Genomic DNA, 56867 nt, shown 5'->3' on the forward strand with positions numbered 1-56867 from the left:
ACCAGTCGACCGAGCACGTCCGTGGCGACCGAGTAACCCCAGGCCGTACCGGGCTCGAAGAGCAGCGGCAGTCCGCCGAAGACTTCACAGGCCGTCGCCAGGTCGACGTCCGCCGGCGGGTACAGGTCGTAGCCGGCCGCCCGGTAGAGCCCGTCGACCACCGACGTCTGCATGAAGCCGTACGTCAGGCCGGCGGTGTGGGTGAGCAGATGCCAGACCCGGATCGGCTCGGTCGCCGGCACCGTGTACGGCTTGAGCGTCGAGCCTTTCGAGTAGACCCGCATGTCGGCGAACTCGGGCAGCCACCGGCTGATCTCGTCGGTCAGCTCGAAGCGGCCCTCCTCCCACAGCATCATGGCCGCGACCGAGGTGACCGGCTTGGTCATCGAGTAGATCCGCCAGAGCGTGTCGGCCTCGACCGGCGCCCCCGACTCGCGGTCCCGCACCCCGTACGTCGAGGAGTGCGCCACCTCGCCGCGGCGGGCGACCACCACCTGCCAGCCGGCCAGCCGGCCGTCGTCGACGTACCTGCCGAAGTGCTCGTCGATCCGGGCCAGCCGCGCCGGGTCGAAGCCGATCTGCTCGGGGTCATTGCTCCGCGCCACACTCACGCCGCCGAAACTACTCGCCGGTACGCCGCTACCGGAAGAGGCTGCCCCCGGTGGCGTCGTTAGCCTGGCCGGATGCCGGAGTTGACCGAGGACGTGACCTTCCGCCACGAGGACTGGTACGGCGAGGAGCTGACCGATCGTCAGTTCGTGGCCTGCGAGTTCTACGACGTGGACCTGACCGAGGCGGTCACCCGGGGCGCGGTCTTCACCGGCTGCACGTTCGGCAACGTGCGGTTCAACGCGTCCCGGCACCTCGACTCGGCGTTCACCCGCTGTGTCTTCAAGCGCTGCAACTTCTTCGAGGCCGAGTTCACCGGCTGCAAGCTGGTGGGCAGCACCTTCGTCCAGTGCGAGCTGCGCCCGTTGCGCGTCGACGGCGGCGACTGGTCGTTCGTCGCGCTACCCGGTGCGGACCTGCGCGCCGTCCGGCTCAGCGACGTGCGGATGCGCGAGGCCGACCTCACCGGCGCCAACCTCGGCGGAGCCACCGTGACCGGTGTCGACCTCTCCGGCGCGCAGCTTCAGCGTTGCCGCCTCGGCGGCGCCGACCTGCGGCGCAGCGACCTCACCGCGCTCGACCCGACGTCGGCCGAGTGCGCCGGCGCGATCGTGGACGCCGAGCAGGCTCTCGTCATCGCGCAGGCGCTGGGCTTGCGGATCGGCTGAGCTGGGATCGACCAACCCCTGTCCCATACCGTCCCGATCCGGACTGGACACGTCATGCTGTCCCGATTTAGCGTGTCGACCACGCCGGTGCAATCGTGAACGACCCACAGTGGACGGTCGATGTGCGGTGGCGGTCGGGCGGCAACGTGGAGGGGGCGGTGGCGGACGAGGACCGTACGCGGGATGGTTCGCGGGCCGGAGACGACCCGGCGGACCGACCTGCGTCGCACCGACCGCGAACCGACGCCGCCGGTCTGAACCACCGCGCGCTGCGCCGACTCACGCGGGCCCGACAGCGGCGGCGCTGGGCGCTGGAAGGAGCCGGGGCGGCCGTCTGCCTCGTGGTGCTCGTCGCGTACCTCGGCACCCGGTCCGACCCGGACTCGGGTGACGGCAGGGCCGGCGCCTCGGGTGGCGTGCCCGCCGGGGCGGTCCATCCGACGGGTCTGCCGGGCGCCGACGGGCGCACCGATGCCGGCCCGGCGCTGCCGGGTCTGCGGCCCCGTCAGCGCCCACCCTCGCCCGAGCCGACCCCGTCGACGAGCCCGCCCACCACCCCTCCTGCGGAGAAGCCGTCGGCGTCGCTGCTGTCGGTGAGCCGCGCCGAGGTGCCCGCCGAGGTCGACCTGACCGCCGTGGGCACCCGCGACTGGATGCACTGGGGGCTGCGCGGCGGTAGCTCGACAGTCCGCAAGCGCTCCGGCTCCAAGGAGATCGTCGACGGGGGCGGGAAGGGCCGCCGAGTCGGCTGGGACGGCAACCAGGAGGTCGTCCGTTGGTCCGACGGTGCGCCCGAGCGGTGGGATCGGGGCAGCTCCGACGGCGTCTACACCTGCGGCGTCGGCAACGGATTCAGCCTGTCGGTCGCCGGCAGCGGTACGTCGCGCACCGTCCAGGTCTACGCCGGAATCTGGATGGCACGCGGTCGGCTGGACGTGCGGTTGTCGACCGGAGGGCCGGTGAGCACGGTACGTCTGGAGGACCCGTACACCAGTCAGAGCGCCCAGTTCGTCATCCGGTTCACGGCGCCGAAGGACGCCCGGCTGGTGGTGACCTGGACGGTCGAGAAGGTCTTCACCGAACACTGCGGCAACGTCGGCCTCCAGGCTGTCGCTCTGCGCTGAGCGGGACAGTTTGTCCGTCGCCCTCCGTCCACGTCGACGTAGCTTTTCTGCTGTCCCCGTCTCACCTTCCACTGTGGAGGAAGTGCAGATGAGCAGCAGTGCCACCCACCGCCTCCGTCCCGCCGTCTCCTCCGGCGCCGACGATCCGGAGGCGCTCCGCGACATTCCCCTGCCGCCGTATGTGACGGGCGAGGATGTCCAGTTCGCGGTGCGTGCGGTGGTCGTGCACGCGCCCCGCCGTTGGTCCGGCGGAGTGGTCTGTCGCAACGATGCCAGCCCGCACCCCTGCCGGCTGCACCGCTGGGGCACCCGCGTCCTGACGCTCCGCGGCCTGCACGCCGCCGAGATCACCGCCCTCATCGAGCGCGGCGACCCCGCGGCGGTGCCCCCCACACCGAAGCACCCGGCCTGACCCGCGTCCGCCGGTCAGCCGGTGACGACCCGGACGCCGGCGGCGGCCACCCGTGCGGCGAGCGCGTCGTAGTCGGCCGCGAGCATGGTCGGATCACCGCCGCCCCGCAGGTAGAGACTGCCGGAGAGCAACCCGGCGCGGCGCGCTCCGGTGGCCTGCACGTCGGTGCTGAAGTGGTGGCCGGAACCGAGCAGCCCGAGGGCTGCGGTGGAGGTCAGCAACTTGGTGTTGGAGGCCGGGATCAGCCGCCGGTCGCCGTTGCGGTCGTAGAGGGTCTCGCCGGTGCTGGTGTCGACGACGACCACCGAGGTCTGCGCGCCGGTCAGCCGGTCGTCGGCGAGGATCGCGTCGATGGTGGCGCGCAGGCGGATCGTCGCGGGGGTCGGCGACTCGGCGGTGGCGCCGGACGCGCCGACCGTGGCCACGGTGGCGACCAGCGCGAGCAGCGCGACGGCGCGCGGAAAGAGACGACGATGCATGCGCCGATGCTGCCATGAAGGTAATCGCCGGAAAAGAGCCCCGGACGAAGGTTATTGCCCTTCGTGGTGTCCCGGTCTGCCGACCGCTCGCTCGTGTCCGCCCCAGTAGTGCCGCTGCGCGCCCATCACCAGCGGTGCCACCAGCGCCGCGAGCGCACCGCCCAGCAGCGGGAAGACGATGAACACCCAGAGTTGGCGGAGCGCCGTTCCCCCCTCGAAGACGGCCGGGCCGAAGGCTCGGGCCGGGTTGACCGCCGCACCGGTCAGCGTCACGCCGACGAGCTGGGTGGCGGCCAGGGCCAGTCCGATGGCCAACCCGGCGGTGCCCGGATTCTCGGTACGGCTCGTGACCACCAGGACGACCAGGACGAAGAGGAAGGTCAGCACGATTTCCACCACGGCCGCGCCACCCCGGTTGATGTGCGCGCCGTATCCGTTCGAGCCCAGCGCCCCGGTCTGGTCCGCTACGTCACCCCAACGGGTCAGCGCCCAGAGCAGGAAACCGGCCACCGTCGCCCCGGCGAACTGCGCGATCCAGTAGGCGACAGCGCCGATCACCGAGATCTTGCCGGACAGCAGGACACCGAGCGTCACCGCCGGGTTGACATGACTACCGGAGAGCGGACCGATCGTGTAGACGAGGGCCAGCATGACGAACCCGAAGGCCAGCGCGACGACCACCACACCACCCTGGACCCGCGCGGCGACCGCAGCGCCGACGCCGAAGAAGACCAGCAACAGCGTGCCGAGGAATTCCGCGGCCGCGCGACGGGCGTCATCCATGTACTCAGCGTACGGATAGTTCCGCCCGCTAGCGGGGAAATCAGGGTCGTGACCAGGCAGGGAGCGAGCGCTCGACTGACTCCGCTCTATTTGACGGATCGGCTGGCACGGGGCACGGTGGGCAGAGAAGGGGCCTCTCAGTCGCCCCGGTTCGATGCGACGGCGATGACCGTCCGTCCCTCCCGTCGCCTCCCACGCGTGCTCGCACGCGGGCCGATTGTCCGGTCTGCGCGACAACCGACCGCGAGCCGAGAAACCACGAGGAGTTCCACCAATGCTCACCATGACCGACAACGCCGTGCTCGTCATCCGTGACCTCGCCAGCCAACAGGACGTGGCCCAGGACGGTGGCGTACGGATCGCGGCCGACACCGACGCCGGATCGCTCACCGTGGAGCTGGTGCCCGAGCCGGAGCAGGGCGACCAGGTCGTCGACAACCAGGGCGCGCGGATCTTCCTCGACCCCGACGCCGCCGAACTGCTCGGCGAAGCATCGGTGGACGCCACCGTCGACGACGAGGGCATCATCCAGTTCGGCTTCACCGAGAAGCAGTAGACACGCGCCCCGAAGGGGACTCACCGCAGCTATCGCCCTCGCTGCGGCGGGCCCGGCGGCGGGCGCCAGCCCGGCCCGTCGGTGTCGTCGGGCCGGAGCAGCGCGGCGAGCACGTGCGCCAGATGGTGCGACGTGCTCCACGCCGTCCAGTTGGCGGGCGACCCCGCCCCCGCGCCGCGGCGTGCGCGCCGCAGCAGTTCGTGGTCGCCCCACGAGAACGCCGCTCCGGCGCTCGACCAGTGCGATGTCGCCACCAGCGTGCGACACAGGTCGGCGAAGCGCTCGTCGCCCCGGCCGCCCCGGCGCGACCAGCGGTAGACCCACCAACCGTCCTCGGCGGTGTAGCGAATCGTGGGCAGTCGGTCGCCGGCGTCGCCCGAGTCGGGCAGCGCCGAGCCGACGCCGTAATCGCCGTAGTCGACGCCGACGTCCGCCAGCCGCTGCCAGAGCTGCCAATCCCAGCGTCCCAGCCGCACCGGCTCGTCGGTGGGCAACCGGGACAACGTCGGAGGCATACCGCCCGCCGCCACCGTCGCCGAGCACCAGGCGTGGCGACGGGCCCAGTCCAGCAGCCGGCGTACCCGTGGTTCCGCCACCCGCACGTCCGCCGGGCAGCAGACGTCACCCGCGTCCACCAGAAGGTCGCACTCCTCCGGCGCGAGGCCGGTGTACCGCCAGATCCGCTCCACGGCGGTCGTGTCCGCGTCCGGACCAGCCCGGTCGTGCGCGACCCGCACCCGGACCAGCGCCCGCCGCGCGTACGCCCGGGCCGCCGCACCGTGCGCGATGAGCCGCCGCTCGCTCTCCGCGAGCCCCACGACGGGCATCAGCGGTACGCCCCACCGGGCCAGCTCGGTGTCGGTCGAGTCGGGCAGGGCTGTCACGTCGACGGCCGGTAGCAGGCCGGTCGGCAGCCGACGCAGGGCGTCGGAGATGGAACGGTCGACCGCGCTGACCTCCAGGATCGGGGCGACGAGCGGGGCAGCCGCCGGATCGAGGTGATTCAACGCCTCCAGCTCGCCGCGTCGGCGGCTGGCGAGGATGGGGCGGTAGACCGGTGCCACTGCCCGGCCCCCGTGGGCGGGCACCATACTTCAATCTAGTCAGGTATTCGCATGCCTCCCCACTTCTGGTACCGAAAATCTGCTGTCTGGCTGTCGGTTCGGCGACTACGCTCGCCCGATGTCCACGTCGCCCTACCGTTACCGCTCCGACGACGAGGACAGCGCCCGCTGGGTCGGCTTTCCGTTCCGTGCCGGCGACATCGTGATCAGCACCCGTTCCAAGAGCGGCACCACCTGGATGCAGATGATCTGCGCGCTGCTGGTGCTGGGCACCCCGGAGCTGCCGGCGCCGCTGTCCGAGCTGTCGCCCTGGCTGGACTGGCTCGGTGAGCCACGTGACGTGGTGTATCAGCGGTTGGCCGCTCGCTGCCCGGGGTGTTCTGGCACCTGGGCGACGCCTGGGCGCGCCGGCACGAGCCGAACGTCGAACTGGTGCACTACGACGACCTTCGCGCCGACCTGGGTGGCCAGATGCGCCTTCTGGCCGACCGGTGGGGTGTCGCGGTGCCCGCCGGGCAGTGGCCCGATCTGGTCGAGGCGGCCACCTTCGGCCGGATGCGGGAGCGTGCCGATCAGCTCGCCCCGGACACGCTGGGCGTCCTGCGGGACCGCCGGGCGTTCTTCCGTCGGGGCGGCTCGGGTCAGGGGCGCGACCTGCTGGACCCGGCTGGTCTGGCCCGTTACGAGGAGCGGGCGCGGGCGCTGGCACCACCGGATCTTCTCGCCTGGCTGCACCGCGACGCCTGAGACGTACACCGCGACGCCTGCCCTATACAGCGCGACGCCTGGGGCATACGCGAAAACGAGCGCGCGGCGCCGCTTCGACCGTGGTCGCAACGTCGCCGCGCTCTGGCCGTCTCCCACCACCGCAGCCGTTCGGCGGTACGCCAGCGGGGACCTGGCTCGACCGGCCGTTCGCGCCGGTCAGCGTTGTCGATCCCCGCTGGGCGCGGACTCAAACCTGTCGAGCGTGGGGAATTCCACCATCTGCCAGTCCCCGCGTGACGCGTGATCGAACGGGGTATGACCGGGCCATGGAGCATTTCACGATCGCGACCGTCGCCGAGAAGAGCCCCGACTTCCGGCGGGTGCTGTGGACCGGCGAGCACACCCAGCTGGTGATCATGACCATTCCGCCGGGCGGGGAGATCGGCGAGGAGGTGCACGAGGGCATCGACCAGATCCTGACGTTCGTCAGCGGGACGGGTGAGGCCCGAGTCGCCGGTGAGAAGCGGGAGGTCGTCGCGGGCGACCTGGTCGTCGTGCCGTCCGGGACGAAGCACAACTTCGTCAACACCGGCCCGAATCCGCTCGTCCTCTACACCGTCTACGGCCCTCCGGAGCACGCCGACCAGGCCGTGCACCACACCAAGGAGGAGGCCGACAGGGCCGAGGAGGCCGGCGAGGACGAGCCGCCCACCGCGTGACGCCGGCCTGAACCGGGCCGCTGTGGGTACGCGCGGCTGGTGATGCAGCCGCCGATTTCCGACTACGGGTTCCTCTCGGACTCCCGTTCCGGAGCGCTGGTCGACCTCGGCGGCTCGATCGACTGGTGGTGCCCGGACCGGTTCGACGGCGCGTCCGTCTTCGGACGGCTCCTCGACCCCGACGGCGGGCACTTCCGGTTGGCGCCGGTCGGCGTCGGTGGCCCGGGCTACCGCGTCGAGCGGGCATACCGACCGGACACGCTCGTGCTGCGGACGGTGCACCACACGCCGCACGGCAGCGTGTCGGTGACGGACGCGCTCGCCGCCGAGGACGGCGCCCGTGCGCACGAACTGGGCATGAACTCGCCCGCCGTGCTCATCCGGGTGGTCGAGGGACTGTCCGGGCGGGTACGGATGGCGCTGGACTTCGCCCCCCGCCCCGAGTACGGGTTGCTCACGCCGTATCTGCACGAGCAGCCCGACGGGGCGGTGGTGGCCGATGCCGGCCCGGTGACGTTGGTGCTGCGCGTCGGAGGTATGCCGCTGCGGGCGGGCCGCGACCGGGTGACCCACGAGTTCGAGGTCTCGACCGGTCAGGTGGTGGGGATCGACGTGGCGTTCGGGCAGTCGTACGGGAAGCCGCCGATCCGACTGGACCCGCTGACCGCGCTCGCGGACACGACGCGAGCGTGGGAGGCGTTCCGGCAGTCGCACCGGTACACGGGGCGGTACCCGGAGCTGGTCCGACACAGTGCCACGGTGCTGTCCGGCCTCACGTACGCCCGCAGCGGCGCGGTGGTGGCGGCGTCGACCAGCTCGTTGCCGGAACAGATCGGCGGCGACCGCAACTACGACTACCGCTACTCCTGGTTGCGGGACTTCTCGCTGACGATGCGGGCGCTCTGGGTGGCTGCCTGCCCGGACGAGGCGTCGAGACTGTTCGCCTGGGTGGCCCGTTCGATCGGCCAGTTCGGCGACGAACCGGTGCCGGTGCTCTTCGGACTGGAGGGCGAACGGGACATCTCCGAGCACCACTGCAACCACCTGCGCGGATACCACGACAGCCGGCCGGTGCGCGTCGGCAACGACGCCTGGAAGCAACGGCAGCTCGACGTGCCGGGCGAGGTGCTGTCGGCGGTGTGGAGGCTGCGCGACCACCTCGGTACGACGTTCGACGGGGAGTTGCGGGAGATGGTGCTCGGGCTGGCCGAGCAGGTGGCGGCGACCTGGCACCTGCCGGACCGGGGCATCTGGGAGACCCGGGAGGAGGAGCGGCACTACCTCTCCTCGAAGGTCTCCTGCTGGTTGGCCCTGGATCGGGCCGTCGGACTCTCCGACCGGCTCGGTGAACGGGCCGACCCGCGTCGCTGGGCCGGGGTGCGTGACGAGATCCGCGCGGCGGTGCTGCGCGAGGGGTGGAACGACCGGATCGGCGCGTTCACCGGCTCGTTCGGTTCGGCGGAGCTGGACGCCTCGGTGCTCGCCCTGCCGGTGGCGCACTTTCTGCCGGCCACCGATCCGCGGATGCGGTCGACCATCGAGATGGTGGAGCGCGAGCTGGGGACGGAGGACGGGCTCGTCCGGCGCTGGACGAGCGACCCGGCCGGGTTCCTGCTGTGCTCGTTCTGGTTGGTGGAGTGCCTGGTGATGACGGGTGAGCCACGGCGGGCCGAGGAGCTGTTCGAACGCGTGGTGGGCCACGCCAACGACGTGGGCCTGTTCAGTGAGCAGATCGACCTGACCACCGGCGCGCAGCTCGGCAACATGCCGCAGGCGTTGTCCCACATCGGGTTGATCAACGCGGCCTGGCGGCTGACCGAGCCGAACAGCTTCTGATCGCGCCGGCGAAATCCTGCAACAGACCTGCAAGCGCCAGGCATTGACGCTGATGCGTGCCCAGTCCTAGCCTCGGAGGGGCGGGGAAAGCCCTTTCCCACGGCTTTCGTCCCGCTTCACCCCGCTGTCGGATCCGGGCATCCGATGGGGCACACCGGTCTCGCTTTCGAGGCCGCGCGCCGTGCCGGCACGTCCCCGCGCGCTCGGATCCACGGATCGCCACCACACGCGTCAAGGAGGACAACCGTGCACAGGAGACGACGACCACTGGTGCTGGCGGTGTGCGCCGGCGTGACCGTGGCGGCCCTCGCCGCCAGCATGACCTCGGCCTTCGCGGCCACCATCTTCACCGACACCTTCACCGACGGCGACGCCTCCGGCTGGTCCAAGTCCGGCGGCACCTGGGCGATCGACGGCGCGGGGGTGTTCAACCAGTCCAACGCCGGCAGTGAGCTGGCCCGGCAGTTCGCCGGCGACGCCGGGTGGACCACCTACTCCGTGCAGGCCCGCGTCCGGCCGACGAGCTTCGGCTCGTCGAGCGGCCTGGTCGGGCTCGCCGCCCGGGCCAGCAGCAGCACCAGGATGTATCGCCTGGCCCTGCTCGGCTCTGGACGGGCCGAACTCCAGGCCGTCAACGGCAGCAGCATCACCGCGATCGGCTCCGCGTCGCTCGGCGTCGCCGCCGGCACCTGGTACACCCTGCGCATCGAGGCCAGTGGCAGCACCATCCGCGGCTTCGTCAACGGCACGCAGATCGCCTCCGGCAGCAACAGCCTGGTCGGCGCCGGTCGGATCGGTCTGGTGACCGCGTACGCCAGCGGCGGCTTCGACGACGTGGTGGTCGACTCGTCCGGCGGTGGCACCCCGACCACACCACCGGCCACCAGCACGCCACCGAGCACCCCACCGCCCACCACGTCGGGCCCGACCACCCCGCCGCCCTCGGGCTGGCCGACACCCACCAGCAGCCAGAAGGTGGACGCGACGATTGCGGTCTCCGGCACCTTCGACGGTGGACTCCGGCGCTACTACGGCATCGGCGACGGCGGGCAGGGCGAAAGCCAGGACCCGATGTTCGAGCTGGCCGCCGGCGCCACCCTGCGGAACGTGATCATCGGTGCGCCCGCCGGTGACGGCGTGCACTGCGAGGGCAACTGCACGCTCGTCAACGTGTGGTGGGAGGACGTCGGTGAGGACGCGGCCACCTTCCGGGGCGGCACCACGTACACCGTCGACGGCGGCGGGGCGCGGTCGGCCAGCGACAAGGTCTTCCAGCACAACGGCGCGGGCACTGTCTACATCAGGAACTTCCGGGTGGAGAACTCCGGGAAGCTCTACCGGGCCTGCGGCAACTGCTCCACGTCGTACCAGCGGCACGTGGTGATCGACAACGTGGTCGTCCGCGACACCGACACGATCGCCGGCATCAACACCAACTGGGGCGACACCGCACGCTTCAGCCGCGTCACCATCGTCGGCGACCCGGACCGGGAGACGTCGATCTGCGTCAAGTACAAGGGCGTACCCAAGGGCAGCGAGCCGACCAAGATCGGCGAGGGCGCCGACGGCGTCAACTGCTTCTACGCGCCGTCCGACATCACCTACCAGTAGCGCGGCCCGCCGGCATCCCGCGCCACGCGGGATGCCGGCTCAGGCCAGCACGGGTACGCCGGAGACGTCGACCGTCTCCGGATACTTCAACCCCGCGCCGGTGTTGAGCACCACCACCCGTTCGCCAGCCCGAATCCAGCCACCGGCCCGTAGCTGGCGCGCGGCGGTCAGGCAGGCAGCGCCCTCCGGGCAGAGCAGCAGCCCCTCCCGGGCGGCGAAGTCCCGCAGGTCGGTCAGGATCTCCGCGTCGTCGACGGCGACGGCGGTGCCGGCTGATGCCCGCAGCGCCGCCAGGATCAGCTCGTCACCCAGCGGCGACGGCACGGTGATGCCGAACGCCACCGTGTGCGCGTCCTCCCACGGGCGGGCCCGGGACTCACCGGCGGCGAAGGCCCGCACGATCGGCGCGCAGCCGGTCGACTGGACCGCCACGAGCCGGGGCAGCTTGTCGCCGACCCAGCCCAGCTCGCGCATCTCGTGCAGCGCCTTGTGGATGCCGATGAGGCCGACCCCGCCGCCCGTGGGATAGATGATCACGTCGGGCACCTGCCAGCCGAGCTGCTCGACGATCTCGTACCCCATCGTCTTCTTGCCCTCGAGCCGGTAGGGCTCGCGCAGCGTGCCGGCGTCGAAGATCGTCCCGTCGGACTCGGCGATCAGCTCGGCCACCCGCCGGCCGGCGTCGCTGATCAGCCCGTCCACCAGGCGCAGGTCGGCGCCGGCGGCCACGCACTCGCGCCGGCAGATGGTCGGCGCGGCCAGCGGCATGACGATGGTGGTGCCCATCCCGGCGCGCGCGGCGTACGTCGCCCACGCCGAACCGGCGTTGCCGTTGGTCGGCATCGCGATCCGCTGCACGCCCAACTCGCGGGCGCGGCTCACGCCGACCGCCGCGCCACGCGCCTTGAACGAGCCGGTCGGGATCAGCCCCTCGTCCTTGACCATCAGATCGGCGATGCCGATCTCGGTGCCGTACGCGGGTGCCCGCAGCAGCGGCGTCCAGCCCTCACCGAGCGTGGTGACGTGCCGAGGGTCGGCGACGGGCAGCAGCTCCCGGTACCGCCACAGGTCGGCCGGGCGCAGCGGAAAACGTTCCGGGGTGACTGCCTTCGCGACAGCCGGCAGGTCGTAGCGGGCCAGCAGCGGGGAGCCGCAGTCGCAGAGGTTCTGCACCGTGTCGGCGGCGTACTCCAGGCCGCAGCGCGGGCAGTCCAGGTGGGTCAGGTACACGTCGCTCCTCGCCGTCAGGCCGCGTCGATGCTCAGCCACCGTCGGCTGCGCCGGCCCGGTTCGTAGACCGAGTCCAGCCGCTTGGCGACCACACCGGGCAGCCCCTGCTCCCGCCCGGTGCGCAGGGCCTCGTAGAACCACGGCGGAGTCTGCCAGTGCGTACCGGCCAACGCCAGCCCATCGAGCAGTTCCCGGCGTTGCGCGTACGGGACGTCGACGCTGCTCACGCCCTCCAACCACAGCAGGTCGACGAGCAGGAACTGCGCACCGGTCGGGACCCGCGTCCCGCTGGTCGGTCGGGCCGGACGCACCCTTCCCCGCCGGTGATCTCCTCGTCGGTCTCGGAGAGCAGCCGCAACCGCCCACCCGAGACGTACGCCAGTGCGCGGACGCCGTCCCAGCGCAGCTCGTACCCCCAGGCGGCGCCGTCGCGCGGGCGGGCACCGGCTCGGGCGTACGGGCCGCGTCGCGCCGGCGTCGGTACTCGTCCAGCCGGTCCGTCACACCCGTATTCTCCGGCGATTCGGGCCATCGCGCTGGCTGCCGGAGTGTCCGGTTCGCTCGGCGTACGGGGGCCCGGAGGGGTAGAACGGAACCCATGGACCTCAGCGACCAGCCCACCGCCCCGCTCCCGGGTGACGTGCAGATGCCCCTGCTCGGCTTCGGCACCTGGCAGGCCACCGGTCAGGCGGGCTACGACGCCGTGCTGGCCGCGCTCGACACCGGCTACCGGCACCTCGACACCGCCACCGTCTACGGCAACGAACGCGAGGTCGGCCGGGCGGTCCGGGAGAGCGGGCTGCGTCGGGAGGACATCTTCCTCACCACGAAGCTCCCGCCGGACCGGATCGGCCGGGAGCGCGAGACGTTGGAGGCCAGTCTGGAGGCGCTCGGCGTCGACCAGGTGGACCTCTGGTTGATCCACTGGCCGCCGTCGTCGCCGGCGGACAGCATTCCGCTGTGGCGTGAGTTGCTGGCCGCCCGGGACGAGAACCTGACCCGGGCTGTCGGGGTCAGCAACTACAGCACTGGCGAGATCGACGAGCTGATCCAGTCGACCGAGGAGAACCCGGCGGTGAACCAGATCCGGTGGAGTCCCGCGCTGTACGACCGGCAGCGGCACGCCGAGCACCGGGACCGTGGGGTGGTGCTGGAGGGGTACAGCCCGTTCAAGACCAGCGACCTCAGCGATCCGGTGCTGACCAGGATCGCCGCCGCCCACGGCGTGTCTCCGGCGCAGGTGGTGCTGCGCTGGCACATCGACCACGAGATCGTGGTGATCCCCAAGTCGGTGACCCCGGAGCGGATCACCGCCAATTTCGACGTCTTCCACTTCTCGCTGACGGCGGAGGAGATGCGCGACATCGACGCACTCGGCGACGCCTGATACGGCGAATTCCTTCAAGCAGTGACCTGTCGGCGAAGGCCATCGACATCGACACACGTGACGGTATAGCGTGCCGTCATCACGTTCGTCGATCCGTTTCGAACCCGCCTTCGCTGGAGGATCGCCATGGCCCGACCACCGTCCATCCGTCTGCGCCGCCGCGGGGTGCTCGGCATCCCCGCGCTGGTGGCCGCCGCCCTCACCGTCGTGGTCCGGCCCACCCCGGCGAGCGCCGCGCCGAAAGCCCCCGAGTGCCTCGCCGACCTGCTCGGCGGATCCTGATGGCCACGATCCCCTGGCTCGTGGACGTGCTGCGCGGCGCCGGGGTCCAGGTCGTCGTCGAGGGTGACTGGCTCAATCGGATGCGGCCCGGCTCCTTCGACCCGATCGGGGTGCTCTGGCACCACACGGCCTCGACCTCCAGCGCCAGCAACCCGCACCCGGCGCTCGGCATCTGCATCAACGGTCGCTCCGATCTGGCCGGCCCGCTCTGCCAGGCGCTCGTCGACTACAACGGCGTCTTCCACGTCATCTCCGCCGGCCGCTGCAACCACGCCGGGGTCAGCGGCGGCAGCGGGCCCATCCCCGCGGGTGACGGCAACACCCTGATGATCGGGTGGGAGATCGACTACAACGGCGTCGACCAGGGGATGACGGCCGCACAGTACAACTCGTCGATCGCCGCGACGGCTGCCGTGCTCACCCGCCTCGGCCGGGACAGCAGCTACGCCCGGGGCCACCGGGAGACCAGCACCACCGGCAAGATCGACCCGTCCTTCATCGACCTGAACGTCATGCGCGCCGACGTCGCGACGAAGATGGCCGGCGGCAGCACGGCATGGTCGTCAACCATCGACAACACGACCTCCGGCCGCTTCACCGCAAGCGCGAACTGGGGCGTGTCGACGTTCTCCAGTCAGCGGTACGGCGCCGACTACCGCTACGCCGACCCGGTCGCGGCCAGCGATCCGGCCTGGTACCGGTTCAACGTGCCGGCGACCGGTGTCTACCGGGTCGATGCGTGGTGGCCGACGAACACCGGCTACAACAGCGCCACCCCGTACATCGTCGCCACCACCACCGGCAACAGGACCGTGTACGTGGACCAGCGGGCGACCGGCGGGCAGTGGCGCGCCCTCGGCACGTTCACCCTGCCGGCCGGGGACGCCAACCGGGTAGCTGTCAGCAGGTGGAGCAACGCGACGGGCCTGGTCATCGCCGACGCCGTACGCCTGACCCGGGTCTGACCCGGCGTGACGGCTCCCGCCCCGGCTTGATCGACTCGACTTCTTGGAAGTCGGGGTGTCCCAGGCGCGGAATGCCCCGACCTCACGGGATCGGAGTGGACCGGGGCGGCGGCAACTCGTGCCGAACCATCTCCTGGGTCGGGCACCGAACGGGGCGTTTGCCGGTGCCGAGCCCGTCGGTGCCCGCGCGATGGAACCACGAGCCGTGCACCTCGCTGACCTGGACGGTGCCACCGGCCCGCGTGTAGGCCCCCTGCCAGTCGCGGATGGTCTCGTAGGCGCCGTGGTCGAGGTAGTCCAGGTGCAGTTCGAGTTCGACGTGCTGCCCCGGGGGCAGGGCGGCGAGCCGGCGGGTGAGCCGTCCGGAGGCGACGAAGGCGAGTGTTCCGGTGATCGACACGAGCCAGCTGCCGTGGTTCGGCTCGGTGACGTGGATGTCACACCGAGCCAGCCGCCACAGCATGAAGAGCACCGCCGTCGCCATGCCCAGCCCGACCCCGATGAGCAGGTCCGTCGCGACCACGCCGACCGCCGTGACCACGTAGACGGGCAGCTCCCGATGCCGGGCGTAGGTGCGGATCTGGGCGAGGCTCACCAGCCGCAGGCCGACGACCACGAGGACGGCGGCGAGCGCGGCCATCGGGATCATTTCCAGCAGTACGGCGCCGGCCATCACGAATCCGGCGATCCAGACTCCGTGCAGGATGGTCGAGGCGCGGGTGCGTGCCCCGGCCGCGACATTGGCCGAGCTGCGAACGATGACACCGGTGACCGGAAGGCCGCCGAGCGTTCCGGACACGGCGTTCGCCGCGCCCTGCGCGATGAGTTCGCGATCGAGGTTCGCCCGCGCGCCATCGTGCATCCGGTCGACCGCTACCGCCGAGAGCAGGGATTCCACGCTCGCCACCAGGGCGATGGTGATGACCGCCGGGATGACCTCCCACAGCGGCGAGTCGGGCCAACGGGCGAAGGTGAGCGCGCCCAACGGGTTGGCCGGCAGATCCACCCGCGCCACATCGGCGTCGACGGCCGTCGCGACCACAGTGGTGACCACCACCGCCACCAGGGTCGCCGGCAGCATGGTGGTCCTGACCAGACGTGACCAGACCAGCAACAGCGTCATGGTCAGCGCGCCGAGCAGCACGGACACACTGTGGTAGTCGGCGACCTGGCCGGGGAGGTCACGCAGGTTCGCCCACGCGGAACTCTGCGGCGCGCCGCCGAGCGCGACGTGCACCTGGCTCAGCGCGATGACCAGGCCGATGCCGGCCAGCATCCCGTGTACGACAGTTGGCGACAGGGCGAGCGCGGCCCGGCCGAGACGGGTGATGCCCAGCACGATCTGCAGCAGCCCGGCGACGGTCACGATCGCGGCGCTGCCGGCGAAGCCGAACTCGGCGATGGTGCCCGCGACGATCACGGTGAGCCCGGCCGCTGGCCCGCTGACCTGGAGCGGTGCGCCGCTGAGTGCGCCGGCGACTATTCCGCCCACGACGGCGGCGACCAGCCCGGCCAGCAGCGGTGCTCCGGAGGCGGCGGCGATGCCCAGGGATAACGGGATGGCGATCAGGAAGACAACTATCGATGACGGAACGTCGTGCCGAAATGACGCTAATGCCGACATATACCGAAAGGTACTTAGATAATATTAATGCATAGTTAAGCGTGATTCTTTCACCCTCGGCGGGGGCGTGGCCGTCCAGGTCACGCCCCCGCCGAGAGGGGTGTTCAGTTGCGCGAGCAGGTCGTCCCGTTGAGCGAGAAGCTGCTCGGGGACGAGTATGACCCGTTCAGCGTCCCCTGGTAGCCAAAGCTGGCCGTACCGCCGGGGGCGAGGGAACCGTTGTGGCTCACGTTCCGGGCGGTCACCGCGGACCCGCTCTGGCTCACCGTGGCGTTCCAGGCGTTGGTGACCGTCTGCCCGCTGGGCAGGCTGTAGCTGAGCGTCCAGCCGTTGATCGCGCTGGATCCGGTATTGGTGATCTGCACGTCGGCGGTGAAGCCGTTGTTCCACGAGTTGGCCGTGTACTTCACCGCGCAGCCCGAGTTGCCGCCCGGCGGCGGGGTGGTCGGCGGCGGGTTGGTCGGGTTGCCCCCGCCGCCGTTGACGTTGGCCGAGAACGAGGTCACCGCGAGACCGACGCCACCCTGCCACGGCTCGAAGCCGGCCTGGATGCTGGTCAGATACCAGGAGTTCGTGATCGCGCCCCGGTTGCGGGTGTCGTTGATGAAGTCCATGACGCTGAAGTTCAGGCTGGAGACCGCCGACGACGCGACGTACGAGATGACGTTGTTGGAGCCGTTGCTGCCCCGCCAGACCTCCCAGGTGCGGCCGGCCAGGTTCGTCGTGCCGACCACCGAGCCGATGGGCTGGATCGAGCCCTGCCGGTTGAGCCAGATCATGATCTCCATCTGGTTCACGCCGTCGCGCTTGGGTGACGGGTCCAGCCAGATGTCGTACGACGCGTTGTAGGTGGCGCCGCTGACGTACCGGTAGGAGATGCTGCTGGTGGCGCTGCTGATCTGCGACACCTGGATCGGCAGGTTCGTGCCGGGGGAGCAGTTGGTGTAGTGACAACCGAAGAAAATTGAGGGGTACGCCGTGGGCGCGCCGTTGGTGGGGCTGCTGCCGTTCAGCGTGGTGATCTCGAAGCCGTTGCTTGTGGCGTTGATGCACTGCTGGGCGGTCGTGCCCCAGCGGTTGTTCTGCACCACATAACGGCCCTGGATCACGGTGGAGCCGTACTGCTCGCAGATCAGGGTGTCGGCGGAGGCGCTGCCGCCGAGGGCCACGGCGACGAGGGAACTGGTGAGCAGGAGCCCGGCGGCGGCCAGGGCCCGAAGTTGACGTTTCATGACGCTCCTTGACTCGGCGCGTGCCGGGCGCCGGCTGGGGTGGGGGCAGTGCGGGAGCGCTCCCACGCTCAACGACACATTTACATGTCTGAAACTATGGCGCAACCGCTTGCGTCAAACGGGGGAATTATGAGGATTGCCGCACCCGCTCCGGACGGCCGCCAGCTGGCATCCCGGTCAGCGACGGCGAGCGTCGGCGAGCGGTTTGCGGCGGTCCGATCGGCTCTGGCGTGTACCGGTCGCTCCGAGTAGCGTGTTGCCTCCAACGCGTGCCGTTCCCCTCCGGAGGCGTACACCACCATGCGTAGCTCCCCCCTGCGCATTCTCATCGTCGGCGCGGGCATCGCCGGCCTGGCCGTGGCCCGGGCCCTGCGCCTGGCCGGCTTCCGGCCGGACGTCACCGACAAACTGCCAGCGGGAGAGTTGACCGACACCGGTCTCTACCTGCCCGGCAACGCCGCCCGCGCGCTGCACCGGCTGGACCTGCACGATCCGGTCCGCCCCCTCGGACAGGTGATCCGCCGGCAGCGTTTCTTCGACGCCGCCGGGGCCCCGCTCTGCGAGGTCGACCTCGACGCGCTCTGGGCCGGCGTCGGGGAGTGCCGGGCGCTGCCCCGCAGCGATCTGCACCGGGTGCTGCTCAGCGGCGCCGGGGGCGCCGTCCGGCACGGCGCCGAGGTCCGCACCCTCGAGCTGCTCCCGGGCGCCGTCGGCGTCACCTTCACCGACGGCACCCGCACCGAGTACGACCTGGTCATCGGTGCCGACGGACCGCGTTCGTCGGTCCGGACCCTGGCCGCGCTCGGCGGGCCGCCCCGCCCGACCGGGCACGTCGTCTACCGGGCCGTCCTACGCGACGGGCCGACGGTCACCGACTGGACCGCCCTGCTCGGGCAGCGTTGCGGCCTGCTGCTCGTGCCCATCGGGGAGGGTCGACTGCACTGCTACGCCGACGAGGCGGGCAACGAGCCGCCCGCCGACCCCCTCGCCCGGCTGCGGGAACTCTTCGCCGACTACCGTGGTCCGGTGCCCGAGGTGCTGGAGACGCTCGACCAGGTGCACGTCGGGATCACCGACGAGGTCGAGCTGGGTCGCTGGCACCGGGGGCGGGTACTGCTGGTCGGCGACGCCGCGCACGCCACCGCGCCGACCCTGTCGCAGGGTGCGGCGATGGCTCTCGAGGACGCCGTGGTGCTGGCCGAATCGTTGCGCGCGGCCGGCAGCGTGGAGGCAGCGCTGATGGCGTACGAGAGTCGTCGTCGCCCGCGTACCCGATGGGTGGCCGACCGTACCCGGGACCGCGACCGGACCAGGGACGTGCCGCCGGCGCTGCGCGACCCGCTGCTGCGCGGACGCGGCGGACGGATCTTCGGGGAGCACTACCGGTTACTGGTCGGCCCGCTGTAGGCCCGTTGTAGATCGTGTCACGCCACCCCACGCGGCGCTGCGACCTGCCGGGGACTATCCTCCTTGCGGATGACGGCCCGCCGAATAACCAGCGTGAGCCGAGCGGGACAACCGAGAACCGGAGGCCACTCGTGACCACCGTCGCACCCAAGCCGGTCGTGACCCGGCCCTGGCCGGTCCGGGAGCCGGTCAAGGGGTCGGCCATCGCGCGGCTGCTGCGTACCACGGACGCGAAGCAGATCGGGATCATGTACATGGTCACCGCGTTCGCGTTCTTCCTGATCGGTGGCCTGATGGCCCTGATCATGCGTGCTGAGCTGGCCCGACCCGGGCTGCAGTTCCTGTCGCCCGAGCAGTACAACCAGCTCTTCACGATGCACGGCACGATCATGCTGCTGTTCTTCGCGACGCCGATCGTGTTCGCCTTCGCGAACTACATCGTGCCGATCCAGATCGGCGCGCCCGACGTCTCCTTCCCCCGTCTGAACAGCTTCGCCTACTGGCTGTACCTGTTCGGCGGCACGATCGCGACCGCCGGCTTCCTCACCCCGGGCGGCGCGGCCGACTTCGGCTGGTTCGCGTACGCGCCGCTGAGCAGCGTCGAGCACTCGCCCGGCGTCGGCGCCAACATGTGGATCATGGGTCTGGCCATCTCCGGCCTGGGCACGATCCTCGGCGCGGTGAACATGATCACGACGGTGCTCACCCTGCGTGCGCCCGGCATGACCATGTTCCGGATGCCGATCTTCACGTGGAACATCCTGGTCACCAGCCTCCTGGTGATCCTGGTCTTCCCGCTGCTGGCCGCCGCGCTGTTCGCGCTGGCCGCGGACCGCATCCTCGGCGCCCACGTGTACGACCCGGCGACCGGTGGACCGATGCTCTGGCAGCACCTGTTCTGGTTCTTCGGGCACCCCGAGGTCTACATCGTCGCGCTGCCGTTCTTCGGCATCATCAGCGAGATCATCCCGGTCTTCTCCCGCAAGCCGATCTTCGGCTACAAGGGCCTGGTCGCCGCGACCGTCGCGATCGCCGCGCTCTCCATGAGCGTCTGGGCGCACCACATGTTCGCCACCGGTCAGGTCCTGCTGCCGTTCTTCAGCTTCCTGAGCTACCTGATCGCGGTGCCGACCGGCATGAAGTTCTTCAACTGGATCGGCACCATGTGGCGGGGCCAGATCAGCTTCGAGACGCCCATGCTCTGGGCGGTCGGCTTCCTGGTCACCTTCCTCTTCGGCGGTCTCACCGGTGTGCTGCTGGCCAGCCCGCCGCTCGACTTCCACGTGTCGGACTCGTACTTCGTGGTGGCGCACTTCCACTACGTGCTCTTCGGCACCATCGTGTTCGCCGTCTTCGCCGGCATCTACTTCTGGTTCCCGAAGATGTTCGGCCGGATGCTCGACGAGCGCCTGGGCAAGGTGCACTTCTGGCTCACCATGATCGGCTTCCACACCACCTTCCTGGTGCAGCACTGGCTGGGTGCCGAGGGCATGCCCCGCCGGTACGCCGACTACCTGCCCGGCGACGGCTTCACCACGCTGAACACGATCTCCACGATCGGCGCGTTCGTCACCGGTATCTCCACGCTGCCGTTCATCTACAACTGCTGGAAGTCGTACAAGACCGGCCCGGTGGTCGAGGTCAACGACCCCTGGGGTCACGGCAACTCGCTGGAGTGGGCGACCAGCAGCCCGCCGCCGCTGCGCAACTTCGACCGGATGCCGCGAATCCGCTCCGAGCGGCCGGCATTCGACATGAAGTTCCCGGAGCTGGCCGCCGGCCAGAGCGTGGCCGGCCCGCCGGAGGGTGGCGCGAAGCCGCTCACCAGCGAGTCGGACGGCGGTGCCACCTACACCGAGGACACCGCCAGCAACATCGACCGGCACTGACGCTCGACTGAGCCTGTACGACGGGCGCCGCCCCCGGAATACCGGGAGCGGCGCCCGTCGCGCTACCACCCCGGCCCTGCCGCGCACCCGTGCTCCGCGCACCCGTGCTCCGCGTCGATCTTGCACTTTCTGTCGTCACCAAACGGATCAAAGCCGGCGAATCGGCGACAGTTTGTGCAAGATCGGCGCGCGGAACGTGGGGCTTGCTGGCTCGTGGGTGTGCCCTGCCGGCAAGATCCACGCAACATCAGGGCAGTTGCTCGGATCTTGGTGCAGGGGTGTCGGGGTGGGACTGGCCACGGAGTCTCGTCGGCGGGCGGGCTGGGGAACAGCCAACGCGCGCGGGGGTCTGGTCCGCCTGGCTAATGGGTGACGGGGGTGAGGTCGGCCTCGACCGGAGGTGGAGTGGCCGCGTCAGCGTTGCGTCGGCGACGTAGTTCGATGGGGAGCACGGCCAGGGTGACCAGAGCGCCGAGTGCCCCGGTCACCACGAAACCCCACAGCGGGGCGCTGGCGTCGATCACCGCGCCGGCGAGTGGCGCGCCGACCGCGATGCCGACGGTGACGGCTGAGCCGTGCAGGCCCATCGCCTCACCGCGTACCTCGGGCGGGGCGAGCCGGCTGACGGCGTCGGCGGAGGCCGCGATGGTCGGCGCGCAGAGCGCACCGGCCGGGATCAGCGCGAGAGAGAGCAGCCACCAGTGTGCGCCGCCCAGCCCGACGGGGATGGTGCAGAGCGCGAGCGCTGCGGTGAGCGCCAGCGGCGACAGCGAGCGGTGCACGGCCCCGTAGGCGAAGCCGCCGACCAGCGAGGCGATCGCCCAACAGGCCAGCACCACGCCGGTCCAGCCGACCTCGCCGCTGGCGCGCAGGACGGCGACCACCGCCACGTCGGTACCCCCGAGGACCAGGGTGGCGGCGGTGCTGACCGCCAGTACGGCGAGCAGGCGGGGCGTCAGCCACTCCCGGCGGGGCACCTGGCGTCGTGGGCCGACCGGCTCGGCCGCGCCACGGATCGGCGGGTTCAGGAACCACAGGGCGGTGCCTGCGGCGACGATGCCGCCACCGACGAGATACATGGTGGTCTGCGCCGAGATGGCGGTGACCAGGGCCACCGCCAGCGCTGGGCCGATCATGAAGGACAGCTCGACGGACATGGAGTCCAACGCGTACGCCGGCCGCCGTTGATCTTCCGGGACCAGCGCGGCGATCGACTGGCGGACCACCGAGAAGATGGGCAGGGCCAACGAGCCGGCCACGAAGGCGGCCGGCAGCAGCAGTGGGTACGCCAACGACGGCGCGGTGGTCCAGAACACCGCCTCGGCGATCCCGGTGAGCACGAGCACGGGACGCAGGCCGCGTCGGTCGACCAGACGGCCGAGCAGTGGCCCGCCGATCGCCGCGCCCACCGTGATCGCGGCACCCACGAGGCCTGCCGCGCCGTAACTCCCGTCCAGGTCGAGCACCACGTGGAAGGTCAGCGTGACCCCGGTGGCCGTGAGCGGGATGCGGGCGAGGACGGCGACCAGCAGCAGTGACCGCAGGCCGGGCAGGGCGAGCGCTGTCCGGTAAGGCTTGATGTTCACGTTGGTCCGTACCTCCGGCGACATCCTCGACGGATGGCGGACCGTTGGCCAACCAATTACCGCCTCATGCGGCCCTGATCACAGGCTCACCGTGCAGGACCACCCCGGCGCCGTCCATCGCGCGCAGCGCCACGTCGGTGGTCTCCGGGGCGACCGCAGCGGTCAGCTCCAGCAGGACCGTGGTGGCGAAGCCCTCGCGGGCGGCGTCGAGCGCGGTGGCGCGGACGCAGTGGTCGGTGGCGATGCCGACCACGTCGACCCGGTCCACGTCGTGCCGCCGCAGCCAGTCGGCCAGGCACTCACCGTCGTCGGCGTGCCCCTCGAAGCCGGAGTACGCCGCGGCGTGCTCGCCCTTGTGGAAGATCGCCTCGACCGGCCCGGTCTCCAGCTCCGGGTGGAATTCCGAGCCGCTCGTGCCGACCACGCAGTGCCGGGGCCACGACTCCACGAAGTCCGGCGGATCGCCGAAGTGCGCACCCGGGTCGACGTGGTAGTCCTTGGTGGCGACCACGTGCTGCCACCGGTCCGGCTCGGTGGCGAGCAGCCGGGAAATTCCGGCGGCCACCCCGGCGCCGCCCGGGACGGCCAGCGAGCCGCCCTCACAGAAGTCGTTCTGCACGTCCACGATGATCAGCGCGTTGGCCATCGGAGTCCCTTCGAGGTCGGATCGGCGGGCGGGCTCAGCTGGCGGGCACGACGGTGACCGGCACGGCGGGGTCACCGGCGGAGAGCTTCAGCCCCTCCCACGGGATGGAGATGAGGCACTCGCGCAGGTGCTCCCGGGACTCGTCGAGGGTGGGCAGGGCCACGGGCTCGCCGTCGACCACGTACGAACGCTGAAGCGTCCGGTCGTTGGCCTGCCGGTCGGGCACGCCCTGGGGGACGATGATCTCTTCGGTGGCGGTGCCCGTGGGCTTGTGCCGCCGGACGGCCACCTTGCGCCCCCCGATGGTGGCCTTGTGCTCGGAGCGCTTCACCACCGGCCGGCCGTCCACCTCGACGAGCTTGTAGACCAGGCCCGCGGTGGGCGCTCCGGAGCCGGTGACCACCGCCGTACCCGCGCCGTACATGTCGACCGGCTCGGCGGCCAGGGCGGCGATCGAGTACTCGTCCAGGTCACCCGAGACGATGATCTTGGTTTCGGTGGCGCCCAGGGAGTCGAGCAGTTCCCGGGACTGCTGCGCGATCACCGCCAGGTCGCCGGAGTCGATCCGGACCGCCCGCAACTCCGGTCCGGCCACCGTGATGGCGTTGCGGATGCCCTCCGAGATGTCGTACGTGTCGACCAGCAGCGTGGTGTCCCTGCCCAGCGTGGCGACCTGCGAGGCGAACGCCGCCCGCTCGTCGTCGTGCAGCAGGGTGAACGCGTGCGCCGCCGTGCCCGCCGTGGGGATGCCGTACCGCTCGCCGGCGGCGAGGTTGGAGGTGAACCGGAAACCGGCCAGGTACGCGGCTCGCGCCGCCGCCACGGCCGCCTCCTCGTGTGCCCGGCGCGACCCCATCTCGATCAGCGCACGACCTCGGGCGGCGGTGACCATCCGCGCCGCGGCGGCAGCCACCGCGCAGTCGTGGTTGAGGACGGACAGCGCGACCGTCTCCAGCACCACGCACTCGGCGAAACCGCCGGAGACCGTCAGGATCGGCGAACCGGGAAAGAACAGCTCACCCTCGGCGTAGCCGTCGATGTCACCGGTGAAGCGGTAGTTGGTGAGCCAGGCTGCCGCCGCCTCGTCGACCACTCCGGTGCGGCGCAGGAAGTCGACCTCGGCCGGGTCGAACCGGAAGTCGCGGATCAGCTCGATCAGCCGGGCGGTGCCGGCGACGACGCCGTACCGCCGGCCAGTGGGCAGCCGACGGCTGAACACCTCGAAGACACAGCGGCGGTCGGCGGTGCCGTCCTTGAGTGCCGCGCTGACCATGGTCAGCTCGTAGTGGTCGGTCAGCAGCGCGGGGCGGAGGGTGCTCACCGCCCCAGCCTAAGGTTCAGCCCGAGTCGCCGCCGTCGTGGCCCGGGATCGATCGCAACGCGGCCCACAACTCGGTCCGGCCGGTCACGCCGAGCTTGGTGTAGATCCTTTGCAGGTGGTTCTCGACGGTGCGGGCGGAGAGGTACAGCCGCTCCGCGATGGCCTTGCTGGTCGCGCCGTGGGCGGCGAGGCGCGCCACCTGCCACTCGCGTTCGGTCAGCACCGGCGCTCCGGCCCGTAGCGCCGGTGTCCGGATCAGGTCGCACCGCCCGAGCAATCCGGCCAGCCGTTCGCGCGCCTCGCCGGCGGCCCCCGAGTGCTGCTGGCGCAGCCGGTGCAGGGCCTGGGCGGTGGCCTCGGCGGCGTACACGGTCAACTCCAGCGCGGCGTAGTCGTCGGCCACCGACAGCAGATCCGGGGCCGAGTCGGTCACCGCTGCCCGAGCGTGCCGCGCCAGCAGCGGCGGAAGCACGCCGTCCACCCGCTCGGACAGCTCGGCGAGGCGCTGCGCCACCGTACGCCGACCGCCGTCGGAGCAGGTGGGGCCGACCGGCGAGCCGGCCTGCTCCAACCGCACCAGGTCGTGCAGGACGTGCACCTCGTGCCCGGCGAAGCCGTCCGCGCGTAGACGATCGGCCAGGTCGCTGAGCTGCTTGACCGCGCCCGGCAGGTCACCCGAGGCGGCCAGCACCGCCCCCCGGGCCTGTTCCAGCCACGGGTAGAGCACCGCCATGCCCGGCGCGTGGGTGCGGTCGGCCTCGGCCATCGCCTCGGTGGCCTGCGCCGCGTCGCCGCGCAGCGCCGCCGCCTGGGCCCGCTCGGCCTGGGCCAGGCCGGCGTAGACCCGGCTGGTGGCCAGCACCGCGCAGGCGCCCAACGAGGTACGCATCGCCGCGTCGCTCTGCCCGCGCAGCCGCGCGGCGTACGCCTGCAGGATCGCCAGGTATCCGGTGCCGAGCCGGAAGTCACCCGCGCCGGCAAGGTCGGCGAACTCGTCGGCCACGATCGCGTCGATCCCGACGAGGTCGCCGGTGAGCATGAGCCGGGTGCCGCGGGCCAGCTCCAGGGCCAGTTGCAGGTACGGCATGTCGGTGCGCCAGCTGGCCGCGGCGGAGTGCACCTGGGCGATGGCCGCGCCGCTGCGGGTGAGCTGACCCTCGGCGGCCTGGACGTACGCGATGGTGCTGCGGGCCAGCTCGCGGGCGGCGATGCTGGCCGCGGGCCGATCGAGCACGGCCTGGCTGAGCCGCACGGCGGTGGCCGTGTCGAGCCGGTGCAGTCGCATGATCGCCTCGAAGGCGTGCGCCCGGGCACGGTCGGCGGAGTCGCCGAGCTGCTCGACCCGGCTCGCGATCTCCTCCACCGTCGACTCTCGACTGAGCCCCCAGTAGCTGACCATGCCGCGGACGGTCAGCCACCGGCACAGGCGGTGCTCGTCGTCCGGCTCCAGGGTCACCGCGTCGAGGACGGTGAGTGCCTCCTCCGGGCGGTCGGCGAACATCAGGATGGTGGCCAGCAGCTCCGCCGCGTCCGGGCCGCCGTCGGCGTGCAGCGCGGCTCGGGCCAGCCGGGTCGCCAGCGGTACGTCGTAACGGGTGAACGCCTGCATCGCGGCGTCCACGAGCAGGGCGGCGTCCTGTGCGGTGCCCGAGTCGAGTCGCCAGACCGCCACCCGCAGCAGGTCGTCGCGACGCCGTTTGCCGACCTGCTCCAACAGCTCGGCGAGGTGCGCCTGCAGACGTCGGGTGCGGCTGACCGGGCAGCGGCGGCGCATCACCTCGCCGTAGAGCGGGTGCGCCAGGCGTACGTTGGTCCGTCGGTCGTGCTGGACCACGGTGATCAGTCCGCGTTCCTCGGCGAACTCCACATCGGACTGCTCGGCGGCCTGGTTGAGCAGGTGCAGCCCGAGTGGCTCGCCGAAGGCGACCAGCTCGACGACCGTACGGACGCCGTCGGTGAGCTGCCCGACCCGGGTGTCGATCAAATCGGTGAGGCTGGGCGCCAGCTCCAGCCGCCCGGTCCACCTCCAGAGGCCGTAGGTGCGTTTCAGCTCCTCGCTGCCGTTGGCGGCGTGCACCAGCTCGCGCAGCAGCAGCGGGTTGCCGGCCGACAGGCGGCCGAGCCGGTCGGCGGAGTTGGCGTCGACGGGGCCGCCCAGGATCGCGGCCAGCAGGCCGGCGGTCTCCGACGGTGGCATCGGGGTCAGCTCGACGTGCTCGACCAGATCGTCGGTCCAGAGTGCGCGGATCGGCAGCGGGATCTGCTCGCCGTCGCGCAGGGTGCCCACGACGGTGGCGTTGTCGGCGCGGGCGACCAGGTGCACCAGCGCGGCCGAGGGCGGGTCGAGCAGGTGTGCGTCGTCGATGGCGAGCACGATCCGGCGGCCGGCGGCCTGCTGTTGCAGAACGCCCAGGGCCCAGCGCAGAATCCCGGCGGGGGAGAGGCCCTGTGGCTGCTCTGCGGGGAGGACCTGCACCAGCCCACCGAACGGCAGCGCCGCGGTGGTGGCGCTGGCGGCGATGGACCAGATGGCGTACCGATCGGTGGGCAGGGTGTTGACGCCCTCGCGTAACAACCGGCTCTTGCCTATGCCGGCGCTGCCGCTGAAGAAGAGCCCTCGGCCGGCCTCGCCGGTAACCGCCGCCAGCAGGCGGTTGAGTTCATCGGTGCGGCCGACGAACTTCCATCGACTCATCCGCGCAGCATATCCATCGAATTCCGTCCGCGCCCGTATCGTCACGCGCCGAAGTTGAGTAGTCGCACAATTACCGGTGAGTATCTGCGGTATTCGTCCTGGTCGGCCGGCCCAAAGTACTCTTCGGGCATCCGGGTGATGTCACCGGAATTTCCATGCGACCGGCGCGCCGGTCGCCAGCCCCGGGAGGCCACCCGATGCAGCAGGGCCCTCTCCCCTCGCTCGACTCGTCCGGCGACATGGCCAGCTCAGCCGATCTGCCGAGCTGTGGCCCGCTGCCCACCGAGCTCGAAGTGTCAGGTCCCCGGGCGGACGAGCCGCTCGGCGTGGTCGCGGTCGGTCCCGCCGGCGCCGACCGGCGTGCCGTGCTCGCCACCCTCGTCGGCCTCGACCCGGTGATGCTCACCGTGCCGGCGGGCAGTTGGCTGGTGGTCCGGCACGCCAAGGTGCCGACGCGGGCGGCGTTCGTCCCCGGCTACCGCCAGCCGCACTCGTACGGCGCCGACCGGGACGCGGCCGGCCCGGCGTTGGCCCGCCCGCCACGGCGCGTCGAGCTGAGCGTGCCCGAGCCGCTGCTGCGTCACTTCACCCTGCTCGACACACCGGACACCGGCGCGCTCGGGGTGGCCGGCGTCCGGGTGCTACGCGACGCAGTCGGCCGGGCCGGCGCGCTGCTCTTCGTCATCGCGGCCGACCAGGCGTTCACCGCCCAGGAGCTGAACCTGCTCGCCGAGGTGGCCGCGGCCCCGGTGGAGGTCGTCTTCGCGGTGACGGCCGGCACGGCCGGTTGGGCTCCTCTGACCGACGGCGCGGCGACGGACGACACGGGGGCGTCCGTTGCGTCGGCGGCTGGTCGGGCCGGCGAGGTGGACCCGGTCGCGGTGACCGTCGAGGCGCACCGGGCGGCGCTGCTCGCGGCCGTCCCGGCCCTCGCGGGTGCGCGCTGGTTCCCTGCCGACGGTCCCGAGGCCGCCGCCGACCTGCGTCGGGCGCTGGTGGGCTGGTCGGCGACGGAGGGGTTGCAGCGGGCCAGCGCCGAGCCCCCGGTGTTCCCCGGCCAGCACGATCGCGTGACGGTGGCCGCCGACCCGGGCGACTGGTCCGAACGGCTCGACCGGCGGACCCGTTCGTGCTCCCAGCGGATTCGCCAGCACCTCGCCCTGGAACTGGCGAACATCCATCTGCGGGCCGTCCAGGAGATCGTCTTCGGGGTCGGCTGCGCCGGACTGCCGGATCTGCTCGACCGGGAGATGGCGGCACTGTCGCTGCTGGCCACCGCGCAGTGCGACCAGGCGGTGCGGGGCATCGTGTCCGACGCCACCGCCCAGGTCCTCGGCGCGGCACCAGCGGAGGGGGTTCGCCGTCGGATCGTCACCGCCGTGCAGTACGGCCTGGCCGACCATCGCGCGGGGCGGGACCTGGACCGGGTCCTGCTGGTCACCAGCACGGCGGGTGTCGCCGGGCTGACCGGCACCGAGGCGATCGACGCGCTCGCCGGCTATCCGACGGCGACCCGCGACGAGATGCTTCCGCCGGTCGCGGTCGCGCTCTCCGGCGGGTGCTGGCAGCAGTGGCGTACCCCGGGAAACGACAACCACAGCGCGGCGCGGGCCTGGTCCCAGCGGGCGCTGCGCGAAGTCGAGTTGGAGCTTTCCCGCGAGATCTCCCGGCGCTTCGAGGTGATCCGCCTCTCGCTGCACGGGGTGCTGTCCGACGCGCTCGACCACGGCATTCTGCTCGCCTGACGCGTGACAGTCGTGTGGCTCGACCCCGCTCCGCGCTTCGCATCCGACGAGGTGCGAGGCAGCTTCGCGGTGGGCACGACGGGCGATCCGTATTCGTCCGGCGTTCCGGTTCTTCGGTTCCGGCAAACCGGTGGCACGATGGGGGGCATGGCGGCTCCACAGGTTGCACCGGTCGAGACGCCGGCCACTGACGAGGTGCCGGCGCCCGACCGGCAATGGGTGACGATCGTGTGGGACGACCCGGTCAACCTGATGACGTACGTGACCTGGGTCTTCCAGAAGCTGTTCGGCTACAGCCGGGAGAGGGCGGAACAGCTCATGTTGGACGTGCACCACAAGGGTCGCGCCGTGGTGTCCACGGGTGCCCGCGAGCGCATGGAGCACGACGCGTCGCAGTTGCACGCGTACGGCCTGTGGGCGACCGTGGATCGCTCATGAGCATGTTCCGGCGGCAGGCGGGCCGTTACGTCGCCACCTTCGCCGTCGACGAGGTGCGGGTACTGCGCAAGGTCGCCAACGAGGTGGTCGGTCTGCTCACCGACGGGTTCGACCACACCGACCCGGTCGTCGACCGGCTGTTCCCGGCGGCGTACCCCGAGGACACGGCCAGCACCGCGGAGTTCCGCCGCTACACCGAGGGCGACCTGAAGACCGCGAAGATCGACCAGGCCGGGGCCATCCTGGCCGCGCTGCCCGACGAGGCCGGCGGTGAGGTGCGGCTGGACGCCGAGGCGGCCGAGGCGTGGCTGCGGGCGCTCAACGACGCACGACTGGCGATGGGCGTCCGGTTGGAGATCAAGGACGGCACGGATCTGGGCGAGGAGCTGGACGACGCGGTGACTGAGGACCCGGGGTCCAGCCGGGTGTTCCAGCTGTCGGTCTACGCGTATCTCGGGTATCTCCAGGAGTCCCTGCTCAACGCCTTGATCGACGAGGCGTGACCCGCACCACTTCAGGGCCCGCGTCGTAGGCGTTAGGCTGGTGCACGTGCTGAGCATCGACCGGTCGATCATCGACGCGATCGTCGCCCACGCGCGCCGGGACCACCCCGACGAGGCGTGCGGCGTCGTCGCCGGTGCCGTCGGCAGCGACACCCCGACCCGGCACATTCCGATGGACAATGCCGCACGGTCCATGACCTTCTACGAGTTCGACTCGATGGAGCACCTGCGGGTGTGGCGGGAGATGGACGACCGGGACGAGGAGCCCGTCGTCATCTACCACTCGCACACCGCGACCGAGGCGTTCCCGTCCCGGACGGATGTCTCCTTCGCCGGTGAGCCGGGCGCGCACTACCTGCTCGTCTCGACCCGGGAGCCCGACTCGGAGGAGATCCGGTCGTTCCGGATCGTCGACGGCGTGGTGACCGAGGAGCCGGTCCAGATCGTGGAGGCCGGGGTCGATCCGCACGCCGTGCAGTCCTACATGTTCGGGCAGAGCCCGGCGACGGTCGACTACGAGTGTTCCGGCCGCTGACCCGTCAGCGTCCGCACCCGATTCTTCCCGTCACCGTTGGCACACCCGATCAAGGAGCACGACATCATGGCCATCGAAGTTCGCATCCCCACCATCCTGCGTAGCTACACCGGCGGCGCCAAGGTCGTCGAGGGCGCCGGCGACACGCTGGGCGACCTGCTCACCGACCTGGACGCCCGGCACGCCGGGCTGCGTGGCCGGCTGGTCACCGACGCCGGCGTGCTGCACCGCTTCGTGAACGTCTACGTCAACGACGAGGACGTCCGCTTCCTCGGCGCGCTCGACGCGAAGCTCTCCGACGGTGACAGCGTCACCATCCTGCCGGCCGTGGCCGGCGGCGCGTTCGGCTTCGCGGCGGCAGCGGCGATCAGCTCGCACAGCGCGGCGGCAGCGGCGATCAGCTCGCACAGCGCGGCGGCAGCGGCGATCAGCTCGCACAGCGCGAGCGGGGACAGCGCGGCCGCGGCTCGCGACGCCGTCGCCGCCCGCTGAGGGAGGCCGCCATGGCGCGGTACGACAGCCTGCTCGACGCTTGTGGGGGTACGCCGCTCGTCGGTCTGCCCCGGCTCTCGCCGACGGTGCCCGACGGCGCTCCGGCGGTGCGGCTCTGGGCCAAGCTGGAGGACCGGAACCCCACCGGCAGCATCAAGGATCGCGCGGCGCTGTTCATGGTGCGCGCGGCGGAGGAGGCCGGCCGGCTCCGGGCGGGTGACACCATCCTGGAGCCGACCAGCGGCAACACCGGTATCTCGTTGGCCATGGTGGCCAAGCTGCGCGGGTACCGGCTGGTCTGCGTGATGCCCGAGAACGTCTCCACCGAGCGGGTCCAGCTGCTTCGTATGTACGGGGCGGAAATCATCTTCTCGGAGGCGGCCGGCGGCTCCAACCAGGCCGTCGCGACGGCCAAGCTGATCGCCGCCGACCACCCGGACTGGGTGATGCTCTACCAGTACGGCAACGAGGCCAACGCGCGGGCGCACTACGAGACGACGGGCCCGGAGTTGCTGCACGACCTGCCCACCATCACGCACTTCGTGGCCGGGCTGGGCACCACCGGAACGTTGATGGGCACCGGACGCTACCTGCGCGAGAAGATCGAGGGCATCCAGGTCGTGGCGGCCGAGCCGCGCTACGGCGAGCTGGTCTACGGGCTGCGCAACATCGACGAGGGATACGTGCCGGAGCTGTACGACGCTTCCGTCCTGTCCCGGCGTTTCTCGGTCGGCACCCGGGACGCGGTGCTGCGTACCCGTCAGCTCGTCGAGGTGGAGGGCATCTTCGCCGGGTTCTCCACGGGCGCGATCCTGCACGCCGCGCTCGCGGTGGCCCACGAGGCGGTTCGCGACCGCCGGCGGGCCGACGTGGCGTTCGTGGTCTGCGACGGTGGCTGGAAATACCTGTCCACGGGCGCGTACGGCGGCACCCTCGCGGATGCCGAGGACGCGCTGGAGGGGCAGCTCTGGGCCTGATCGCGGGGTCTGTGCTGGACGGGCCGTCGGCGTACTCGTCGATGGCCCGTTCCCGTGCCCGGCTCGCTGTGAGCAGGTGTCACGTTCGTGACAACTTCCAACGGATGATTCTTGTCCTCGGGTAGCTCAGCGTAGGCTGCGCAGCGTGGCGTACGCGTCGGTAGAGATCATGGCCGGTACGACCGCCGGCAGGAATACTACTGACAGTGACTGTGAGAAAACCCGATGCGACTGACCGTCCTTGGGTGCGCCGGCAGTTTCCCCGGCCCCGAGTCACCGTGCTCCGCCTACCTCGTCGAGGCTGACGGCTTCCGTCTCCTGGTCGACTTCGGTTCGGGGTCGTTGTCCAGCCTCCAGCGGTACGTGGGGCTGCACGCCCCGGACGCGATCCTGCTGACCCACCTGCACTGTGACCACATCCTCGACGCCGTGACGTACGTGGTGGTCCGCCGGTACGCCCCCGAAGGCCCCCACCCGGCGCTGCCGGTGTACGCCCCGGCCGGCGCCCCGGACCGGCTCGCCGCCGCCTACGGCGACGACGGCACGGTGGACGACGTCTACCAGTTCTACGCGCTCCAGCCGGGCACGTTCCCGATCGGGCCGTTCACGGTGACCGTCGACCGGGTCAACCACCCCGTCGAGACGTACGGCGTGCGGTTGGAGCACGGCGGCCGCTCGTTGTGCTACTCGTCGGACACCGCTCCCTGCGACGCGTTGCTGCGGCTGGCCCAGAGCGCCGACGTGTTCCTGTGCGAGGCCAGCTACCTCGACGGCGCGGACAATCCTCCGGATCTGCACCTGACCGGGCGGGAGGCGGGTGAGATGGCGACGAAGGCGGCGGTGGGTCGGCTGCTGCTCACCCACCTGGTCGCGGCCTGGGGCAGCGAGGCGCACACGCTGGAGTCGGCTGCCACCGCGTACACCGGGCCGCTCGAGGTGGTCCGGGCGGGCGCCAGCTACGACATCTGACCGCGTCGCGGCCACCTGTGTCGTCGATGGCCCGGTGTTGTGCCGTACTGTTCGCCGGCCGGTCAGCGGGCGGTCGCCTGACGCACCCGTGACACCCGCACGGTGTGGACATGCGGATCGCCATCGTGACCGCGTCGTTCCCGCCGGACGTCAACGGCGTCGCGCACTCCGTGGTGCGCACGGCGGAGCACCTGTTGTGCCGCGGTGGCCGCGCTGCTCGCCAGCGCGGACGTGGTGCTGGCACCCGGCCCGGTGGAGACCTTCGGCCTGGCCGGGCTGGAGGCGCTGGCCTGTGGCACGCCGGTGGTGGTCAACGCTGCCAGCGCGTTGCCCGAGGTGGTCGGCTCGACCGGCCTGGCCGCGTACGGCTCCGGAGCGTCGCTGGCCGAGGCCGTGCTGCGCCTCGCGGCCCGCCCGGAGGCCCAGCGGCGGCGGGCCGCCCGGGCGCGGGCTGAGGAGTTCGGCTGGCCGGCGGCGGTCGCCGGGTTCCTCGAGGCACACGGCGCGGACGTGCCGCGGGACACCCAGGTCGAGGGGGATCGCCGCACCGCATAGGGTGCAGGCATGGCGCGACCTGACGGGCGAGGGCCCTCTCAACTTCGACCGGTGACCCTGACCCGTGGCTGGAGCACCCACCCGGAGGGCTCGGTGCTCGTCGAGTTCGGCGGCACCCGGGTGCTCTGCACGGCGAGCGTCACCGAGGGCGTGCCCCGCTGGCGCAAGGGCTCCGGGCTCGGCTGGGTGACCGCCGAGTACGCGATGCTGCCCCGGGCCACCAACACCCGCTCCGACCGGGAGAGCGTCAAGGGTCGCGTCGGTGGGCGTACCCACGAGATCTCCCGGCTGATCGGTCGCAGCCTGCGGGCCAGCATCGACCTCAAGGCCCTCGGCGAGAACTCGATCGTGCTCGACTGCGACGTGCTCCAGGCCGACGGCGGTACGCGGACCGCCGCGATCACCGGCGCGTACGTCGCGCTGCACGACGCGGTGGGCTGGCTGGCCGCCCGTAAGGCCCTCGCCGGCAAGCCGGAGAAGGTCATGCACCGCTCGGTGGCCGCCGTCAGCGTCGGCATCATCGCCGGGGAGGCCCGCCTCGATCTCTGCTACGAGGAGGACGTGGCCGCCGAGGTGGACATGAACGTGGTGTGCACCGGCGCGGGCGACTTCGTCGAGGTGCAGGGCACCGGCGAGGCCGGCGTGTTCGCCCGGGACCAGCTCGACAGCCTGCTCGACCTGGCCGTGGCCGGGTGTGCCGAGTTGGCCGAAGCCCAGCGAAAGGCTCTCGTCTCGTGAGCGCGAGGAGTGAGCTTGCGAGCCCCGCAGTCGCGAACAAAGGTGAAACTGTGAGCGGGAGGAGTGAGCTTGCGAGCCCCGCAGTCACGAACAGAGGTTTTTCAGCATGAACAAGGTCCTGCTGGCCACGCGGAACCGTAAGAAGCTGGTGGAGCTTCAGCGGATTCTGGACGGCGCGCTCGGCGCGCACCGGATCGCCCTGCTCGGCCTCGACGACGTCGAGGAGTACGCGGAACTGCCGGAGACGGGCCTCACCTTCGGCGAGAACGCGCTGATCAAGGCGCGGGAGGGCTGCCGGCGTACCGGGTTGCCGACGATCGCCGACGACTCGGGCATCGCCGTGGACGCGTTGAACGGGATGCCGGGGGTGTTCAGCGCCCGGTGGGCCGGCAAGCACGGCGACGACCAGGCCAACCTCCAGCTCGTGCTGGACCAGATCGCCGACGTGCCGGACGAGCACCGGGCGGCGTCCTTCGTCTGCACGGTGGCGCTGGTGCTGCCCGGCGGCAAGGAGCACCTGGTCGACGGCCGGCAGCCCGGCCGCGTGCTGCGCGCCCCGCGCGGCGACGGCGGGTTCGGCTACGACCCCATCTTCCTCGGTGACGGTCAGGAGCGCACCAACGCCGAGTTGACCCCGACCGAGAAGGACGCGGTCAGCCACCGGGGCAAGGCGCTGCGCGAGCTGGCCAAGCTGGTCGCCAAGGTATTGCCGCCCGCCTCCTGACGGACGGGCGCGAGGTGCTGCCGCCCGCCGCCTGACCCGCGGCGGACGACAGCGACCGCGCAGGTCAGCCCAGCGGGCCGACTTCCCGTTCGATGGCGGCGCGCAGCTCGGGTCCGGCGACGACGGCGCGAGCCGCCTCCATCACCGGTGCGAGGAACACGTCCGGGCCGGGTGCGCCGGCCGCCTGGCCGAGGGCGGCGACGGCGGCCCGACCGGCCGGCGACGGCACCAGCGGTTCGCGCAGTTGCAGACCGCGCACGCCGGCCAGCAGCTCGACGGCGAGCAGGCTGGTCAGGTTGTCCAGCACGGTGCGCAGCTTCTTGGCCCCCGCCCAGCCCATCGAGACGTGGTCCTCCTGCATGCCGCTGGTGGGCAGCGAGTCCACCGACGCGGGCGCGGCCAGCCGCCGGTTCTCCGCGACGATCCCGGCCGCCGTGTACTGGGCGATCATCAGCCCGGAGTTGACCCCGGCGTCGGGGGAGAGGAACGCGGGCAGCTCCCGTGAGCGGGTGACGTCCAGTAGCCGGTCCACCCGCCGCTCGGCGATCGCACCCACCTCGGCGGCGGCGATGGCGAGGAAGTCGGCGGCGAAGCCCAGCGGCGCGCCGTGGAAGTTCCCGGTCGACTCGACCCGTCCGTCGGGAAGCACCACCGGGTTGTCCACGACGGACACCAGCTCCCGGGCCGCGACCGTGCGGACGAAGTCCAGCGTGTCCCGGGCCGCGCCGGCCACCTGCGGCGCGCAGCGCATCGAGTACGCGTCCTGCACGGCGTGCGCCAGATCGTCGCGGTGTGAGTCCATCACGCGGGAGTCCTGCAACAGCCGGTGGATGTTCGCCGCGGACGTCGCCTGGCCGGGGTGCGGGCGGATGGTGTGCAACTCGGGCAGGAACGGCCGCTCCGAGCCGAGCATCGCCTCGATGGCGAGCGCGGCGGTCACGTCCGCCATCGCGAAGAGGTGCCCCGCGTCGTGGATCGTCAGCAGCAGCATGCCGAGCATGCCGTCGGTGCCGTTGATCAGCGCCAGCCCTTCCTTGGCGGCCAGCTCGATCGGCTTGAGCCCGTTGGCGGCCAGCACGTCGGCCGCGTCCTGCCGCTCGCCGGTCGGGCCCAGCACCCAGCCCTCGCCGAGCAGCACCAGTGCGCAGTGCGCGAGCGGCGCCAGGTCACCGGACGCGCCCAGTGAACCGTGCTCCGGCACCCACGGGGTGATGTCGTGGTTGAGCAGGTCGACGAGCGCCTCGGCGACCAGCGGCCGGACCCCGGAACGGCCCAGGGCGAGCGAGCGTACGCGCAGCAGCATCATGGCCCGGACCACCTCACGCGGCATCGGGGCGCCCACCCCGGCGGCGTGCGAGCGGATCAGCGCGTGTTGCAGCTCGGCCCGCCGCTCCGGGGCGACGAAGGTGTTCGCCAAGGCCCCGAATCCGGTCGACACGCCGTACACCGGTCGTCCGTCGGCTTCGATGCCGTCCACGATCGCGCGGCTGGTCGCCATCGCGTCCCGGGCGGCCGGGTCGAGGACGACCGTGGCGGTGCCACGGGCCACCGCGAGCACGTCGTCGGCGGTGATCCCGGTGGGCTGGATGGTCACGTGCGTCATTGCGGTACTCCGTTGCGTATTACCTGGCGGATCAGGGGGACACCGGGCCGGTAGGCCAGGTGCAGGTACGAGGGGGCGTCCAGGACGACCAGGTCGGCCCGCGCGCCGGGAGTGAGCACGCCGACGTCGTCGCGGCGCAGCGCCCGCGCGCCACCGGCGGTGGCGGCCCAGACCGCCTCCGCCGGGGTCATCCGCATCTCGCGGACCGCGAGGGCGATGCAGAAGGGCATCGACGAGGTGTACGACGATCCGGGGTTGCAGTCCGTCGCCAGCGCCACTGTCACACCGGCGTCGAGCAGCCGGCGCGCGTCGGGGTACGGCGAGCGGGTGGAGAAATCGGCACCCGGCAGCAGGGTGGCGACGGTGCGGGTCCCGAACCCGTCGCTGTGGGCCGTGCCGGCGAGCGCGTCGACGTCCGCGTCGCTCAGGTGGGTGCAGTGGTCCACGCTGGCCGCGCCCAGTTCGACCCCGAGCTGCACGCCGGGCCCGGGGCCGAGCTGGTTGGCGTGCAGCCGTACGCCCAGGCCGACGGCCTGCCCGCAGGCGAGGATGGCACGGGCGTGGTCGATGTCGAAGGCGCCCCGCTCGCAGAACACGTCGATCCACTTGGCGTGCGGCGCGGCGGCGGCCAGCATCGGCCCGCAGACCAGCCCGACGTAGTCGTCCGGCCGGTCGGCGTACTCGGCGGGGACGACATGCGCGCCCAGGAAAGTCGTCTCACTGCTGGACTCGGCGGCGATCCGCAGCGAGCGGGCTTCGTCGGCGACGCTCAGCCCGTACCCACTCTTGATCTCCATGGTCGTGGTGCCCTGGCGCAGCGCCTCCCCGCACAGCCGGCGCACGTTGGCCCGCAGCTCGCCGTCGGTGGCGGCCCGGGTCGCGCCGACGGTGGTCCGGATGCCGCCGCCGGTGTACGGCTCGCCGGCCATCCGGGCGGCGAACTCGGCGGCCCGGTCCCCGGCGAAGACCAGGTGGGCGTGGCTGTCCACGAAGCCGGGCAGCACGGCGGCCCCGCCGACGTCGATCCGTCGGTCGGCGACCGGCGCGTACGCGGACGGCCCGACCCAGGCCACCTGGCCCTCCTCGACGAGGACGGCGGCCTTGCGGCGGATGCCCAGCGAATCCGCGCCGATGCCGTTGGTGACCAGCTCCCCGATGTTGTCGACCAGCAGCGTGCTCATGAGGGAATCACCGCCTCGATCGACGCCGACAGCTCGGCCGGTACGTCCACGCTCAGGTGCCGGCCCTCGGCCACCACCACCCGGCCGTCCACCACGACCTGATCGACGTCGGCCGCGCCGGCCGCGAAGAACGCCCCCACCGGCGGCACTCCGGCGGTACTGGCGCTGTCGAGCCGAACCGTCACCAGGTCGGCGCGGGCGCCGACGGCGATGCGTCCGGCGTCGGCCCAGCCCAGCGCGGCGTGCCCGGTGGCGGTGGCGGCGTTGAGCAGGTCGACAGGGGTGAAGTGGCCGCGGCGACGGGTGCGCAGCCGCTCGTCCAGCTCGACGGCGCGGGCCTCCTCGAACAGGTCGATCACGGCGTGACTGTCGCTGCCCAGGCTCAACCGGATTCCCGCGTCGGCCATCCGACGGGCCGGGCCGATGCCGTCGGCGAGGTCCCGCTCGGTGGTGGGGCAGAGGCACACGCCGGTCCGGCTGTCGGCGAGCAGGGTCAGGTCCGCGCTTGTCGGGTGGGTGGCGTGCACGGCTGTGGTGTCCGGCCCGAGCACGCCGTGCTCGGCGAGCAGCGCGGCGGGCGTACGCCCGTGCACGGCCCGGCACTCGTCGTTCTCGGCGGGCTGTTCGGAGAGGTGCACGTGCAGCGGGGTCTGCCGGTCGCGGGCCCAGTCGGCGACCGTCCGGAGCTGGTCGGCGGGGACCGCCCGGACCGAGTGCACGGCCGCGCCGACCCGCACGTGGGAGTCCGTCGGCGCGAACGCCCCTGCTCGCTGTGCCCAGCGGGCCGCGTCGCCGTCGCCGAAGCGCCGCTGCGGGCCGGCGAGCGGCCGACCATCCACGGTGGAGGTCAGATAGCAGGTGTCCAGCAGGGTGAGCCGGACACCGGCGTGTGCGGCGGCCTCGACTAGCGCCGCTCCCATCGCGTTCGGGTCGTCGTACGCGCCGCCGTCGGGCCGGTGGTGCAGGTAGTGGAACTCACCCACGCAGGTGATCCCGGTGAGCGCCATCTCGGCGTAGACCGCCCGGGCCAGCGCCAGGTAGGTGTCCGGGTCCAGCCGGTCCGCGACGGCGTACATCCGGTCCCGCCAGGAGAAGAAGTCACCCCGCCCACCGTGGGTACGCCCGCGCAGGGCCCGGTGGAAGGCGTGCGAGTGCACGTTGGCCAGGCCCGGCACCGTCAGACCGGGCAGCGGCACGGCGTCGGCGTACACGTCGACCCCGGCCCTCGGCCCCCCGACGGCGGCCAACGCGGTCACCCCGGTGATCCGGCCGCCGTCCGTCTCGATGAGCACCTCGGGAGTGGGCTCGGCGAGGTTGGGCAGCCAGGCGTACTCGGCCAGCCAGCGGGTCAGCGGCATGTCAACTCCTCGAGCACCCGGGCCAGCGCGCGCACCCCGGCGGCGCAGTCGTCGTCGCTCGCGGCCTCGGCGGGGGAGTGCGACACGCCTGTCGGGTTCCGCACGAACACCATCGCCGTGGGCAGGTGCGCCGCGAGCACCCCGGCGTCGTGCCCCGCCCCGGTGGGCAGCACCGGCGCGTCCAGCAGCGTCGCCAGCCGCTGGGCCAGGTCGCCGTCGAAGGCGACCAGCGGGGTCACCGACTCCTCGGTGACCGTCACCTCCGTACCGTCGCGGCGGGCCCGCTCGGCGAGCTTGGCGCGGACCGCGTCGACCAGCCCGGTCAGCGTCTCCGGGTCGGCGGCGCGGGCGTCCAGCCAGCCGGTCACCTTCGACGGAATGGCGTTGGTGGCGTTGGGTTCCACGGCGACCCGACCCACGGTGGCGTGCGCGCCGCGCAGCCGGGCCTCCTTGTTGGCGGCCAGCACCGTGAACGCGTAGGTCAGCATCGGGTCGCGGCGGTCCTCCATCCGCGTCGTACCCGCGTGGTTGCCCTCACCGACCACGTCGAAGCGCCAGCGGCCGTGCGGCCAGATCGCGCTGGCCACCCCGACCGGCGCGTCCGCGTCGACGAGCGCGCGGCCCTGTTCGACGTGCAGCTCCACGAAGGCCCCGAAGCGGCCCAGCAGCTCCGGGCGGGCGCCCGCCGGCCGCCCGCCGAGCGCGTCGGCGAAGCTCACCCCGGCCGCGTCGCGCAGGCCGGCAGCGCGGTCGGCCGTCAGCGCGCCGGTGAGCAGCCGCGACCCCAGGCAGGGTACGCCGAAGCGCGCGCCCTCCTCCTCCACGAACGCGGCCACCACCAGCGGCCGGATCGGGGTGACGCCGGCGGCGCGCAGCTCGTCCACGGCGAGGAACGCGCTGACGATGCCGAGCGGACCGTCGTACGCCCCGCCGTGCGGCACCGAGTCGAAGTGACTGCCGGTCAGCACCGCGTCGGCGCCCTCCGGGTCACCCCAGTGGGCGAACAGGTTGCCGTTGCCGTCCTCGCTGACCGGCAGGCCGCGACGGTCGGCCTGCCCGTGGAACCAGGCCCGTAACCGGTGTTCCGGCTCGGTCAACGCGTACCGCAGGTAGCCGCCGCTGTCGGCGTCCCGCCCGACCGGCGCGATCTCGTCCCACAACGCCCGGAACCGGCCGGGCAGGTCGTCGGTGACGGCACCTTCGTTGTTCGCGACTGCGGGGCTCCGCTGCGCTGCACTCCTCGCGCTCACGCGTTCTCACCCTCGGTCATGGGAACCCGGACGCCGGTGCGCTCGGCGACCTCGCGGGCGCTGTCGTAGCCGGCGTCGACGTGCCGGATGACGCCCATCGCCGGGTCGTTGGTGAGCACCCGCTCGATCTTCTGTCCCGCCAGGGCGGTGCCGTCGGCCACGCAGACCTGCCCGGCGTGGATCGACCGGCCGATGCCGACGCCGCCGCCGTGGTGGATGGACACCCAGGACGCGCCGCTGGCGGTGTTGACCAGCGCGTTCAGCAGCGGCCAGTCCGCGATGGCGTCGGAGCCGTCGGCCATCTGTTCGGTCTCCCGGTACGGGCTCGCGACGCTGCCGGTGTCCAGGTGGTCCCGCCCGATCACCACCGGAGCGGAGAGCTCACCGGAGGCGACCATGTCGTTGAACCGCACGCCCGCCCGGTCCCGCTCGCCCTGACCGAGCCAGCAGATCCGGGCCGGCAGGCCCTGGAACGCGACCCGCTCGCCGGCCAGCTTGATCCAGCGGGCCAGGGACTCGTTCTCCGGGAACAGGTCCAGGATGGCCCGATCGGTGGCGGCGATGTCGGCCGGGTCGCCGGAGAGCGCCGCCCACCGGAACGGGCCCCGGCCCTCGCAGAACAGCGGCCGGATGTACGCGGGCACGAAGCCCGGGAAGTCGAACGCCCGCTGGTAGCCGCCCAGCTGCGCCTCGCCCCGGATCGAGTTGCCGTAGTCGAAGACCTCGGCCCCGGCGTCGAGGAACCCGACCATCGCCTCGACGTGCCGTGCCATCGACGCGCGGGCCCGGTCGGTGAACTCGGCCGGCTTCGCGGCGGCGTAGTCCCAGGCGTCGGCCAGGTCGATCCCCACCGGCAGGTACGCCAGGGGATCGTGCGCACTGGTCTGGTCGGTCACGATGTCGATCTCGACGCCCCGAGCGAGCAACTCCGGGAAGACCTCGGCGGCGTTGCCGACCACGCCGACGCTCAACGCGCGCCGGTCCCGCTTCGCCGCGCGGACCCGTGCGACGGCGTCGTCCAGGGAGTCGGCCACCTCGTCCAGGTAGCGGTCGTGCACCCGCCGGTCCAGGCGGGTCCGGTCCACGTCCACGATCAGGCAGACGCCGTCGTTCATGGTGACCGCGAGGGGCTGCGCGCCACCCATTCCACCGCATCCGGCGGTGAGCGTCAGCGTCCCGGCCAGGGTTCCGCCGAACCTCTTGGCGGCCACGGCGGCGAACGTCTCGTAGGTGCCCTGGAGGATGCCCTGCGTGCCGATGTAGATCCACGAACCGGCGGTCATCTGCCCGTACATGGTCAGGCCGAGCTGTTCGAGGCGACGGAACTCCGGCCAGGTCGCCCAGTCACCCACCAGGTTCGAGTTCGCCAGCAGCACCCGGGGCGCCCACTCGTGCGTGCGCATGACCCCGACCGGGCGGCCGGACTGGACCAGCATCGTCTCGTCCGCGCGCAGGTCGGTCAGCGTACGCACCAACGCGTGGTACGACGGCCAGTCCCGCGCCGCCTTGCCGGTCCCGCCGTAGACAACCAGGTCGTCGGGGCGTTCGGCCACCTCCGGGTCGAGGTTGTTCATCAGCATCCGCAGGGCGGCCTCCTGCTGCCACCCGCGGGTGGTGAGCTGGCTGCCCCGTGCGGCACGGATGGGCTGGGTCATCTCTGCTTCTCCTCCGGTCGTCCGAGGAACAACTGTCGGCGGGCCGCGGAGGCTTCGAACGCCTCCAGGCGGCGCTGGGTGTCGGTCGGCGCGGCGTCGCAGATGGCCTGCAACAGGACCATCGCCAGGGTCATCGGGGCCGTGTGCAGGTCGAAGACGAGTTGCGCGCCGACGGCGGCCGGCAGCACCACGTCGGCGTGTTCGGTGGCGGGGCTGACCGGGGAGTCGGTGATCGCCACGACGGTCAGTCCGGCGGCCCGCGCCTCGCCCAGGGCGTCCAGGGTCTCCCGGGGGTAGCGGGGCAGCACGAAGGCGAGCACGGCCGACGCCCCGGACTCGGCGGCCTGCTCCAGACGGTCGGTGAGCAGGCTGCCGCCATCGTTGAGCACCCGCACGTCCGGGTGGACCTTGGCGGCGAAGTAGGCGAAGTACGCGGCCAGTGGCGCGGCGGCACGCAGGCCCAGCACCGGCAGCGGTCGGCTGGCCGCGAGCAGCCGACCGGTCTCGGCGATCCGCTCGGTGTCGGCGAGTTGACCCGCCAGCCGCTCCAGGTTGCCCATCTCGGCGCGTACCGCCTGCTGGAGTTCGTTGGCGGCGTCCGTCGGACCGCCCGGCGTGGTGGTGGTCAGGTCCCGCAGTCGGCGGCGCAGCGCCGGGTAGCCATCGTGGCCGAGAGCGACGGCGAACCGGGTGACCGAGGGCTGACTCACCCCGGCCAGCTCGGCGACCTCCGCGGCGGACAGGTACGCCACCGTCGGCGCGTGCTGCACGAGACAGTGCGCGATCCGGCGCTGGGTCGGGGTGAGCCGTACCCCGTCGAACAGGTCGAGCACCTGCTCGGCCGTCGCCTGGAGCACCGGCTCATTCATGCCGCGACTCTATGCATGAAAACTTTCAGAGGGCAACCACCTGGGGCGGCTTCCCCCTTCACACCGGAGGCGAGCGGCCTGGCGCGCTCTCGGTAGTATCCGCACGGCGGTCGAGCGGAGGAGTGCGGATGCAGCCGGAAGGCCCCTACAGGTTCACCCACGTACTGGGCTCAAGCCAGGTGGGGAAGGCGTGGGCGGCCATCGACGGGCAGGGCCGGCTGGTGACGGTGGCTGTGCTGGACGCCGCCGTGGCGGCCACGCCCGCCTGGCGGGAGGCGTTCGCCGCCACCGCCAACGCGCTGGCACAGACGCAGGGCGGTCAGACCTTCGCCTACGCCGACTTCGGTGCCGCCGCGCCCTGGGTCGCCTACCCGGCCGAGGCGGGGCCGGGCGCAGAGAAGCTCTTCCGTGCGCTGGGTGTGGACTACCAACCGGTTCCGGAGGTGGCCGGACCGAACACGCCGCCGGCCACCGGCCCCGCGAACCCTCCCGTGCCCCAGCAGGCCGGGCCGCCCCAGCCGGTCTCCGGGGTGCCGCAGTCCGTCTCCGGGCCGCCGCAGCCGGTTTCCGGGGTGCCGCAGTCCGTCTCGGGACTGCCGCAGGTCTCCGGGCCACCCCAGTCCGTCTCGGGTGTGCCGCAGGTGTCCGCGCCGCCGTACGCGCCATGGGCCATGCACGGCGGTCCCGTCCCCGTGCAGCCGGTCTCCGCCGCACCGCACCCGGTCTCCGGCGCCGGCTCGGAGGCGTCCACCGTGGACCCCGTGCTCCCGGACGCCGACCGGTCGTCGACCGGTGACCCGTTCACGGCCCCGGTCCGCAGGATCAAGCCGTCACCGCCACCTCCGCGCCGTACCGGCCTCTGGGTTGGTATCGGCGCCGCCGCCCTGGCGGTGGCCCTCGCCGCCGGCGCCACCGTCTGGGCGGTCACCGGCGACGAGGAACCGAGCGTCCCGCAGACCCTGCCCACGGCGTCCGGCGCGTTCCCCAGCGCCCCGGCGATCAACCCCGGACTCAAACCGTGGGCGCAGGCGGCGCCGTACAGCCCAGAGGAACGCGCCCTCGCCATCGCCGGGCCGTCCCTGGTGTTCGTCGAGGCCGTCTTCACCGGGACCCTGCGGGAAGCGAAGTCGAACGTGCCGTTGAGCGTGACGCCTGTCACTTTCAAGCGGCGGTGCAGCGGCTTCGTGGTCAACCCGGACGGCCACATCGTCACCAACGGCCAGTGCGTACGCCCGGCGGTCGACGCGGCCCGGGAGCGCGCCCTCTACACGCTCGGCCGCATCCTGATCGAGCAGAAGAAACTGACCACACCCCAGTTGGACGGTTACGTCCAGAGCAAGCTGAACAGCACGGTGTTCACCGGTGCCGAACCTGGCTCGGAACCCACCAGCCAGGTGTTCGGCCAGTTCAACGTCGCCAGGGGCGACCTCACCGCCAGCCCGGCGATCCCGGGCCAGGTCGTGCGGGTCCTGGAGCCCGATGCCGGCAACCTCGCCCTGGTCAAGCTGACCCAACCCAGCCTCCCGGCCGTGGAGTTGGCCGAGGGTGGTGCGCCCGCACCCGGCGCCGCTCTGCTCGTGCTCGGCTACCGCACCACGGACGCGGACTTCCGGGCCGCGACCTACACCGTGGAGAGCAAGCCCGCCCAGGTCGCCGGCACGGCCAACCAGGGCTCGGTCGCCGTCTCCCGCCTCAACGACGACGTCGGCATCTACTCCGCCGGCGGGGTCGCCCTGGACACCGCCGGTCGAGTGGTCGGCGTGCTGGACACCGACCGGGCCGCCAGTGGTGGGGCCAACCGTGCGCTGGTACCGGTGTCGGTGGTCACCGGACTGCTCGGCGCGGGCGGTACCAGCAGCAGCCGCGCGGACACCGACCGGGTGTACCGGGAAGGGCTCGACGAGTTCTTCGCGGGCCGCAACGACGACGCCATCGCCAGCTTCGACCGCGTCGTGGAGGCGTCGCCGGTGAACGTCCTCGCGCAGGCGTACCGGCAGAACGCCATCGACCGCGCCCGGCTCGCCGACGAGTCGGACGGCATGCCCAGGCTCCTGGTGGCCTCGCTCGCGGCCCTCGGCGGTCTGCTGCTGGTCGGGCTCGTCGTGCTGGTGGTGGTGTTCCGCCGCCGCCCCCGGTACTGACCGGGCCCGGCAGGAAAGCGCTCAGCGCGTGGAGTTGTCCCGCCCCCATCCGTCGCGTGGATGGCGACGGGCCCGCAGGGCGGCGGCGACGGTGATCGCCACGTAGACCGTGGCCGCCGGAGCCAGCCACGGTCGGGGCAGGACCACGTCGCGTAGCCAGGAGGACGGGGCCGACGCTCGAACCCCGTCGTGGGTGGCCCGCAACATCGTGTTGCCGGCGCGCACCCGCGCCAGGGTGCGGAGCAGATCCCGCGTACGGCGAGGCGCCTGGACATCGGAGGTGGCGTCGCCGACCTCCCGCTTCTCGCTCGACGAGAACTGCGAATCCAGGAAAAGATCGTCGGCGATCTGCTCCGGGAATTGGCTGAAGCGCCGGCGACCGGCCTCCGAGATGCCGACGGCGCCGCGCCCGAACAACGCGTCAGCGAAGATCGGCAATCTGGTGTTGATGGCGTAGTACGCGTGCACCGCCACCGGACGGCCGCTGGTCACCATCTTCCGGCGGGGCATGACCGCCAATGGAGGAGAGTCGCCCTCGGTCAGCGTCTCGGCCATCCGGCGCAGCGCCCCCGGGCTCAGCACGACGTCGGCGTCGAGGTAGACCCGGGGGAAACCGCGCGCCGCCGCGTCACCCACGTTGAGCGCGTTCGCCTTTCCCGCCTCGGGCACCTCGATGACCCGTACCCCCGGTCGCTGGGCGGCGATCCGGGCCGTGTCGTCCGTGCAGCCGTTGGCCACCACCACGATGTCCAGATCGTCCGGGCCGGCGTCGGCGAGCAGCGCGTCGAGGCAACCACCGATGACCCTCGCCTCGTTGTGGGCGGCCATCACCACGGAGATCATCGACACGTCTCACCGTCCACAGTCGAGGAAGCCGGTCGGATCGTGCCGGCAGTCGGTCGTGCACGTCGTGCCGAAACAGCCGGCTGACGCACGGCGGTCAAGCTTGCCGGAGGCGACGTCGCCCGTGCAAGACGGGCCGAAAAAGGGGTCGAATAAGTGAATCGGAAATGTCCACCCAACCCGGTTGGGAGACGGGTTCGACGGCTCTGTCGGGCGGACGACCGGGGCCCCGAAGAAACGCCCGGCGCTGGTATCGTCCTCGTGATTCTGAGGCCGGGCGGCGGTTGAGCACAGTGGATGTCTTTTCCCGACATTCGGCTCAGTCTCCGCCTATCGGCAGTTGCCGCCGGCCCCTGATCGACGATCGGGCGGCACGGCCGCAGCGGCGGCGCGCACACGACGCCTACCGACGTCCACGGCGGACACTGATAGAGGAGAGACACCCGCGATGGGAATCTTGACCACTCCGGCCTCGGGAACACGGCCGGAGGCGGGGCACCGGGACGGGCCTACGCCCCGCCACGAGCAGATCGCCGGCTACCTGGCCGTCGGCGCCCTGGCCCTCGTCGCGGTGAAGCCGCTGCTCGACATCGGTGAGAAGAAGTCCAGCGGCGGGATCGACCTGGGCGTGGTGCTCACCGCTGTCGGGGCCGCCCTGATGATCGGCGCGTACGGGCTGGTCGCCCTGGGTGCCCGTCGGTTGCCGCCCAGGCCGTTGCTGCTGGTGGCGGGTGCGCTGGCGCTGCTCCTGGTCAGCTCGGCGGTCAGCTTCCTCCTCGTGGGTGCCCGCAGCGACCTGCTGGACCTCTTCGACGTGCGGCGTTACCCGATCTACGGCGCCCACCTGGAGCCTCGCTCGGCGATCCCCGCCGAAGCGTTGCGCCTGGTCGTCGGCTTCGCCCCGATCGCGCTGCTCGGCCTGATGCTGATGCGGCGGTCGCTCATCTCCACACGGCGACTCGTCCTGGTCACCGGTGTGATCCTGCTGGGCGCGCTGGTCCACTGTGTCCTGGCGTGGCTCCAGGTCGCCGGGGTCATCCCCTACTCGTTCTACTTCGAGCTGGCGAACTGGCAGAAGATCGGGCGCGCCTCCGGGGGCTACTACCACCCGATGTCGCTCGGTCGGCTGCTCATCTTCGCGGTCTTCCTGATCTACGTCCTGGGAGATCGCCTCCGGGTGTCGGCCGCCGTGCGGTACGGGCTCATCGGGCTCTTCGTCGCCACCGGTGCCGTGTCCCTGCACCGCTTCACGATCCTCTGCCTGATCGTCATCGTGGCCGCCTTCGAGGCGCGGCGGGTCCGTGGCCTGATCGCGTCCCGTCGCGCCGGTGGTCGGGTCGACCGCCGGTCGGCGCTCCTGGTCGGCGGCGGGATCGTCGCGGTAGCGGCCGTTGCCGGCGGTCTCTGGGGCGGGGCCATCTGGGAGCGGGTGCGGGTCGCCCTCACCGAGGTGGGGTCGCTCGACGTCCGCTCCGACACCTTCATGCACGGGCGCGGCGCGATCTGGAACGACGTGGCCGACATCCTGGGTCGCTCGTCGGCGGACGTGTGGCTGTTCGGCTTCGGCTACGAGCCGTGGGACATGCACAACGACCTCATCCGGATCATGATCATCTGGGGGATCACCGGGATCGTCCTGGTCGGCGCGATCCTCCTGGGGCTCTACCGGCTGGCACGTGCGCAGCTCGGCCTTTCCGGTCGACTGCCCCTGCTGGTGCTCTTCGCGACGCTCCTCATCTTCGGGCTCACCCAGAAGCCCCTGGCGTACCCGTACTTCCTCTGGCTCTTCTTCCTCGGCATGCTGGCGGTGCTCGCCGTCGACGCGGAGACCGACGACGGCGTCCGGACGGAGGCATCGGTGCGGTCCGACGACAGCGAGTCGGTGGCGGCGGGCAGGCCGACGTGACGAACCCCTCGGTCCCCGCGTCGGTTCGGGCGGAGCACCCCCACCTGCCCCGACAGGCCGACCGGGTCGAGGTGGACGCAGCCACCGCGCCGGTCGTCCGACCCACCTTCACCGTCTGCATCGTCGTACGGGACCGGGCCGCTCTGCTCGTCAACGCGGTCCGCAGCGTGTTGGCCAACACCTACCAGGATTTCGAACTCGTCATCGTCGACGACGGCTCGCAGGTCCCGGTCGGGCAGGTGATCGCCGAGGCCGGTCTCGCCACGGACCGCCGGATCAGGGTGGTGGGCCAACCTCCGACCGGCATCGCCGAGGCCCGCAACCGCGGGCTGCGCGCCGCCGTCGGCCGGTACCTGACCGTGCTCGACTCCGACGACGAACTCACCGAGGACGCGTTGGCCCGGCTGCACCAGTTGCTCACCACCACCGGGCGGAGCTGGGCGTACGCCGACTACACCGAGATCAGTCACCGCAGTGACCGACCCATCCGGCTGCCCGAGTACGCCTCGGCGGAACGCATGCTGCTGGGCGTCCTGACCCGTCCGCGCCTGCCGTTCAAACACTCCGGCACGACGATCGACAGGCAGGTGCTGCACACCATCGGTGGGTACGACGAGACCTTCCGACTCTTCGAGGACATCGAGCTGGTGCTGCGGGCGCTGCGTTCCGGTGTGCAGCCCTGCCATCTGGCCCACCCGATCGTGCGGTTCCAGCGCCACGACGGCAACGTCACGCGGGGTCGCCTCGGTGGTCTGGTCTTCTGGTTCCGACTGATCGACATGTACCGACCGTGGCGGTTTCCCGGCGTGGGGCTGAGCATGAAGACGCTGCGGACGTTGAGCGAGACGGGCAAGTGGCTTGTCACCCGCATCCGTTGACCTCGACCCCGGCAGGCCGGTGCCCGCGACAGCGTCGCGCGGGCGGGTGACGCGGGTCCTGATCCACCTCGGCATGCTGGGCCTGAGCCAGGTCGGCGTCACCGTCGCGGCCTTCGCCACCCAGATCCTGCTGGCCCGCAGCCTCCCGCAGGCGGCGTTCGGGACACTGACCGCCGCCCTCGCGGTGGTGTCACTGACCGCGCCGTTGGCCGTCTTCGGTGTCTCCGAACTGTGGTTGCAGCGGTTCGGGCAGGAGGGGGAGCGGGCGTACCGCTGGGTGGGCCCCTCGCTGCGCCTGGTGCTGATCACCTGCCTGCTGATCGTCGCCGGCACGCTGGCGTGGGCCGCCGCCGAGATGCGCGATCCGGCCGAGGGTGGGGTGCGCGCCCTGCTGGCGAGTGTGGTCGTCGCGCAGGCCGGCCTCGCGCTCGTCGCGTCGGTGCAGCAACTGCGCGGCGCGTACGGCGGGCTGTCGACGTTGCAGGCCGCGCCGCACCTGGGCCGGGTGCTGGTGGTGCTCGCCGTGTGGCTGTTCGGGCTCTCGGTGGTGGCGGCGGCCGCGGGTTACGCGGTGGTCGCCCTGCTGACCGTGGTGGCCTGCGCCGTCGTCATGCGGCCCTTCGTCCGGGGTGAGATGCCGCTGGAGGGGCACACGACCACCGGGGAGCCGTCCGGCCCGGCGGTGCCGGTGACCGCTGTCGCCCGGGCCGCCACCCCGTTCGTGCTGGGCAACGTGTTCTACCTGATCGGCATGTACCTGGGCACGGTGACCGTGGCCGAGGTACGTGGTCCCGAGGCGGCCGCGGTGCTGTCCGTGCCGATGTCCGTGCTGACCGCCGTCTACCTCGTACCCCGGGTGGCCTTCCAGCAGTACTTCCTGGCCAAGCTGCACCGGTGGTCGCAGACCGACCGGGACGCGATCCTGCTGGCGTACCGCTACGGCGGCAGCGGGATGTTCGCGTTGGGCGCGGTCATCGCGGTGCTGGTGGTGCTCTTCGCCCTGCCGGGGCTACCGTTCCTGCTCGGTCCCGAATACCGGGAGTCCGCCACCGTCCTGGCCGTGCTCGCCCTGGCGATCCCGTTCCGGTTCGCCGGTGCGGCGGTGGCCTCGCTGCTCACCAGCGGCGGCCTGCTCCGCCGCAAGGTCGTCTACCAGGGGGTGGGCGCTCTGGTGTTCGTGGTGGCCCTGGCCGTCGCCACGCCACTCTGGGGCATCATGGGTGCGGCGGCGGCGACCGTCGTGGCGGAGATCGTCCTCTGTGTCCTGTTCTGGATCGCGGTCCGCCGACGGGTCGTCGGCGACGCCGATCTGCCGTCGTGGCACGATCTGCGCCAGCGTCTGACAAAGGGGGCCCCGCGTGCGTCCTGAACCGAGTGCGGCGGCTCGGCGTCCCCTCGTGGTCGGGTACTACGGCATGGAGAACGTCGGGGACAACGCCTTCTGTGTCGTCCTGGACTGGGCGACCCGCACCTACTGGGGTGCCACCCATCCGGTCTTCGCGGCCCCACCGATGGTCGACCTGCCGGCCGGGAGCGTGGGCCTGAGCCCCCGGTGGTACCGCGGTCACGGGGCCACGATCCGGGCCGGGGTCCTGCTGAGCAAGGCGGCTCTGCTGAGTCGCTCCTCCATGCTGCTCTTCGGTGGTGGCTCGGTCTTTCGGGACATGGGCCCGCTGAGCGAGAAGAAGTTGTTCGCCCTCTTCAGCCGATTCTCCGGGCACCCGATGGCGGCCGTCGGTGTCTCGATCGGCCCGTTCCTGTCCGCCGCCGCGGAACGTCGCCTGGTCGAGGTGCTGAAGCGGATCGACGTCATCGGGGTCCGCGACGCGGCGTCCGCGGAGGTCCTGCGCCGCGCGGGCTATCCGGGCCTGCTCATCCCGGCGGGCGACCTCGCCGGCCTCCTGCCCGAGGCGCTCGGAGAGCCGATCCCCCCACGCCGGCCCCGGCCGACGCCGGGCGCCCGGGCCCGCCTCGGGGTGACCCTGCTCGGCGTGGACTACGAGGCCGCCGCTCCGGACGTGCGGCGGCGCGAGGACGCCCTGATCGAGGGCGTACGGGCGCTGGTGCTCAAGGAACCGGTGGACGTCACCGTCTTCGTCTTCAACACCCACCCCGAGCACGGCGACGAGCAGGTCAGCGAGCGGCTCCGCGCGGCGGTGGCCGGCACCTGCGACGTGCGGGTGGTGACGGCGCGGGACGGGGTACGGGCCTGTTGGGACGAGATGAAACGGTGTGACCTCGGGTTGCACATGCGGTTGCACGGAGCGGTCTTCGCCTACCTGGCCGGCGTGCCCTTCGCCCTGGTGCCGTACCAGCAGAAGTGCGACGACTTCCTCGACGACATCGACCAGCCCGCGTCGCTGCGACTCGGTCGGGTTCCCGAGGATCCCGCCGAGGTGACGCGTGTGCTGGCCGGCATGCTCACCGACGACGCGGTTCCCGGCCTCACGCGCGAGGAGTTCGCCGAGCGGGCACGCTGGAACTTCACCCAGGCGCCGTGGGCGCTCCGCGCCGCAGCGGACCCGTCCGCAGGGTGACCGAGCAGGTGTTCATGCAGGAGCGCGAGCCGGCCACACCGCCGCCGGCCGCCCCCCGGCAGCCTGTCGTGACACCGGTGACCGTCCCGTCGGCGCCACCGCGCCGGGTGGTGCTGCCCGTGGCGCTCGCGCTCGTGGTCGTCGCGCTCCTGACCACCGGACTCGCGGTGGCGTACGGGACCGAGCGCAGGTCCCGGAACACCGCCGCCCCCGCCGTCCCGACCGTTCCGGTGCCCACGGTGTCCCGCCCGCCGTCCCTGCGCGACCTGATGCCGTCGACGATCCGGGTCGGCTCGGCCGCCGACGGCCGCTGGATGAGCCTGGACGCCGAGTACGGCGAACTGCTCGGCTCGGAGTTCAGCGCGATCACCCCCGAGAACGCCATGAAGTGGGGCAACCTCGAGCCGTCGCCGAACGTGTACGTCTGGGCCGGCGCGGACCAGTTGGTCGACTTCGCCGAGCAACGCGACCAGGCGGTCTACGGTCACACTCTGCTGGGACGGACCGACGTGCCGAAGTGGGTGGATCCGAAGTGGTCGGCGGATCAGCTCCGGACGGTGCTGCGGGACCACGTGACCGCCGTCGTGTCCCGCTACCGTGGGCGGGTCTGGGCCTGGGACGTGGTCAACGAGGCGCTCGACGAGGACGGTTCGCTGCGCGACACGCTGTGGCTGCGCATACTCGGCCCGGGCTACGTGGCCGAGGTGTTCCGGTGGGCGCACGCGGCCGACCCCGGCGCACGGCTGTTCATCAACGACTACGGCGTCGAGGGCCGGACCCGCAAGGCCGACGCGCTCCTCGACCTGGTACGTGAGCTGCGCCGCGCCGGCGTGCCGGTGGACGGCGTCGGGTTCCAGAGCCATCTGCGCTGGGATGAGCAGCCCCGGGACATGGTGGGCAACCTGCGGCGGTTCGCGCAGTTGGGCGTCTCGGTGGCGATCACCGAACTCGACGTACGCATCGCCCTGCCCGAGACCGCCGCCAAGCGGGAACGTCAGGCGGCGCTCTACCGGCAGGTGCTCCGGGCCTGCCTGGCCGTGCCCGCCTGCGTCTCGTTCACCGTCTGGGGCTTCACCGACGGCCGGAGCTGGATTCCGGGATACCACGCCGGCTACGGTGCGGCTTGCATCTTCGACGCGGCCCTGGTCCCTAAACCGGCCCATGCCGCCCTCATCGACGAACTCCGCCGGGTTCCATCCCCCACCGGAGCCGGCCCCGGCCCGGGCTGAGCCCATCCGTTCGCTGACCCCGAAAGACGCAGAGCCCCCGGACGTTGACGACATGCGTCGGTGAAAGGAAGAACGTGTCCGCGCAGACCCAGTTCCTCACGGCTGTCACCCCCCAGCAGGCACCGAGTTACGACCCCGATCTCGGGGTGATCACGCCCCCCTCCAACGGCATGGCCCGGACCGTGTTCGCGCGTCCCGCGCCCCGCGCCAACTGGCGTCGGCGGTACGTGGCCTGGCTGGTGCTGCTCGACGTACTCGCCGCTCTGGCCGCCAGCCGGACGGTGGTCGCCCTGCTCGACGAGGCCGATGCCGGCTTCTGGGACCAGCGGGTCCTGGGCAGCATCAGCTCCTTCGCCCTGGTGGTGAACGTCGGGGTGCCGCTGGGATGGCTGGTCCTGCTCGTCGCCGCCGGAGCGTACGACCGGCGGGCGCTCGGGCTGGGCACCGAGGAGCTGAAGCGGGTGGCCCGGGCCAACCTCGCGATGGCGGCCACGGTGTCCTTCCTGGCTCTCGGCTTCAAGAAGGATCTGTCCCGGGCGACGGTCGCGGCCATCATCATCTGCCTGCTGCTGTACACGCTGGTGGCGCGGTTCGTCGCCCGGGTGGTGCTGCGTCGGATTCGGCGTACCGGGCGCGCCGCACACAAGGTGCTGTTGGTCGGTCGGCTCTCCGACGCGCTCGCCCTGCACGAGGTGGTGACCCGCAACTACGGCGCCGGGCTGCACCCGGTCGCCATCCACCTGCCTCGTCACCCGAGCCCGGGCTCGCGGGTGACGGCACCGGTGCCCGTCTACGTGGGCTGGGACCTGGTGCCGCTGGTCCAGCAGCTCGGCGCGGACACCATCGCGGTCTGCGGCCCCGCCAGCCTGGAGTCGTACGAGCTGCGCAAGCTGGCCTGGCAACTGGAGGGCACCGGCCTGAACCTCGTGGTGGTTCCGCAGGTCACCGACGTCACCGGTCCCCGTATCCACGTCCGGCCGATCGAGGGCCTGCCGCTGCTCAACGTGGACGAGCCGACCATCTCGGGCCTGTCGCTGCTGGCCAAGAACGTGCTCGACCGGGTCACCGCCCTGATCGGTCTGGTCGTCCTGAGCCCGGTGCTGCTCGCCATCGCCGTTGCCATCAGGGCCAGTGGCCCGGGGCCGGTCATGTTCCGCCAGACCCGGATCGGCCACGAGGGCCGGGCGTTCAAGGTCTGGAAGTTCCGGACCATGTACATCGACGCGGAGGAGCGGCTGGCGGCCCTGCGCGAGCGGAACGAGAGCGACGGACTCCTCTTCAAGATCAAGGATGATCCTCGGGTCACCCCGATCGGCCGGCACCTGCGGGCGCTCTCACTGGACGAGCTGCCCCAACTGATAAACGTGCTGCGGGGGCAGATGTCGCTGGTCGGCCCGCGCCCACTGCCCACCGAGGACGACGACTACCGCGGTGACGTACGCCGACGGCTGCTGGTCCGGCCGGGCATCACCGGGCTCTGGCAGATCTCCGGTCGCTCCGACCTGACCTGGGACGACGCGGTCCGCCTCGACCTGCACTACGTGGACAACTGGTCGCTCGTGTACGACCTGGCCATCCTCTGGAAGACGGTAAGCGTCGTGTTGGCCCGCCGGGGCGCGTACTGATCCGCCCCCACCCGCCTACGGCGACGGGCGGCGGCCTCGCGGCCACCGCCCGTCGTCCCACCTCTGCGGCTACTTCTTGCTGCCGAGGCTGACGATCTCGCCGACGGAGTCCCGCCGGACCGCGTCGTAGAACGTCTTCACCCGCGCCTTGTCGGCGAACACCACGCTCTCCGAGCCGACCTGGCCGGTGCCCTTGGTGGGACTGGTCAGGAACGTCATGTTGCCGCCCCGGACCCCACGCAGTTGCGTCGCCATGTCCAGCAGGGACAGGTCCTTGTCCACCGAGACGGAGTTCGAGGTGGCCTTGAGGAAGTCGTTGAGCTTGACGGGGTTGGTGATGATGCCACCGGACGACGCCTTGTCGATGATCGCGCGAATCACCTGCTGCTGGTGGCGGATCCGGGCGAAGTCACCGTCCGCGAACTGCTTGCGCTGACGTGAGTAGTCCAGGGCGGTCTCGCCGTCCATCCGCTGCACACCCTGCTTGAACGTGCGGAACGGCTCGTGGATCGAGGTGAAGGTCTTCTCGGAGTCGATGTCGATGCCGCCCAGCGCGTCGATGATCTCCTTGAAACCCGCGAAGTCGATCACAGCCACGTGGTCCACCCGGACACCGCTGAACGACTCCACGGTCTGCACCATGAGCGGAATCCCACCCCACGCGTAGGCCGCGTTGACCTTCGCGTCCCGCCCGCCGTGGTTGCCGTCCTTCGACTTGGGCACCGGCACCCAGGTGTCCCGCGGAATCGAGATCAGCTGTGCGCTCGACCGGTCCTTCGGCAGGTGGGCCAGGATGATCGTGTCGGTGCGCGACCCGCTCGTCCGCTCCGGGTCACGTGAGTCGCTGCCCAGGATCATGATGTTCGTGGCACCCGTGACGACCGGCTGGGGCCGCGACTCCTCCGGCACACCGTCGAAGGCGTCGACCCGTTCGATGTCCGACTCGACCGACCGCAGGTAGAGACCGCCGGCCACCACACCACCGGCACCCAGCACCACCAGCACCAGCAGGCTGATCAGGAGGATCCGACCCCACCGGCGACGGCGCCGCGGAACATCCGGCGTTGGTTCCTCGGGGGACTCCACAGAGGCGGCGGCACCGATCGTCGGCTCCGCCCCGGGCTCCGAGGTCTGTTCACGATGTGGCATGGGCGCGATGCTACTGAAGCCGGTTACGCGCCGGGTACCCTCGTCCGGCCGGATCCGTTCCGCGTCGACCACCGGTACCCCGGCGATGGCATCGGCGTGCCATGGTAGCCAGGTGCTGCGGCTGACCTCGATTCACACGTACCCCGTCAAGGGTTGTCACCGGCTCGACCACGACGACGCGTTCGTGCAGCCGTGGGGCCTGGCCGGCGACCGACGCTGGATGGTGGTGGACGCCGACGGCGTCGGCGTCACCCAGCGCGAGACGACCCGCCTCGTCGGTCTGCGGGCCACCGTGCGCCCGGGTGGCCTGGTGCTGCGCGCCGACGGGCTGCCCGACCTCGACGTGCCGGAGCCGGCGGGCGGCGACCCGGTGCCGGTACGGACCTTCCGCAGCCGGACGACCTCCGTCCCCGCGCTGCCCGCCGGCCCGGCCGCCGACGCCTGGGTCCGCGCGCTCCTGGATCGGCCCGTCCGCCTGGTCTGGTTGGCCAGCCCGACCCGGCACCTGGCCGCCGCCACGCGCGAGTACGACACCGGCGACCAGGTCAGCTTCGCCGACGCCTACCCGCTGCTGCTGACCAGCACCGCCTCCCTCGACGCCCTCAACGGCTGGCTCGCCGACGCCGGAGAGGAGCCGGTGCCGATGACGCGCTTCCGGCCCAACCTCGTCGTCGACGGCGCGCCGCCCTGGGCCGAGGACGGCTGGGCGGGCCGGTCGCTGCGCGTCGGCGACGTGCGGCTGCGCGCCGCCGGGCCGTGCGACCGCTGCGTGGTCACCACCACCGACCAGGAGACCGGGGTACGCGCGAAGGAGCCCCTGCGCACGCTCGGCCGCTACCGCAACATCCGTCAGAAGCTCCTGTTCGGACTGAACGTGGTGCCCGTCGACGGTGGCCCGTTGCGCGTCGGCGACCCGGTCGTCGTCGAACCCTGACCGGCCGACGGCACCGCCGTCACCGTCCGTCGACGCAGTCTTAGCTTTCGCTTAGCCGGCTTGTCCGCCGCACACCGGTCCGGCAGCATCGCCGACGTGACCGACGGAAGCGCTCCCGGCGGCGTCGACAGTCCCGCCGTCGCCGTCAAGGACGTCGACATCGAACTCGACCTGGAGCGTGCCCCGGACGACCGGCCCGCCTCCTCGTCGGGCCCGGTGCCCTGGCTGGTCGCCACCGGCGTCACCGTGTTCGCGGCGGCCCTCGGGCTCACCCTGGCCCTCCGATCCGGCTCCACACCCGCCTGCGCCGCCGGGCGGACGCTCGCCGCCGCGCCGCCCACCGGCACCGCCAACCACAGCGGCAAGGCGACCTTCTACGACTCGAAAGGCGCCGGCGGCAACTGCTCGAACCCGGCCGCGCCAGCCAACCGGCTCTACGTCGCGCTCGGCCCCACGGAGTACGCCGAGGGCGCCGCCTGCGGCGGCTTCCTCGACGTCACCGGCCCGAAGGGCACCGTCCGTGTCCTCATCATGGACCAGTGCCCCGAGTGCGAGCCGGGACACCTCGACCTGTCCCGGGAAGCGTTCGCCCGCATCGCCGACCCGGTACAGGGCCTCGTTCAGGTCACCTACCGCGCGGTGGTCGACCCCCCACTTCCCGGCCCGCTGACCTTCCGGATCAAGGAGGGCGCGTCGCAGTTCTGGTTCGCCGTCCGAATCGGCAACCACGGCAACCCCCTGCGCGCCGTCGAGGTGCGCCAGGGCACCAGCGGCCCGTGGCGCGCCACGGCGCGGCAGGACTACAACTACTGGCTGCTGGCCTCCGGAGCAGGCCCCGGCCCGTACAGCGTGCGGGTCACCGACGTGTACGGCCACCGGGTCACTGTGTCCGGCATCCGGATGACACCGGGCCAGGTGCAGACGAGTGTGGTGCGGATGTACGAGCGTGGCGTCGTCGCCACCACCAAACGTCCGCCCGCGACGGCCCGGCCGCCAGCCGCCCGCCCCGGCGGTACGCCGACACCGGCCGGCCGGCCCGCCAAGGTGGCCGTGGCGAGCGCGCCGGCCACCCCGGCCGCCGACGGGCCCTCCACCCGACCCGCCGGGGCGAGCGCGCGCTGGTGCGGCTGAGTCGTTCGCGGTGGCCGGCCCGGCCCGGTGGCGGCTCGGCCCGGTGGCGGCTCGGCCTGCTGGCGTTCC

The 56867-nt window shown here is 71.8% G+C and carries 51 protein-coding genes and 2 pseudogenes (1 of these 53 running past the window's edge); 32 read left to right on the plus strand and 21 right to left on the minus strand.

Annotated features, from left to right (window positions below; translation table 11 throughout):
* A protein-coding gene (locus tag ACGFH9_RS13045; RefSeq protein ID WP_393218106.1) for a serine hydrolase domain-containing protein crosses the window boundary here: on the minus strand, positions 1-611 show its start. It extends 622 nt beyond the left edge of the window; only the first 611 of its 1233 coding nucleotides appear in the window; it begins with the start codon at positions 609-611; its stop codon lies off the left edge, out of view.
* A gap of 72 nt (positions 612-683) precedes the next feature.
* Between ACGFH9_RS13045 and ACGFH9_RS13050 the strand changes: the two genes are divergently transcribed.
* From ACGFH9_RS13050 to ACGFH9_RS13060, 3 genes are all read left to right on the plus strand, one after another.
* Positions 684-1277 carry a pentapeptide repeat-containing protein gene (locus tag ACGFH9_RS13050; protein WP_393218108.1) on the plus strand — a complete coding sequence of 198 codons (594 nt, stop codon included), beginning with the start codon at positions 684-686 and terminating at the stop codon, positions 1275-1277.
* A gap of 95 nt (positions 1278-1372) precedes the next feature.
* Positions 1373-2401 (plus strand): hypothetical protein, encoded by a 1029-nt coding sequence (locus tag ACGFH9_RS13055; RefSeq protein WP_393218111.1) that lies wholly within the window; start codon positions 1373-1375, stop codon positions 2399-2401.
* Positions 2402-2489: 88 nt separating this feature from the next.
* Complete coding sequence (locus ACGFH9_RS13060; RefSeq protein ID WP_393218113.1) at positions 2490-2813, plus strand: hypothetical protein; 324 nt, start codon at positions 2490-2492, stop codon at positions 2811-2813.
* 14 nt (positions 2814-2827) lie between these two features.
* On the opposite strand, the gene ACGFH9_RS13065 is transcribed toward ACGFH9_RS13060, so the two are convergent.
* The gene (locus tag ACGFH9_RS13065; RefSeq protein WP_393218116.1) at positions 2828-3292 is read right to left on the minus strand and encodes a D-alanyl-D-alanine carboxypeptidase; all 465 of its coding nucleotides are present in this window, start codon (positions 3290-3292) and stop codon (positions 2828-2830) included.
* Positions 3293-3343: 51 nt separating this feature from the next.
* Entirely contained in the window at positions 3344-4075 is a 732-nt protein-coding gene (locus ACGFH9_RS13070) for an aquaporin (RefSeq protein WP_355232813.1), read from the minus strand.
* 274 nt (positions 4076-4349) lie between these two features.
* Here ACGFH9_RS13070 and ACGFH9_RS13075 point away from each other — a divergent pair, with 274 nt between their 5' ends.
* On the plus strand, positions 4350-4631 hold the full coding sequence (locus ACGFH9_RS13075) for an adhesin (protein ID WP_355232814.1): 282 nt from the start codon (positions 4350-4352) through the stop codon (positions 4629-4631).
* 29 nt (positions 4632-4660) lie between these two features.
* Here the strand turns inward: ACGFH9_RS13075 and ACGFH9_RS13080 are convergent, their stop codons facing one another.
* Positions 4661-5722: a hypothetical protein gene (locus ACGFH9_RS13080; protein ID WP_393218119.1), complete on the minus strand. Its 1062-nt coding sequence runs from the start codon at positions 5720-5722 to the stop codon at positions 4661-4663.
* A gap of 111 nt (positions 5723-5833) precedes the next feature.
* Positions 5834-5968, minus strand: coding sequence for a hypothetical protein (locus tag ACGFH9_RS13085; protein ID WP_393218121.1), 135 nt, complete (start codon positions 5966-5968; stop codon positions 5834-5836).
* 102 nt (positions 5969-6070) lie between these two features.
* On the opposite strand from ACGFH9_RS13085, the gene ACGFH9_RS13090 reads away from it, so the two are divergent.
* The 4 genes from ACGFH9_RS13090 (at position 6071) to ACGFH9_RS13105 (ending at position 10569) form a co-directional block, all read left to right on the plus strand.
* The gene (locus tag ACGFH9_RS13090) at positions 6071-6442 is read left to right on the plus strand and encodes a sulfotransferase domain-containing protein (protein WP_393218123.1); all 372 of its coding nucleotides are present in this window, start codon (positions 6071-6073) and stop codon (positions 6440-6442) included.
* A gap of 287 nt (positions 6443-6729) precedes the next feature.
* Positions 6730-7122 (plus strand): cupin domain-containing protein, encoded by a 393-nt coding sequence (locus tag ACGFH9_RS13095; RefSeq protein ID WP_355051904.1) that lies wholly within the window; start codon positions 6730-6732, stop codon positions 7120-7122.
* Between the two features lie 42 nt (positions 7123-7164).
* Entirely contained in the window at positions 7165-8958 is a 1794-nt protein-coding gene (locus ACGFH9_RS13100; protein WP_393218329.1) for a glycoside hydrolase family 15 protein, read from the plus strand.
* A gap of 246 nt (positions 8959-9204) precedes the next feature.
* A complete protein-coding gene (locus ACGFH9_RS13105; RefSeq protein ID WP_393218126.1) occupies positions 9205-10569 on the plus strand; it encodes a pectate lyase in 1365 nt (454 codons plus the stop codon).
* A 39-nt stretch (positions 10570-10608) separates the two neighbouring features.
* Here the strand turns inward: ACGFH9_RS13105 and ACGFH9_RS13110 are convergent, their stop codons facing one another.
* Both ACGFH9_RS13110 and ACGFH9_RS13115 read right to left on the minus strand, forming a co-directional pair.
* Positions 10609-11799, minus strand: a complete 1191-nt coding sequence (locus tag ACGFH9_RS13110) for a threonine synthase (protein WP_393218129.1) — start codon at positions 11797-11799, stop codon at positions 10609-10611.
* A gap of 14 nt (positions 11800-11813) precedes the next feature.
* A pseudogene (locus tag ACGFH9_RS13115) lies at positions 11814-12247 on the minus strand (ATP-dependent DNA ligase); the annotation flags it as partial.
* Between the two features lie 150 nt (positions 12248-12397).
* Between ACGFH9_RS13115 and ACGFH9_RS13120 the strand changes: the two are divergent.
* The 3 genes from ACGFH9_RS13120 (at position 12398) to ACGFH9_RS13130 (ending at position 14433) form a co-directional block, all read left to right on the plus strand.
* The gene (locus tag ACGFH9_RS13120) at positions 12398-13186 is read left to right on the plus strand and encodes an aldo/keto reductase (protein WP_355232821.1); all 789 of its coding nucleotides are present in this window, start codon (positions 12398-12400) and stop codon (positions 13184-13186) included.
* Positions 13187-13312: 126 nt separating this feature from the next.
* Positions 13313-13468: a hypothetical protein gene (locus tag ACGFH9_RS13125; RefSeq protein ID WP_393218132.1), complete on the plus strand. Its 156-nt coding sequence runs from the start codon at positions 13313-13315 to the stop codon at positions 13466-13468.
* Positions 13468-14433 carry an N-acetylmuramoyl-L-alanine amidase gene (locus ACGFH9_RS13130; protein ID WP_393218134.1) on the plus strand — a complete coding sequence of 322 codons (966 nt, stop codon included), beginning with the start codon at positions 13468-13470 and terminating at the stop codon, positions 14431-14433. Before ACGFH9_RS13125 ends, ACGFH9_RS13130 begins: the two co-directional genes overlap by 1 nt.
* An 82-nt stretch (positions 14434-14515) precedes the next feature.
* On the opposite strand, the gene ACGFH9_RS13135 is transcribed toward ACGFH9_RS13130, so the two are convergent.
* Both ACGFH9_RS13135 and ACGFH9_RS13140 read right to left on the minus strand, forming a co-directional pair.
* Positions 14516-16057, minus strand: a complete 1542-nt coding sequence (locus tag ACGFH9_RS13135) for a SulP family inorganic anion transporter (protein ID WP_393218137.1) — start codon at positions 16055-16057, stop codon at positions 14516-14518.
* Between the two features lie 104 nt (positions 16058-16161).
* Positions 16162-17289: a cellulose binding domain-containing protein gene (locus ACGFH9_RS13140; RefSeq protein ID WP_393218139.1), complete on the minus strand. Its 1128-nt coding sequence runs from the start codon at positions 17287-17289 to the stop codon at positions 16162-16164.
* 300 nt (positions 17290-17589) lie between these two features.
* Here ACGFH9_RS13140 and ACGFH9_RS13145 point away from each other — a divergent pair, with 300 nt between their 5' ends.
* Both ACGFH9_RS13145 and ctaD read left to right on the plus strand, forming a co-directional pair.
* The gene (locus ACGFH9_RS13145) at positions 17590-18696 is read left to right on the plus strand and encodes an FAD-dependent monooxygenase (RefSeq protein WP_393218141.1); all 1107 of its coding nucleotides are present in this window, start codon (positions 17590-17592) and stop codon (positions 18694-18696) included.
* 131 nt (positions 18697-18827) lie between these two features.
* Positions 18828-20585, plus strand: a complete 1758-nt coding sequence (ctaD, locus tag ACGFH9_RS13150) for a cytochrome c oxidase subunit I (protein WP_393218144.1) — start codon at positions 18828-18830, stop codon at positions 20583-20585.
* Between the two features lie 362 nt (positions 20586-20947).
* Here ctaD and ACGFH9_RS13155 read toward each other — a convergent pair whose 3' ends face one another.
* The 4 genes from ACGFH9_RS13155 to ACGFH9_RS13170 are packed head-to-tail and all read right to left on the minus strand — an operon-like array spanning position 20948 to position 26833.
* On the minus strand, positions 20948-22195 hold the full coding sequence (locus tag ACGFH9_RS13155; RefSeq protein WP_393218147.1) for an MFS transporter: 1248 nt from the start codon (positions 22193-22195) through the stop codon (positions 20948-20950).
* Between the two features lie 40 nt (positions 22196-22235).
* Positions 22236-22817, minus strand: a complete 582-nt coding sequence (locus ACGFH9_RS13160; RefSeq protein ID WP_393218150.1) for an isochorismatase family protein — start codon at positions 22815-22817, stop codon at positions 22236-22238.
* Between the two features lie 34 nt (positions 22818-22851).
* A complete protein-coding gene (locus ACGFH9_RS13165) occupies positions 22852-24138 on the minus strand; it encodes a nicotinate phosphoribosyltransferase (RefSeq protein WP_393218153.1) in 1287 nt (428 codons plus the stop codon).
* A gap of 16 nt (positions 24139-24154) precedes the next feature.
* Positions 24155-26833 carry a LuxR C-terminal-related transcriptional regulator gene (locus ACGFH9_RS13170; RefSeq protein WP_393218156.1) on the minus strand — a complete coding sequence of 893 codons (2679 nt, stop codon included), beginning with the start codon at positions 26831-26833 and terminating at the stop codon, positions 24155-24157.
* 197 nt (positions 26834-27030) lie between these two features.
* On the opposite strand from ACGFH9_RS13170, the gene ACGFH9_RS13175 reads away from it, so the two are divergent.
* The 10 genes and pseudogenes from ACGFH9_RS13175 (at position 27031) to rdgB (ending at position 34509) form a co-directional block, all read left to right on the plus strand.
* Positions 27031-28578 carry a hypothetical protein gene (locus tag ACGFH9_RS13175; protein ID WP_393218158.1) on the plus strand — a complete coding sequence of 516 codons (1548 nt, stop codon included), beginning with the start codon at positions 27031-27033 and terminating at the stop codon, positions 28576-28578.
* 147 nt (positions 28579-28725) lie between these two features.
* Positions 28726-29016, plus strand: coding sequence for an ATP-dependent Clp protease adapter ClpS (clpS, locus tag ACGFH9_RS13180; protein WP_234581506.1), 291 nt, complete (start codon positions 28726-28728; stop codon positions 29014-29016).
* Positions 29013-29519 carry a DUF2017 domain-containing protein gene (locus ACGFH9_RS13185; RefSeq protein WP_393218161.1) on the plus strand — a complete coding sequence of 169 codons (507 nt, stop codon included), beginning with the start codon at positions 29013-29015 and terminating at the stop codon, positions 29517-29519. The genes clpS and ACGFH9_RS13185 overlap by 4 nt, the downstream gene beginning before the upstream one ends.
* A gap of 46 nt (positions 29520-29565) precedes the next feature.
* A complete protein-coding gene (locus ACGFH9_RS13190) occupies positions 29566-30054 on the plus strand; it encodes a Mov34/MPN/PAD-1 family protein (protein WP_393218163.1) in 489 nt (162 codons plus the stop codon).
* Between the two features lie 66 nt (positions 30055-30120).
* Positions 30121-30420: pseudogene (locus ACGFH9_RS13195) on the plus strand (MoaD/ThiS family protein); the annotation flags it as partial.
* 137 nt (positions 30421-30557) lie between these two features.
* Complete coding sequence (locus tag ACGFH9_RS13200; protein ID WP_393218165.1) at positions 30558-31523, plus strand: PLP-dependent cysteine synthase family protein; 966 nt, start codon at positions 30558-30560, stop codon at positions 31521-31523.
* 225 nt (positions 31524-31748) lie between these two features.
* On the plus strand, positions 31749-32492 hold the full coding sequence (locus ACGFH9_RS13205; RefSeq protein WP_393218168.1) for an MBL fold metallo-hydrolase: 744 nt from the start codon (positions 31749-31751) through the stop codon (positions 32490-32492).
* A 213-nt stretch (positions 32493-32705) separates the two neighbouring features.
* A complete protein-coding gene (locus tag ACGFH9_RS13210) occupies positions 32706-33047 on the plus strand; it encodes a glycosyltransferase (RefSeq protein ID WP_393218331.1) in 342 nt (113 codons plus the stop codon).
* Positions 33048-33056: 9 nt separating this feature from the next.
* Positions 33057-33785 (plus strand): ribonuclease PH, encoded by a 729-nt coding sequence (rph, locus tag ACGFH9_RS13215; protein WP_393218170.1) that lies wholly within the window; start codon positions 33057-33059, stop codon positions 33783-33785.
* A 106-nt stretch (positions 33786-33891) separates the two neighbouring features.
* Positions 33892-34509, plus strand: a complete 618-nt coding sequence (rdgB, locus tag ACGFH9_RS13220; protein WP_393218172.1) for an RdgB/HAM1 family non-canonical purine NTP pyrophosphatase — start codon at positions 33892-33894, stop codon at positions 34507-34509.
* A 64-nt stretch (positions 34510-34573) separates the two neighbouring features.
* Here the strand turns inward: rdgB and hutH are convergent, their stop codons facing one another.
* The 6 genes from hutH to ACGFH9_RS13250 form a co-directional block, all read right to left on the minus strand.
* Positions 34574-36112 carry a histidine ammonia-lyase gene (gene hutH, locus ACGFH9_RS13225; protein ID WP_393218174.1) on the minus strand — a complete coding sequence of 513 codons (1539 nt, stop codon included), beginning with the start codon at positions 36110-36112 and terminating at the stop codon, positions 34574-34576.
* The gene (hutI, locus tag ACGFH9_RS13230) at positions 36109-37293 is read right to left on the minus strand and encodes an imidazolonepropionase (protein ID WP_393218177.1); all 1185 of its coding nucleotides are present in this window, start codon (positions 37291-37293) and stop codon (positions 36109-36111) included. Before hutI ends, hutH begins: the two co-directional genes overlap by 4 nt.
* Entirely contained in the window at positions 37290-38645 is a 1356-nt protein-coding gene (locus ACGFH9_RS13235) for a formimidoylglutamate deiminase (protein WP_393218334.1), read from the minus strand. The genes hutI and ACGFH9_RS13235 overlap by 4 nt, the downstream gene beginning before the upstream one ends.
* Positions 38642-39832, minus strand: coding sequence for an allantoate amidohydrolase (locus ACGFH9_RS13240; RefSeq protein WP_393218337.1), 1191 nt, complete (start codon positions 39830-39832; stop codon positions 38642-38644). The genes ACGFH9_RS13235 and ACGFH9_RS13240 overlap by 4 nt, the downstream gene beginning before the upstream one ends.
* Positions 39833-39897: 65 nt before the next feature.
* Entirely contained in the window at positions 39898-41556 is a 1659-nt protein-coding gene (hutU, locus tag ACGFH9_RS13245; RefSeq protein ID WP_393218179.1) for a urocanate hydratase, read from the minus strand.
* Positions 41553-42425, minus strand: coding sequence for a MurR/RpiR family transcriptional regulator (locus ACGFH9_RS13250; protein ID WP_393218181.1), 873 nt, complete (start codon positions 42423-42425; stop codon positions 41553-41555). Before ACGFH9_RS13250 ends, hutU begins: the two co-directional genes overlap by 4 nt.
* Positions 42426-42553: 128 nt before the next feature.
* Between ACGFH9_RS13250 and ACGFH9_RS13255 the strand changes: the two genes are divergently transcribed.
* Positions 42554-44566 (plus strand): trypsin-like peptidase domain-containing protein, encoded by a 2013-nt coding sequence (locus ACGFH9_RS13255; RefSeq protein WP_393218183.1) that lies wholly within the window; start codon positions 42554-42556, stop codon positions 44564-44566.
* Positions 44567-44587: 21 nt separating this feature from the next.
* Here the strand turns inward: ACGFH9_RS13255 and ACGFH9_RS13260 are convergent, their stop codons facing one another.
* The gene (locus ACGFH9_RS13260) at positions 44588-45409 is read right to left on the minus strand and encodes a glycosyltransferase family 2 protein (protein WP_393218339.1); all 822 of its coding nucleotides are present in this window, start codon (positions 45407-45409) and stop codon (positions 44588-44590) included.
* A gap of 448 nt (positions 45410-45857) precedes the next feature.
* Between ACGFH9_RS13260 and ACGFH9_RS13265 the strand changes: the two genes are divergently transcribed.
* The 6 genes from ACGFH9_RS13265 to ACGFH9_RS13290 all read left to right on the plus strand — a co-directional run bounded on the left by ACGFH9_RS13265 (position 45858) and on the right by ACGFH9_RS13290 (position 53584).
* Positions 45858-47315 carry an O-antigen ligase family protein gene (locus ACGFH9_RS13265; RefSeq protein WP_393218185.1) on the plus strand — a complete coding sequence of 486 codons (1458 nt, stop codon included), beginning with the start codon at positions 45858-45860 and terminating at the stop codon, positions 47313-47315.
* Positions 47312-48193, plus strand: coding sequence for a glycosyltransferase family 2 protein (locus ACGFH9_RS13270; protein ID WP_393218187.1), 882 nt, complete (start codon positions 47312-47314; stop codon positions 48191-48193). The genes ACGFH9_RS13265 and ACGFH9_RS13270 overlap by 4 nt, the downstream gene beginning before the upstream one ends.
* A gap of 46 nt (positions 48194-48239) precedes the next feature.
* Entirely contained in the window at positions 48240-49562 is a 1323-nt protein-coding gene (locus ACGFH9_RS13275; RefSeq protein WP_393218190.1) for an oligosaccharide flippase family protein, read from the plus strand.
* Complete coding sequence (locus ACGFH9_RS13280) at positions 49552-50730, plus strand: polysaccharide pyruvyl transferase family protein (protein WP_393218192.1); 1179 nt, start codon at positions 49552-49554, stop codon at positions 50728-50730. Before ACGFH9_RS13275 ends, ACGFH9_RS13280 begins: the two co-directional genes overlap by 11 nt.
* Positions 50727-51959 (plus strand): endo-1,4-beta-xylanase, encoded by a 1233-nt coding sequence (locus ACGFH9_RS13285; protein ID WP_393218195.1) that lies wholly within the window; start codon positions 50727-50729, stop codon positions 51957-51959. The genes ACGFH9_RS13280 and ACGFH9_RS13285 overlap by 4 nt, the downstream gene beginning before the upstream one ends.
* Positions 51960-52129: 170 nt before the next feature.
* The gene (locus tag ACGFH9_RS13290) at positions 52130-53584 is read left to right on the plus strand and encodes a sugar transferase (protein WP_393218341.1); all 1455 of its coding nucleotides are present in this window, start codon (positions 52130-52132) and stop codon (positions 53582-53584) included.
* A 69-nt stretch (positions 53585-53653) separates the two neighbouring features.
* Here the strand turns inward: ACGFH9_RS13290 and ACGFH9_RS13295 are convergent, their stop codons facing one another.
* Entirely contained in the window at positions 53654-54733 is a 1080-nt protein-coding gene (locus tag ACGFH9_RS13295) for an LCP family protein (protein WP_393218198.1), read from the minus strand.
* 115 nt (positions 54734-54848) lie between these two features.
* On the opposite strand from ACGFH9_RS13295, the gene ACGFH9_RS13300 reads away from it, so the two are divergent.
* Positions 54849-55667 carry an MOSC domain-containing protein gene (locus ACGFH9_RS13300; RefSeq protein WP_393218343.1) on the plus strand — a complete coding sequence of 273 codons (819 nt, stop codon included), beginning with the start codon at positions 54849-54851 and terminating at the stop codon, positions 55665-55667.
* 96 nt (positions 55668-55763) lie between these two features.
* Positions 55764-56798, plus strand: coding sequence for an expansin EXLX1 family cellulose-binding protein (locus ACGFH9_RS13305; protein WP_393218201.1), 1035 nt, complete (start codon positions 55764-55766; stop codon positions 56796-56798).
* The last annotated feature ends 69 nt before the right edge of the window (positions 56799-56867 follow it).

It is taken from the genome of Micromonospora sp. NPDC049102 (assembly GCF_043197485.1).
In the GTDB taxonomy this organism is placed as follows: Bacteria; Actinomycetota; Actinomycetes; order Mycobacteriales; family Micromonosporaceae; genus Micromonospora.

What these genes read in the sequence shown, in the direction of transcription:
- ACGFH9_RS13050 (WP_393218108.1), top strand. Translation starts at nt 684, where the DNA reads ATGCCGGAGTTGACCGAGGACGTGACCTTCCGCCACGAGGACTGGTAC.
- ACGFH9_RS13060 (WP_393218113.1), top strand. Translation starts at nt 2,490, where the DNA reads ATGAGCAGCAGTGCCACCCACCGCCTCCGTCCCGCCGTCTCCTCCGGC.
- ACGFH9_RS13065 (WP_393218116.1), bottom strand. Translation starts at nt 3,292, where the DNA reads ATGCATCGTCGTCTCTTTCCGCGCGCCGTCGCGCTGCTCGCGCTGGTC.
- ACGFH9_RS13070 (WP_355232813.1), bottom strand. Translation starts at nt 4,075, where the DNA reads ATGGATGACGCCCGTCGCGCGGCCGCGGAATTCCTCGGCACGCTGTTG.
- ACGFH9_RS13075 (WP_355232814.1), top strand. Translation starts at nt 4,350, where the DNA reads ATGCTCACCATGACCGACAACGCCGTGCTCGTCATCCGTGACCTCGCC.
- ACGFH9_RS13080 (WP_393218119.1), bottom strand. Translation starts at nt 5,722, where the DNA reads ATGGTGCCCGCCCACGGGGGCCGGGCAGTGGCACCGGTCTACCGCCCC.
- ACGFH9_RS13095 (WP_355051904.1), top strand. Translation starts at nt 6,730, where the DNA reads ATGGAGCATTTCACGATCGCGACCGTCGCCGAGAAGAGCCCCGACTTC.
- ACGFH9_RS13100 (WP_393218329.1), top strand. Translation starts at nt 7,165, where the DNA reads ATGCAGCCGCCGATTTCCGACTACGGGTTCCTCTCGGACTCCCGTTCC.
- ACGFH9_RS13120 (WP_355232821.1), top strand. Translation starts at nt 12,398, where the DNA reads ATGGACCTCAGCGACCAGCCCACCGCCCCGCTCCCGGGTGACGTGCAG.
- ACGFH9_RS13125 (WP_393218132.1), top strand. Translation starts at nt 13,313, where the DNA reads ATGGCCCGACCACCGTCCATCCGTCTGCGCCGCCGCGGGGTGCTCGGC.
- ACGFH9_RS13130 (WP_393218134.1), top strand. Translation starts at nt 13,468, where the DNA reads ATGGCCACGATCCCCTGGCTCGTGGACGTGCTGCGCGGCGCCGGGGTC.
- ACGFH9_RS13135 (WP_393218137.1), bottom strand. Translation starts at nt 16,057, where the DNA reads ATGTCGGCATTAGCGTCATTTCGGCACGACGTTCCGTCATCGATAGTT.
- ACGFH9_RS13140 (WP_393218139.1), bottom strand. Translation starts at nt 17,289, where the DNA reads ATGAAACGTCAACTTCGGGCCCTGGCCGCCGCCGGGCTCCTGCTCACC.
- ACGFH9_RS13145 (WP_393218141.1), top strand. Translation starts at nt 17,590, where the DNA reads ATGCGTAGCTCCCCCCTGCGCATTCTCATCGTCGGCGCGGGCATCGCC.
- ACGFH9_RS13155 (WP_393218147.1), bottom strand. Translation starts at nt 22,195, where the DNA reads ATGTCGCCGGAGGTACGGACCAACGTGAACATCAAGCCTTACCGGACA.
- ACGFH9_RS13160 (WP_393218150.1), bottom strand. Translation starts at nt 22,817, where the DNA reads ATGGCCAACGCGCTGATCATCGTGGACGTGCAGAACGACTTCTGTGAG.
- ACGFH9_RS13170 (WP_393218156.1), bottom strand. Translation starts at nt 26,833, where the DNA reads ATGAGTCGATGGAAGTTCGTCGGCCGCACCGATGAACTCAACCGCCTG.
- ACGFH9_RS13175 (WP_393218158.1), top strand. Translation starts at nt 27,031, where the DNA reads ATGCAGCAGGGCCCTCTCCCCTCGCTCGACTCGTCCGGCGACATGGCC.
- clpS (WP_234581506.1), top strand. Translation starts at nt 28,726, where the DNA reads ATGGCGGCTCCACAGGTTGCACCGGTCGAGACGCCGGCCACTGACGAG.
- ACGFH9_RS13185 (WP_393218161.1), top strand. Translation starts at nt 29,013, where the DNA reads ATGAGCATGTTCCGGCGGCAGGCGGGCCGTTACGTCGCCACCTTCGCC.
- ACGFH9_RS13200 (WP_393218165.1), top strand. Translation starts at nt 30,558, where the DNA reads ATGGCGCGGTACGACAGCCTGCTCGACGCTTGTGGGGGTACGCCGCTC.
- ACGFH9_RS13205 (WP_393218168.1), top strand. Translation starts at nt 31,749, where the DNA reads ATGCGACTGACCGTCCTTGGGTGCGCCGGCAGTTTCCCCGGCCCCGAG.
- rph (WP_393218170.1), top strand. Translation starts at nt 33,057, where the DNA reads ATGGCGCGACCTGACGGGCGAGGGCCCTCTCAACTTCGACCGGTGACC.
- rdgB (WP_393218172.1), top strand. Translation starts at nt 33,892, where the DNA reads ATGAACAAGGTCCTGCTGGCCACGCGGAACCGTAAGAAGCTGGTGGAG.
- hutH (WP_393218174.1), bottom strand. Translation starts at nt 36,112, where the DNA reads ATGACGCACGTGACCATCCAGCCCACCGGGATCACCGCCGACGACGTG.
- hutI (WP_393218177.1), bottom strand. Translation starts at nt 37,293, where the DNA reads ATGAGCACGCTGCTGGTCGACAACATCGGGGAGCTGGTCACCAACGGC.
- hutU (WP_393218179.1), bottom strand. Translation starts at nt 41,556, where the DNA reads ATGACCCAGCCCATCCGTGCCGCACGGGGCAGCCAGCTCACCACCCGC.
- ACGFH9_RS13250 (WP_393218181.1), bottom strand. Translation starts at nt 42,425, where the DNA reads ATGAATGAGCCGGTGCTCCAGGCGACGGCCGAGCAGGTGCTCGACCTG.
- ACGFH9_RS13255 (WP_393218183.1), top strand. Translation starts at nt 42,554, where the DNA reads ATGCAGCCGGAAGGCCCCTACAGGTTCACCCACGTACTGGGCTCAAGC.
- ACGFH9_RS13260 (WP_393218339.1), bottom strand. Translation starts at nt 45,409, where the DNA reads ATGATCTCCGTGGTGATGGCCGCCCACAACGAGGCGAGGGTCATCGGT.
- ACGFH9_RS13265 (WP_393218185.1), top strand. Translation starts at nt 45,858, where the DNA reads ATGGGAATCTTGACCACTCCGGCCTCGGGAACACGGCCGGAGGCGGGG.
- ACGFH9_RS13290 (WP_393218341.1), top strand. Translation starts at nt 52,130, where the DNA reads ATGGCCCGGACCGTGTTCGCGCGTCCCGCGCCCCGCGCCAACTGGCGT.
- ACGFH9_RS13295 (WP_393218198.1), bottom strand. Translation starts at nt 54,733, where the DNA reads ATGCCACATCGTGAACAGACCTCGGAGCCCGGGGCGGAGCCGACGATC.